The organism is Sedimenticola selenatireducens, assembly GCF_007625115.1.
Taxonomy (GTDB): domain Bacteria; phylum Pseudomonadota; class Gammaproteobacteria; order Chromatiales; family Chromatiaceae; genus Sedimenticola; species Sedimenticola selenatireducens_A.
Genome location: NZ_VMNH01000005.1, coordinates 230,299 through 287,969 on the forward strand (window position 1 = coordinate 230,299; position 57,671 = coordinate 287,969).

Here is a 57,671-nt window from a genome sequence, read left to right on the forward strand (position 1 = left end):
CGCCCCCGACACGTCCAGCAAGCCAGGCCGATACGCCTGTGGTAACAGTCAACAGCAGTGCCAGGATCAGCATCACCCCAAGCATAAAAGTGACTATCATGCCGAAATCAAGCCAGTTGAATACTTCACGCCGCTCAGGATGCACACTCATCAGCCACCAGGGTCCCGACTCGCCTATCCAATACCACTCCCGCTCTATAAACCAGCCCCCGACTGACTGCCTGAGCTGTTGGTACACCGGTAACACCAGCCAAAGAAACCCACCCAGCGCAATGCCTGTCCCGAGAAACAGAAAGACGACCTCGTAGGGGTTCGGGTGATGCTTACGTATCTGCTCAATCTCTTCACCGGCATGACGCAGGCGCAGGAAAAGCCCTCCCTTAGACTGCGGATTAACGCAACGAAAACACTCGATACAGTGCCGAGACTCCTCCTTTCGGGGGATATCAATCATGGTGGGGCAGACCCCCTTTTCAGTAAACCGGTCGCCACCGGGCTTCTTCCGTTTGGGGGCAAACTGCACCGCACCAATTCTCGAGAAAACACCCAGCAGCAGACCAATGGGGCACATATGACGACACCAGGCCCGTTTATTCCGTCCATAGAAAAAACCCAGTACGAAGGCCAGTAACAGTGTTCCGCCAAACACTTCGGCTACCGCTTCGGGATGATCCCGCACCCCAACGGTTTGCCCCAACACCGTTATCAATAAAAAACTGATAATCGGTGTACCTTCCCAACGCACCCAGGCCGGGATCGGTCGCTGAAGACCTTTTTTATTAGCCCACGCTGAGGCTGCCCCCATTGGGCATAGAATGCCGCACCAGCTACGCCCGGTCAGAATGACCGACAGAAACACCAACGGAAACCAGAGCCCCCACATGGCATAGTTGGCAAAGCGGGTAAAATCATTGAGTGGTGTAGAATTTTCGACCGCTTCCGGTAGAAACAGTGGCAGAAAGATAATGCCCAGAAAAAACAGGAACATCACCACATGCACCCAGACCAGGCGATCACGGTGGTGCACAAAGAACCCCTCGACCGGGCCTGCTATTCGTTCATTGATGCTGCCGTTGATACGAATAGGTATTGCGGCAATCGGGTCGACCGTTATCCCATCCCGTGCGGACCGTGAGAGTGGCACACTCACACCACAGCCCCAGATAGCTGTTGACGACGCTTGCTCCACCACCACAGCAGAGCAAAGGGAAGTGGAATGACCAGTAGCAGCTGAGCCGCCACACTCTCCATACTGGGATAAAGACCCAGCCAGGTAATTGTCAGGCCACCTTCGATGGGGGTTATACCAACCCAACCAGCCTCCTGGAGTTCCAGTACACCATTGCCTGCAAAGGAGACGGCGAGGTAGTAGAGCAGTGCCGCAGTAACCGAAAAGAACAAACCCAGGGGCAGTTTGAAAGAGGCCGCCTGCATGGCCTTGTAGAGTAACAACAGTGAAACAGTGGCTAAACCAAAACCGACTATCAGTGGCTGCCACTGACTATCGGCCTGGCCTGCCAATGCCTGGTAGAAGAGTACCGTTTCAGCCCCTTCGCGATACACCGCCAGAAATGCAGCTAACCCCAAGGCAAACGTACTACCACGGCTGAGCGCTTGATTAATCTGACTATTGATAAAGGCCTGCCAGCGCGCCGCTTCGCTTTTGGAAATCAGCCAGTAGCTGACGTAAAACAGTACAACTGCGGCAAACAACATGGTAAGGCCTTCCAAGGCCTCTTGACCCGCACCAGAGATTTGGAAAACCATGGTTATCAGCCACGCCGTTAACAGACTGGCCACCAGCGCCAACACGACACCTTGATAGATCACGCGGACTTTATCCGCGGCCGATTGACGTCTTAAGTAAGCCACAAGGGCGGTAATTACCAGGATGGCCTCAAAGCCTTCTCGTAGCAAAATCAAAAAGGCTTGCACAAACAGTCCCCAAAAGCCTGCATCCTTCGGCTTTTGAGCCTGGGCTACTCCTTCGAGTGCTTCCCTGAGTGTCAGCCAGGCAACGGCTATCTGATCTGTCGGACGCGACTGCGAGGCCAGTCCAATAATCCTGCTGAAGTAGGCCTCCAGCTCACTCTTCAGCGCGGGATCCCGCATACCAATGGCCAATTCCATGCCACTCCCTTCGAAGACATCAAAGTAGAGCGCGGAGAAGGCATCAGCCGTATCCTCCTCACGCTCAGGGGAGTAAGCCGCGAGGAGTCGATCACCCTCCTCTATCAGTTGACCGACCACGACCTTGAAATCGACCCTGGCGTCAGTGGCAGCAGTGACACTAAAACTCAGCCAGGTCAGAAGGATTATTCCAATAAGGCGCTGCATCACTGATTCACCTTAAAGACCTCCAAAGGAATCCCCGCCTGATCAAGCAACAATGCATCACGACGCATAGCAAGCCGTATCTCTTCGGCTATCAATGCAACCTGCTCAGCTCCTGCATTTTGTTGAATGGCTTTCCTGAATTTCCCGAAGTTTTTTTCAACCAGATAGGTGTGCTTAGCACCCAACTCCATGCGCATCGCGGCTTCCATTTTACGATCCTCAAACACCCCAAAGTAAGCACTCACTACAGCTCGCTTTGCCTCTGTGCTATCACCCTTTGCATAGGCCGCCTCAGCCTCATCGATATGCTTAACGACAGCTTCAGCAACGGTTAGCCAGCTAGACTCATTGGCAATAACGGTAGAAGTGATAACGACCAACAGAATCCACAAAACATGTTTTTTCATTCGATTAACCATCTGCGCTTACAAGGAAGTCGATCGGCCGGTACAATGGGCAGGCCGATATAGATATTAGTGCGAATGATAACGATTCTTATTTACTATGGCAACTCCATTTTGACCTGTTCTCAATCAATCTATGCTGCACGGAACAAAGGCTTTGCGAAAAAAATAAGGCATAAAAAAAGGATGGCCAACCCTGGCCATCCTTTTTTCACCAACCGCCTCCGGCGTTAAAACTTAGCGGGGCAACTCAGAGCTTCCCATGAGATACTCATCTACCGCTCGTGCACATTGGCGCCCCTCACGGATTGCCCAAACCACCAGTGACTGACCTCGCCGCATATCGCCTGCAGCAAATACGCCCCCGATAGAGGTGCGATAAGCATCAGTGCCTTCCGTATCACTCTGCACATTACCACGAGTATCCAGCGCAACATCCAACTCAGCCAACATGCCTTCATGCACGGGATGAACAAAGCCCATTGCCAGTGTGACCAGATCAGCCTTGAGTTCAAACTCAGAGCCCACAACCTCACTCATCTGCCAGGCACCGTTCTCATCTTGATGCCATTCTACCTTGATACACTGAACGGCTTTCACATTACCCTTTCCGTCATCAATGAATGCCTTGGTCGCGACACACCATTGGCGATCACAACCCTCTTCCTGAGAGGTGGAGGTACGCATCTTATTCGGCCAATAGGGCCAGACCGTCAGCTTGTCTTCTTGGGCAGGCGGCTGTGGCAGAATTTCGATCTGGGTAACAGACATTGCGCCATGACGATTAGAGGTTCCAATACAGTCAGAACCTGTGTCACCGCCACCAATGACAACGACATGCTTGCCTTCGGCCGAGATGAATCGATCGCCAACTTCGTCACCCTGCACTTTGTGGCTGTTCATGCGCAGAAAATCCATGGCAAAGTGAACGCCACTAAGCTCTCGCCCTGGAACAGGCAGGTCTCTCGGCTTTTCAGAACCGCCCGTCAATACCACTGCGTCGAACTTATCGACCAGGAGTTTAGCCGGAATATCCACACCAATATGGGTATTGCCGCGGAACTTTACGCCTTCAGCCTTCATCTGGCTCATCCGGCGATCAATCACTTTCTTATTCAGCTTAAAGTCAGGAATACCGTAGCGTAGCAACCCACCAATACGGTTCTCTTTTTCAAAAACCGTGACCGAATGACCCACTCGAGCCAACTGCTGGGCACAGGCCAATCCCGCAGGACCAGAACCGACAATAGCAACCTTCTTTCCGCTCTTGTGGCGAGGAAGCTGGGGTTGAATCCAACCCTCTTCCCAGGCCTTTTCAACGATGGAAAGCTCTATGTTTTTAATGGTGACCGGCTCATTGTTCAGATTTAGGGTACAGGCCTCCTGACAGGGAGCAGGGCAAATACGCCCCGTAAATTCGGGGAAGTTATTGGTTGAGTGCAACATATCGATCGCCGCCTTCCAATCCTGGTGGTACACCAGATCATTCCAGTCAGGAATGAGGTTATCAACCGGACAACCTTTATGACAGAAAGGGATACCGCAATCCATGCAGCGTGCACCCTGCAGGCCCATTTCCTCGCTGCTTAAACTGATGGAGAACTCACAAAAATGCGTCAGCCGATCAGCTATTGGCGCATAACTGCGATCCTTTCGTGGATACTCCATGAAACCTGTTGGCTTACCCATGATTAGCGCCCCCCCTTTGCAACGTTACTGCTTTTCGCTTGTTCAACCTGCATCTCAAGCAATGCCCTACGATAATCGACCGGCATAACCTTGACGAACTTAGGCAGATAGTCTGTCCAGTTATCGAGAATCTTCTGCGCCACACTGCTATTGGTGTAATGCAAGTGACTCTGAACCAACTGCTTGAGACGAATCGAATCAAAGCGCGTCATATCATGGCTTACATCAACACGTCCTTTGGTTTCAAGGTCGCCGCCTTGATGGTCGAGCGCTTCCAGTGCGTCATCTTCATCCTGGATGGGTTCCAGCTCTACCATGGAGAGATTGCAGCGCTGTTCAAACGAGCCCTCCTCATCGAGCACATAAGCGATACCACCTGACATACCCGCAGCAAAGTTTCTACCGGTCGAGCCAAGGCAGACCACGATTCCGCCAGTCATGTACTCACAACCGTGATCACCTACACCCTCAATGACAGCCGTGGCACCCGAGTTGCGAACAGCAAATCGCTCACCACCCACTCCACGGAAGTAACATTCGCCGGCAATTGCGCCATACAGCACGGTATTTCCGACAATAATGTTCTCTTCAGCCCTTCCAATGCCAGACTCTGCAGGCGGATAGACGATAATGCGTCCTCCAGACAGGCCCTTACCGACATAGTCATTCGCCTCGCCAGCAAGCTCAATGGTCACACCCTGGGTCAACCAGGCACCCATTGATTGACCTGCTGTCCCTTTAGCCTTGATATAGATCGTGTCCTCAGGCAATCCAGCGTGGCCGTATTTCTCTGCCACACGACCTGAAAGCATAGTGCCGAAGGTGCGGTTATAGTTATGAACGGGGACATCTATTTGAACCGCCTCACCCCGCTCCAGAGCGGGCTTGGCCATCTCGATCAACTGGTGATCTGCCGCCTTCTCCAATCCGTGATCCTGGCTTTCGGTGTTGAAAATCGCGACCCCTTCACCCGCCTTTGGCTTAGCCAGAATTCGAGAGAAATCGAGCCCTTTAGCCTTCCAGTGGGTTACCGCCTTACGGGTATCGAGGCGGTCAGTCTGACCGATCATCTCGTTAAAGCTGCGATAACCGAGCTTTGCCATCAACTGGCGAACCTCTTCAGCCACGAAGAAGAAATAATTGATCACATGCTCTGGTTTACCGGTGAAGCGCTTGCGCAGCTCTGGATCCTGCGTTGCCACACCGACAGGACAGGTATTCAGATGGCATTTGCGCATCATAATGCAGCCTTCAACAATCAAAGGCGCCGTTGCGAAACCAAATTCGTCTGCACCCAGCAAGGCACCGACTACCACATCTCGACCGGTTCTCAATCCACCATCAACCTGAACGGCAATACGCCCACGCAGTTTATTCAACACCAGAGTTTGATGCGTCTCAGCAAGACCAATCTCCCACGAAGAACCTGCATGCTTGATTGAGGTCAGTGGTGAGGCGCCAGTTCCGCCGTCATATCCTGAAATAGTCACATGATCAGCATGTGCCTTGGAGACACCGGCCGCAACCGTTCCAACGCCCACTTCTGAAACCAGTTTTACCGAGATACGTGACTTCGGCTGAACATTCTTCAGATCATGAATCAGCTGAGCCAGATCCTCAATGGAATAGATATCGTGATGTGGCGGTGGGGAGATGAGTCCCACACCCGGAGTTGAGTGCCGCACACGAGCAATCTGTGCATTCACTTTATGCCCCGGTAACTGACCGCCCTCACCGGGCTTAGCACCCTGCGCCATCTTGATCTGGATATCGTCTGAATTGACCAGATATTCAGTAGTGACACCAAAACGACCAGAGGCCACCTGCTTGATGGCAGATCGCTGTGGATTAGGTGAACCATCAGCCAGCGGATTAAAGCGACCGGCCTCTTCACCACCTTCCCCGGTATTAGACTTACCGCCAATGGTATTCATGGCGATCGCAAGGGTCGAATGGGCCTCATGTGAAATCGAACCAAACGACATTGCGCCTGTGGCAAATCGTTTGACGATCTCTTTAGCAGGCTCAACCTCATCCAGCGGCACCGGCTCATCGGCCCAGTTGAAATCAAACAAGCCACGGAAAGCGAGAAGCCGCTCATCCTGCTCATTAATCAGTTGGGTGAATTCTGCGTAGCTCTTGGCATCATTAGCCCTTGAGGCATGCTGAATCTTGGCAATGCTATCGGGTGTCCAGGCATGTGCCTCACCACGCAAGCGATACGCATAATCACCACCGACATCCAGATGCTTGCTGTATATGGGACTGTTACCATAGGCATTGGCATGCAGACGCACCGCTTCCTGGGCAATCTCATCCAGCCCAGCACCCTCAATTCTGGTTGAGGTACCGGTAAAGTACTGGTCAACAAAGCTGCTCGAGAGACCCACGGCATCAAAGATCTGTGCACCACAATAAGATTGGTAGGTCGAGATACCCATCTTCGACATGACCTTTTTCAGGCCTTTTCCAATCGATTTGATATAACGTTTCTGGGCCTCTTTAAAACCGAGCGACTCAGGCAAAGAGGGCAGCATGCTCTGGATGGTATCAAAGGCCACATAGGGATTGATGGCTTCTGCACCATAACCCGCCAATGTAGCGAAGTGATGTACTTCCAGGGCCGCACCGGTCTCAACAACCAGTCCCGATTCAGTACGAAGTCCCTTGCGAATCAGATGGTGATGGACCGCCGAAACCGCCAACAGGGCAGGAATGGCAATATGATCAGCATCAGCACGGCGATCAGACAGAATCAGGATGTTGTACCCTTCCAGCACAGCCTTCTCAGCCGTATGCCCCAGTGCATCCAACGCCAGTTTGAGGCCTGTAACGCCCTGATCCGCACTGAAGCAGATACTCAGGGTGCGGGTGCGGAAGGCCCCACCGGTATTGTCTTCAATATCCCGGATGCGCTCCAGATCGGTATTGGTCAATATGGGCTGATTAACCTCAAGACGCATGTTCGGCTTGCTTTGGCCGATACCCAGCAGATTGGGTCTTGGGCCGATCAGCGAAACCAGCGACATGACGATCTCTTCCCTGATCGGATCTATCGGTGGATTGGTCACCTGAGCAAAATTTTGCTTGAAATAAGTCGACAAGTGCTTCGGCCAATTCGACAAGACCGAAGGCGGCGTATCTGCACCCATTGAGCCTGTCGCTTCCTGTCCCGTCAGAACCATCGGTGTCAACAGGAACTTGATGTCTTCCTGGGTATAACCAAAGGCCTGCTGACTATCCAGCAAGGTCATCGGATCGGGCGACATGGCGCCAACCACCTCTGGTAGTTGATCCAAATGAATCTGGGTCTGATCAAGCCATGCTTGATAGGGATGTTCTGAGGAAAGCTGTTGCTTTATTTCTGCGTCATCAATAATCCGACCCTGCTCCAGATCAATCAGGAACATCTTGCCGGGCTGTAAACGCCATTTCTTGATGATCCTCTCTTCCGGAATATCAAGCACGCCCATTTCCGATGCCATCATTACCATGTCATCATCGGTAATCAGATAACGCGCAGGACGTAAGCCATTGCGGTCAAGCGTCGCCCCAATCTGTCTTCCATCAGTAAAGGCCACGGCCGCAGGGCCATCCCAAGGCTCCATTAACGCCGCGTGGTACTCATAGAAAGCCCGACGCTTTTCATCCATTAATGGATTGCCCGACCAGGCTTCAGGAATCAGCATCATCATGGCGTGAGCCAGCGAGTAGCCGCCCTGCACCAACAGCTCCAATGCATTATCGAAGGACGCTGAATCAGACTGCCCTTCAGGAATTAACGGCCATACTTTAGAGAGGTCGTCCCCGAGGATTTCGGAAGCCATAGAGTGCTTACGCGCCGCCATCCAGTTGACGTTTCCGCGCAGTGTATTGATCTCACCATTATGCGCAATCATGCGGAATGGATGAGCCAGATCCCAGGTTGGGAAGGTATTCGTCGAGAAACGCTGGTGAACCAACGCAAGCGCGGAAACCATGCGCTCATCTTTGAGATCGGGGTAAAACTCACCCACCTGGTCGGACAACAGCATGCCCTTGTAGGTGACTGTCCGGGATGACAAGGAGGTAAAGTAGAAGGAATCTCCTCTCTCCAGGCCCGCTTCACGAATAACCTTCTCTATCTGTTTACGGATAACAAAAAGCTTGCGCTCAAAACCAGTCTGATCGGCACAGTTTTCACCACGGCCAATAAATATTTGCTTAATTTTAGGCTCTGTCGGCTTGACGCTGTAACCAAGTCCATCATTAATCGTGGGGACATTCCGCCAACCGAGGACGAGCTGCCCTTCGTCTTCGACAAAACGGTTAACCGTCGATTCTGCTCGAGCTCTAGAGGCCTCATCCCTGGGCAAGAAGATCATGCCGACCGCATACTCGCTCGACGCCGGAAGCTCAAAATCGACAACAGCGCGGAAAAAGTCATCCGGAATCTGAATAAGGATTCCCGCCCCGTCGCCTGCGCGCGGGTCTGCACCGACAGCACCGCGGTGAGTCAGTCGCTCCAGAATCTCTAATCCCTGCTCAACTATCTTTCGGCTCTTCCGGCCTTTGATATTAGCGACAAAACCGACGCCACAAGCATCATGTTCGTTACGGGGATCATACAGTCCCTGCTTCGTTGGCAAAGCGCCTTGGCCCATCGTAAACCTCATCTGATCGGGGCAGAAATTTGCAACAACTGCTCTCTACCCGTTGTAAACGTGGACGTAATGCCCGGAAAGCCGATCTCCGGGGGTCGTCCAAAATGGCTGGGGAAAAACCTCAATGAGGATTTCCGGCCGAACAGAACCCTGCAGGATAATGGAAAATGTCTCTGCAGGCTAGCAGTTTACATCTTTGGATAAATTTCGAAAGGGTAGCACTTGGTAATAGAAAATAAGTTACTACGGTGATTTAATCGCGGCCTGGACGGAAGCAAAGGTTCGCGGCCAAACATCGCTTTTGCGCAAGGGTACCGGAAGGTTACTGCGCGCCTTAACCGCCGCATCTCTAGTAGGATAAACTCCATACAGCACTGAGAACCAGGCGCCCCCAGAACGGGTCATCCTGAAATAGGCGACTTCACCGGTTAAGCGATACTGCTCAATGAAGCTTTTTACTGCACGCTCATCCCTTACACCGATCAGTTGCAACGTGAAACTCTTGGGTGCCTGCTCCAAAAGCCACTTTTCTCTTCGAATACCCACCACCGCCTGCGTGCTTGGAGCAACTTTAACCTCTTTCTGCCCTGACTCAGCCCCCTTCGCAGAGGTCGCGGGCAGCATAGGCTGTTCGACAGCTTTCAACACCTGCTGAACCGGCTGAGTCATCTCAGCAGGGATTTCTCTTTGAGCTAGAGGGTTTTCCGCTTGTGAAGAAACCGCATCGCTCATCGTTAGAAGCGGCGCAGGAATCGCCATCTGCTCAGAGTCTCCGCGCCCATCCACCTCCTGCACCTCAGTCATCAACTCGTTTTCCAACAAAGGAGCACTTGCCGAAACCGGAGATTCCTCAGCCTCAGCCTGTAGTAACTCTTGCCTATGTGCATTCGGTAATATCAGGTCCGCTTCTTTTGTTTCTATGACGCCATCCAACGCTATCTGGTTTTGCCTCATGACTCCTGGTGAAGGGGCACGCTGAATTTCAGCAGGCGCTTCTGGCAATTGGAGCGGCCTTGTCGTTTTATCCCCCGCTGGCCCTACTGAGGCAATGCGTTCTTCCTGCGATGACCCAAGAAAAAGCTCATTGATCTCATTCTGAAAAATGAGTGTGAGCATGAGTAGAATACCCAGCACTCCCGCCCCCAAGAGCACAGGTTTTGGCAAATCAGAAAGCAACCCCCTCTCGGGGCCCTTGTCCACAGGCTGAATAGCCGTAACAACTTTAGCCGGCTTGGGCGTGTCAGAAAAAAGGCGCTGAAGTTGTGCTTCAAGTAATCCAGGCAACCCGACAGCATCCCTGACCAATCGATTCAGTGCCCCAGACCCTAATTTCAAGTGTTTCGACTCACCCCCCAAATCAAGCAAAAACTGCACAAAAGAACGCGACTGATCACTGTCCAGCAGGGGCATCTCGAGAGACTGCACAGACTGTAAATTCATTGCCTGAAGTTGCGGTGTTTGAAATTGCCTGACAATGTCGGGGGTGGCAAAAAGCACGATCCTGATTAACGCCCGGTTACCCGGACGGCGCTCAAATAACCGAAATATTGCAATTATCGTGGCCACGGGTAATAAATGGGCATCATCGATCACAATAACAGGCAGGCGACCAGCGGCTGAAAGCAGCTCGAATCGCCGCAGCAGCTGCTCTATATTTAAGCTGGCTTCATCAGTAAGACCAAATCTTCGATAGAGGTGGGCAAAAAACTGATCCGGCTGAAAGGTATGGCTTGCATCCATACAACAGAGATCCCACTCATCACGAGCGAGCTTACGAAACTGCTGCACAAATGTTGATTTACCGGCCCCGTCTTCACCCTTTACAAGGAGAATCTTTTCACTGTTGTCGGTCAGGTGCCGCAGCAGATCGAGACGCTGTCTTAGCTCGGGGGTTGAAAAATAGGGCTCGCTCACACCCCGCCCATTCTTCACAAACGGCTGAAGAGGGGGCGCTGCATGCGCTTTAGCTGGCCGCTCTTCCATACTCACGCAAGGTTCCCTCTAGCATTGTCGATTCAAACTCATCTGTAACAACCGAATAACCGAGTTGGCGCATCAAGACCAGTCTAACCCTGTTGTTCAATACCTTTTTATCCACCGACATCAACTCCATAAAGCGATCAGCATCCAATCCAGATGGAGGAGCCGTAGGTAAACCTGCACGTTCGATAAGCGCCTCAATCCTCTTCTGGGCACCCAAGTCTAGCCAGCCAAGTCTGCGCGAGAGATCCGCTGCCATGCAGATCCCTGTACCTACCGCCTCACCGTGCAACCACTCACCATAGCCCACGCCTGTCTCGATAGCATGTCCAAACGTATGTCCAAGATTCAAAAGAGCCCGGTTTCCGGCTTCACGCTCATCGGCCGCCACAACAGCAGCCTTGTCGCTACATGACCGCTCAATAGCATAAGCAAGCAACCCTTGTTCTCTCGCCATCAGGCCATCCACATGCCGTTCAAGCCAATCAAAAAACTCCGGATCGCCAATCAGACCGTATTTGATCACCTCCGCAAGACCTGCTGATAGCTGTCGATTATCCAATGTTTGGAGCGTATCAATATCGGCAATCACACACTGCGGCTGGTAGAAGGCGCCAATCATATTTTTCCCAAGGGGATGGTTAACACCGGTCTTTCCGCCAACAGATGAATCTACCTGGGCCAAGAGGGTCGTCGGCACTTGAATAAAATAAACCCCTCTCTGGTAACACGCGGCCGCAAATCCAGCCATGTCACCCACTACACCGCCACCTAATCCGATAACCGTACAACGCCGATCAAATCGATATTCCAATAGGCTATCTATAATTTGCTGCCAGACAGATAAGGTTTTGAATTGCTCACCATCAGGCAATATAACCGTTTCAACTTGATAAGCGCTAAGCGCCGACATGACCGACTCCAGGTACAACGGAGCCACGGTTGTATTGGTCACAATGAGCACCTGTTGCCCATGTATGTGGGGACGATACAACTCACTGTTTGTGATCAGATTTGCTCCGATATAGATCGGATAAGAGCGCTCAGCTAGATTGACATTTAATGTGCAGATTTCGTTTTTCATTTGCTGGTATACGTGAATGAAGTTTTACAGACTAAGGTAAGGAATGAACCCTTGCGCTCAGCACTCAACCAATATCAGAACGGAGCTTTCTGACAATCTCATTGGCTACCGCGGTGGCACTGCGCTTTTCTGAGGTAATCACAATATCCGCTGTCTCCCGATAGAGAGGGTCCCGATCGCTCATAAGGGCCTGCAACGTACCCAGGGGGTCCTCGGTTTGCAAAAGCGGGCGACTCCGATCCCGGAGAGTCCTTTCATACTGCTGTTCTGGACTGCAATAGAGGTAGACCACAAAGCCGCGGCTACTTAAATTTCTACGATTTTCCGGATTGAGAATTGATCCGCCTCCCGTCGCGAGCACCAGTCCACCGCGCTGAGTCAGGTCATCAATGACAGCACTCTCCCTTTTCCTAAAACCCTCTTCACCCTCAAAATCAAAGATCGTCGGTATATCCACGCCGGTGCGTCGCTGAATCTCATGGTCTGTATCATCAAAATCCAGCCCAAGAAGAGTGGCCACTTGACGGCCAATAGTGCTCTTACCGGCACCCATTGGCCCTACCAGAAATATGTTATTCGGATGATTCATATCGTACTACAAACACCGTGCCGTTGATTCACTAATGAGTTTACGTCAAGTAACCGTGAATACTAAGCGCCAAAGAATAATAGAGCAAACTTCCAGAGGGCAGATTCCCTAATTGAATCGTCAAAAAAAGAGGGGCCTACCTTTGGATAGACCCCTCTTTATGCATTATCACTCAGTCGCTCAGCGAACGGAGAGCGTATCCTTGAGGATCTTTGGCGTAACAAAAATCAACAACTCCTTGTTCTCATCCTTCCGCAGCTCTTGCTTGAACATAAACCCAACATAAGGCAGATCACCAAAGAAGGGGACACGCTCTTTACTACGGGTCTCAGTCCGCTCAAAGACACCACCCAGGACTACGGTCTCGCCATTCTCAACAATCACCGAGGTCTCAATCTCACGGGTATCGACAGGCGGCACACCCAAAACAGAGCGCGAGAAATCAGGATTATCTTTGGTGATATTGAGGTCCATGATAATCCGGTCATCCGGTGTAATATGAGGAGTCACTTCCAATTTTAGGACGGCTTCTTTAAATGATACTGTTGTCGATCCACTAGAGCTGGCTTCCTGATAGGGCACTTCAACACCCTGCTTGATGACCGCCGTCTTCTGGTCTGAGGTTACCACTCTAGGACTTGATACGATCTCACCTTTGCCTTCCTGCTGCATGGCTGAAAGCTCGAGTTGAAGGAGGTAAGAACCAATCTTGCCCGCGACGAAGTTTAAAGCACCCCCGCGTGTTGCACTAAGCGTTTGTGGCAGATTCACTAAAAGTCCATCTTGTGTAGACCCTCCCGGAGTCTCTACTGTTCCCTCATGCAAACCAGCCGTATTACCAAGATACCCATCTTGCGTACCACCAATATTTAAAAAGTTCCCATCATTTGCCAGCCTTGTACTCAAACCAAAGCGCACCCCAACGTCTTTAGCAAAATCATCGTTTGCAATGACGACCCGTGACTCAATGAGCACCTGCCTTACCGGTATATCCAATCGACCGATAAGACGGCGAATATCTTCCAGTTTGGCGGCGGTATCTCTCACCAAGAGAGTATTGGTTCTTTCATCAAAGCTGACATTCCCTCGCTCAGGTGTCAGCAGTTGATTTCCTTCGCTCTTCAGAAGCTTCTGGATATCCGTTGCCTTGGCGTAATTAAGCTGAATATATTCCGAGAACAGTGGAGCCAGCTCTTCAATCTGTCGCTGTGATTCCAACTCCAATTTCTCACGGGCAGCAATCTCTTCAGTAGGGGCAATCAACATCACATTGCCATTTTGCCGCATGGAGAGACCACGGGTCTTGAGGATAATGCTAAGCGCCTGATCCCAAGGCACATTCTTCAAACGCAGGGTGATATTTCCGCTCACGGTGTCGGAGGTTACCAGATTCAATCCCGTGAAATCTGCCAGTAACTGTAAGACGGCACGTACTTCGATGTCCTGGAAGTTGAGTGACAACCGCTCTCCCGTAAAGGTCTCTTTGCGGCGTTGTATCTCCTCTTTTTCCTCTTTGGTCAGCGCCCTGAATTCGATTGTAAACAGATCATTGGCTTGATAGGCGAGATGCTCATATTCACCTGCTGCTGTAATTTCAATGTGAACATTATTGCCTTGACTGGTCACCTCAAACTGCTTGACCGGGGTCGCGAAGTCACCTACGTCAAATTTGCGCATGAGACGATCAGGAAGCGTGGTATTCAAGATATCCAGCACAACACGGCCGGCCTCTTCGCGCATATCCACAGAAACGGCAGGATTACCCAACTCCAGTATGACCTGCCCCTCTCCGGAATCACCACGTCGAAAATCTACATTACGCAAACCCTCATCCGAGGATGACATTGGCTTTGACATACTCTTGGCTACAGGTGCAGTAGCCATTGATGCACTACTATCATTTGCCGCGATATTTGCCCCACCTTTGATGGTAATGTTCAGCTCATTACCGTCTATTTTAACGCTATGGGCACTGGCCTCTATCAGATTGATCACCACACGGGTACGATCTCCCGCCTCTATCGCCGTGACACTGCGCGCCATACCAATCCCAATACTCTGGGTTTTACTGGCCAAACCATTGCTCAGACCATAAAAATCAAGCGCAATCCGGGCAGGATTGTCGGTGGTAAAGATTTTAGGTTCAGCAAATGCCCCCTCTGCGCGAAGCGTAATCACGACATCATCACCAGGCAATGCTGCAAAGCTAAGTTCTTTAAGAACATTATCTGCAGCAAAGGCAGGAATAAGTATTGACACTAAAGAAAGTGTCATCACTAACAATAGCCGGCGCGCATTAATAGTCATCCTAGCCCCATTCCACTGTATCGCATCAAGTGGTTTATTTTTCATTAACATAGCCCTGTTACTCTCCTGCCAAAGCCAAGGAAGCCTGCCGTTCACGGTAGCCGCCCTGGCCGTCTGGAATAATCTCCGTCAGCTCAATCTGAGTTTCACTCACCTGGGTTATCTGCCCATGGTTTGTTCCGAGGAAGTTCCCGATTTTAACCCTGTGAATCGTGCGCTCCTGAGTTTGCACCAACGCCCATGTGATGCCCAACTGCTCAAGTAACCCGACCATCCGAAGCGAATCAAGGGGATAACTTTCAAGCTCTTCCTTGCGCCGATTAAAATCTGGGCTCAAGCCAACGCCTTCAGCCTGACTACTGGTCTCTTCGGTTTGCGCCTGAGAAATAAAGGGGCTCCGACGACCATCGCTGATATATGCAAATGTCTCAATCGGCTTAATCTCAGGAAGCGGCTCAATATGCCCTGCCTTCCTGGACTTCACCTCTTCGACATAGCCCTTGAGATCATGCATGCCCCTATCCGCACACCCTGTTAACAGGTAGAGGACCATGAGAAATACGGCGAAAAGCCTTACACGCTGAAACAACCGCATCAATTCGCCCCCTCTTCTTCCAAGTAGCGATAAGTCTTAGCTGTCGCTGACATGACTAATTCGCCATCCTTTCTAGGCTCCATCGTAACATCATGGATTGTTACAATGCGTGGCAACGCCGCCAATCCACTGATAAATTCACCTAATTCGTGATAATTACCAAATACTCGTATCTGAATCGGCAACTCCGCATAGAATTCACGGGGCACCTCTTCCTGGGGATCAAATAACTCAAACTCCAAACCCGAAGCTAGTCCGGTCTGTGATACATCCACCAACAAATCGGCAACTTCTGTTTTGTTCGGAAGCTGACGGAGCATTGCACCAAAGGACTGCTTCATCTCCTCCAGCTGTTTCTTGTACTTTTCCAAATTAACCGCTTTGGCCTGCTTACTTTCGAACTCCGTTTTCAGCGCCAACTCTTTTTTCTCAACTGTCTCGAGATTTAGGAGTTGTTCTTCAGTATTCATGTAGTACCAACCGACACCCAAGCCGATGCACAGTAGAATGATAATGAAGCCCTTTATCGGAGCAGGCCAACTACCAATATTGTTAAAATCAAGTTCGTTCAGGTCCTGAAGGTTCACTGCTGACCTCCTTCACTGCTGTTCCGATTGATCTGCTTAGAGATCAAAGTGAACGTTCCTTTTGCTTTATCTGTACTGGTAATAACCTGTAACGACGGATTACCCAGCCATTCGGAAAGATCAATATTACGCATATAAGAGGAGACGCGTGCGTTAGACTCCGCCACGCCATCCATCGTAACCTGGTCACTCACCTGTTTAACCTTTGTCAGATACGTACCATCCGGAATAGTGGAAACCAGTTCATCGAACAAATGAACAATCTGTGGACGACTCCCCTGTAACGATTGAATAACATTCATGCGGGCAATGAGTTGTGCCTTCTGCTTTTCAAGGTCCTTAATCTCTTTGATCTTTTTATCGACTATTGCGATCTCCCCACCGAGATAACTGTTGCGCTCTTCCTGGTAGCTGATCATATCCTCAACGAAGAAATGAACCCCGCCACAAGCCGCGCCAGTCAGGATAAGTGCAAGCAATACCGACATGCCAAAATCTTTTTGGCGTTTCTTTCGGAGATTTTCCCGCCAGGGAAGTAGGTTTATATGGGCCATGTTAGTCGAAACTCCTTAAGGCGAGTCCGCAGGCTATCATTAGCGAAGGGGCATCATTGCTCAATCCCTGTGGCTTGACACTTGAAGCAACCGACATATTTGCAAACGGATTGGCCACAATCGTCGGGGTGCCAATCTTCTCCTCAATCAACTCATCCACTCCTGGAATAGATGAACTGCCACCCGCCAGGATGATCTGATCGACACTGTTATAGGCACTGGAGGAGAAAAAGAACTGGAGGGAACGACTCACTTGCTGCGCCATAGCCTCTTTGAAAGGCTCTAGTACTTCCGGCACATAGTTATCCGGGAGCCCCCCCTGCCGCTTAGCCATACCCGCCTCTTCATGCGAGAGACCGTATCGACGCTGTATCTCTTCGGTCAGTTGACGGCCACCAAAGTTCTGCTCCCGGGTGTAGATAATCTTTCCATTGCGCAGCACATTGAGCGTCGTCGTCGTTGCTCCAATATCCGCAATTGCCACCGTCTGATCATCCCCTCCATCTGCAAGCTGATCTGCAATCTGGCTGAATGCATTCTCCATTGCGTAGGCTTCTACATCCACCACACTGGCTGTAAGCCCTGCAATCTCAAGCGCAGCAACGCGATCGTCAACATTCTCACTTCGCGAGGCCGCCAGAAGGACATCCATCATTTCCGGATTCTTCTCGGACGACCCGAGAATTTCGAAGTCCAGATTCACCTCTTCTAAAGGGTAGGGGATATATTGATCCGCTTCCAACTGAATCTGACTCTCCATCTCCTGATCTGACAGAGAGGCTGGCATCGTGATGATTTTAGTGATGACCGCTGAACCAGACACCGCCACCGCAGCTTGACGCGCCCTGGTACCAGAGCGCCTCACGACATTCTGTATGGCTTGTCCGACCGCATCGACATCAGCAATATTTTTCTCAACCACTGCATTCGCCGGCAACGGCTCCACAGCATAGGCTTCTACTCTATACTGCGCACCAGATCTGCCAGATGATTTGCTTAATTCCAGCAACTTTACAGCCGTTGAACTGATATCAAGTCCAAGCATTGCCTGCTTCTTGGATCCGAAAAAAGGGGCCATCGCGTTTCCTTTCTCGCAATTATATTTAGGCTTTACGGAGAACTTTTAGGTTTTCCTTTAATTACACTAGTTAACTATATAGCAGTAAATGATTTTCTTGTGAAGTCTTTTTTGCCCAAGACTGTCACAGTTGCTCATATTTGGTAGTATAACGGCATATATCTGATATTCTGGATTCCTAAATTACTCAATCCGTGAACTGGCTCATGAAGTGGTTAAAGAAACTAACAAAGCTTTTTCTCTGGCTTACCCTCGTCGGTAGCGCCGCTGCTGCAATCAGTATAGCCGCTCTCTATTACCATCTTGAACCCACTCTACCCTCCACGGAGAGCCTTAAGAGTGTCAAATTCCAGGTTCCCCTGCGCGTCTTCTCCAACGACAACAAGCTAATTGCCGAATTTGGTGAGATGCGCCGTATACCCTTGTCCTACCAAGAGATTCCTGAACAGATGGTTCAAGCCTTCCTTGCGGCAGAGGACGACCGTTTTTTTGAGCACCCCGGAGTTGATTACAAGGGCCTCCTTCGTGCAGCCTATCAACTGCTGCTAACCGGCGAGCGCCGCCAGGGAGGCAGTACCATCACCATGCAGGTGGCGCGTAATTTCTTCCTTTCCAGCGAAAAGACTTTTACCCGTAAGTTTAGTGAAATTTTTCTTTCTCTGCGTATTGAACACGACCTGACCAAACAAGAGATTCTGGAGCTATACCTTAATAAGATATACATGGGCAACCGCGCCTACGGGGTGGGCGCTGCCGCCATGGTCTATTATGGAAAGTCCGTCGATCAACTGACACTGCCACAAATTGCGATGATTGCCGGGCTTCCAAAGGCACCTTCCCGCTACAATCCCCTCGCCGATCCAGAGCGATCACTCCAACGACGCGACTATGTGCTTGGGCGAATGACCAAGCTCGGCTTTATCACTGAATCGGACGAGCAAAATGCTCGCTCAACCCCTATCACCGCCTCACTGCATATCGCTAAAACAGAGGCCGACGCGCCCTATATCGCCGAAATGGTGCGCGCAGAAATGTTCGCCCGCTATGGGAACGACGCCTATACAACAGGCTTTAACGTATACACCACCATCGACAGTGCGCTTCAGACTGTGGCCAACAGATCTCTAAGGAATAACTTACAGGCCTATGATCAACGGCATGGCTATCGGGGCGCTGAGCAGCACCTAAACATTACCGGCACTGAAGATGACATTACCCTCGACGCCTTACTTAAAGACCATAGAACTGTTGGCGACTTACCGCCAGCAATCGTCACTGAGATCGGTGAGAAGAGCGCAGCAGTTTATCTTGGCGAGGGAAGGCGACTCACCATTCCCTGGGAAGGGCTTGAATGGGCACGGCCTTACAAAAGTGACAATCACGTCGGCGCCGCACCAAAGAAAACCGAGGAAATCATCAAGCCCGGCGATCTCATCCGCATTCTAGAGCGCCAGGATGAAGAAGGTCCTCAGATCCGGTTAGCGCAGATACCGGCGGCCGAAAGTGCACTGGTGGCCCTCCATCCTGACAATGGCGCAATCAAGGTTCTTGCCGGAGGCTATGACTTCTATCACAGCAAGTTTAACCGGGTGACCCAGGCACTGCGGCAGCCCGGCTCGGGATTTAAGGCCATTATATATTCTGCAGCACTGGAGTCAGGATTCACCCCAGCAAGCCTCATCAATGATGCGCCTGTTGTTTTTGATGATCCGAGTCTCGAAGGTGCCTGGCGACCTGAAAATTACAGCGGTAAATTTTTTGGCCCCACCAGACTTCGCTATGCACTAACCAAATCGCGTAACTTAGTCTCTATACGACTCCTTAGATCAATCGGCATACAAAAGGCGCTGGAGCATGCGCAGAGATTCGGCTTCAATCCGGACGAACTGCCTCACAACCTCTCACTGGCATTGGGAAGCGGATCCGTCACTCCCTTACAGATGGCGTCAGCCTATGCAGTTTTGGCCAATGGCGGCTTTAAGGTTGAGCCCTTTTTCATCGACCGGATCGAGAGGGATACCGGTGAGTTGGTCGAGAAAAGTAACCCTGTCACGGTCTGCGAAGAGTGTACGCAAGAAGCCTCCGGGGATCTGCTGATCGCCCCCCGGGTTATTTCGCCACAAAACCATTACTTAATGAATTCCATGATGCGGGACGTCATTACCCGGGGTACTGCGATAAAGGCACGTAGCCTAGGCCGCGGGGATCTTGCGGGTAAAACCGGCACCACTAACGATCAACGCGATGCCTGGTTCAATGGCTTCAACCGTTCACTGGTGGCAATTGCCTGGGTAGGGTTTGACACATCAAAGCCCCTGGGAAGAGGAGAGGTCGGTGGGCGCGCCGCATTACCCGCCTGGATTGACTTCATGAAAGTGGCCCTGAAAGATGTACCGGAGCTTCCCTTAAAGCTACCGAGCGGCATGGTCACAGTAAGAATCGACCCAAAAACCGGAAAACGGGCAAGTGTCGATCAAGCCGATGCCATTTTTGAGGTTTTCAGGAGTGAAAATGCACCGGAGGAGCCCGCAAACAATGCCACCACCAGCCAGCAGCAGGGGAAATCGACAAAGGAAGGGGCAGGCGAACAACAAATTTTCTAGCCCACAGCCATGCCGAAACAGCCAACACACCTTAATATAAGACAGCGCATTGCTATACAGGCCGCACAACTGATCGCTCGGCACCACATCTCCTTTGCCCGAGCACGGGATAAAGCGGCCAAGCGTCTAAACTGTACCGACCCACACCAACTCCCTGAAAATCGAGAAATCGAAGCGGCACTCCGTGATCATCAGCAGTTATTTCAAGCTACCAGACAGCCAGAACAACTCAAGTCACTCCGAAAAGCGGCACTCAATGCGATGCGCTCACTCAAATCATTCAATCCGCTATTGATTGGCCAGGTATTGTCAGGAACTGCATTTCAACACACCCCCATTGAAATCATTCTCTTTGCTGACACCAATGAAGAAGTGATTCTTGAGCTAATGGCGCAAAGAATACCCTGGAGACAGAGGGAGATACGCGCCGACTATACACAGAAGAAACATGTAAAAAGATCTATCCTGAGCTTTATTGCCGGGGAGGATGAAATTCATCTGCTTATCCTACCCATAGCGGACCGCCACAACCTTCCCTTAGACCCCATAGAACGACGCCCCCATAAGGGGGCGTCGATCAACAAGGTACTGAAAATGCTCGATCCTGATTAGCGCTTGTCCACAGGAACATAATCACGCATCGGTGCACCGGTATAAAGCTGGCGCGGACGGCCGATTCGGAACTCGGGGTCATCCATCATCTCCATCCAATGCGCAACCCAGCCAACTGTTCTGGCAACTGCAAACATCACAGTAAACATGCTGGTTGGAATTCCCAGGGCCTGGTAAATAATGCCGGAGTAAAAATCAACATTGGGGTAGAGTTTGCGTTCAACAAAGTACTCATCTTCAAGCGCAACCTGCTCAAGACGCAATGCCAATTCAAATAGCGGATTGTCATCATTACCCTTCATATTGGCCAGCACTTCATGACACACTTCACGTATTAGCGTGGCACGTGGGTCGAAGTTCTTGTAGACACGATGTCCGAAGCCCATCAAGCGGAATGGATCATCCTTATCCTTCGCCTTGGCAATGTACTTATCGATCTGTGAGACATCACCGATCTCATTCAACATATCAAGGACCGCTTCGTTGGCACCGCCATGTGACGGCCCCCACAAAGAAGCAATACCGGCCGCGATACAGGCAAACGGATTGGCCTGTGAACTACCTGAGAGACGAACGGTAGAGGTACTTGCGTTTTGCTCATGATCGGCATGCAGGATGAACAGCGTATTAATCGCCTTCACAGCTACCGGATCAGGCGTGTACTCCTCACAAGGATTACTGAACATCATATGCAGGAAGTTTTCACAGTAATCCAGATCATTCTGGGGATAGATGAACGCCTCACCCACATTGTGCTTATAGCTGGCAGCCGCGATGGTTGGCATCTTGGCTATCAGACGATGCGCAGAAATTTCACGATGGCGAGGATTGTTGATATCCAAAGAGTCATGATAGAAGGCGGAGAGCGATCCAACCACACCCACCATAATACCCATCGGATGTGCATCATACTGGAAACCATCAAAGAAACTTTTCAGAGTCTCCTTAATCATGGTGTGATGACGAATGGTATTATCAAATTTCGTCATCTCTTCAGCAGAAGGCAAGTCACCGTACATCAGTAGGTAGGCCACCTCGAGAAAGCTTGCTTCCTTGGCCAACTGCTCGATAGGGTAGCCGCGGTAACGCAAGATGCCCTTATCACCGTCAATATAAGTAATGGCGCTACGACAACTCGCCGTGGCTACAAAACCTGGGTCATAGGTAAACATCCCGGTATGCTTGTAAAGGGTCGAAATATCCGCAACATCCGGCCCTTCAGTGCCCGAATAAACAGGCAGATCTACAGAGGTTCCATCCGCTTCATTGGTTAAGGTTACTTTTTTATCTGACATAAGCTCACTTTCTCCTGCCATAAACTGGCTAACTGGCCTTTTATATAACAGTCGGCCGATCAGAACAACCCCTTAGGCATTTAATAGGACGATCATCCAAGTGATGAGCGTGTTGTTTTTTACTCTATTTACCTAAATGCCTACCCATAAATTGGCAATAATGGTCGTACTACGTGAATTTTACGGGATAAATACCTACAGCACTCCGTCATGAAGGAAATATTTGGACGCAATGACTGCAATATTTAATACTACGTATTGAAATAATGCATAGTACAAAAGGGCGAGACTGGAACAATATTACCCGCCTCGCTGACGCCTCTAAGCATAGACCATTAGACAGTCGTACGGACTAATGCCTGATTCGTCGCATAGACAAAATAAAAGGCACCGAAGTGCCCTTTATTTTCTCAGCATTTCGCTGGCGTTAACCGCGTGAATAGCGCTTGCGGAATTTATCTACACGGCCAGCGGTATCCATAATCTTCTGCTTACCGGTGAAGAAAGGATGACAGGCAGAGCAGACTTCCACGTGCAGATCCTCACACAGTGCTGAACGGGTGGTAAACTCGTTCCCGCAGCTGCAAGCCACTTTGATCTCTTCATAATTTGGGTGGATATCTGCTTTCATGACAGCCTCTGAATTAACTCAAACTACCCGCAAATAGGGGCGGGGTGAACGCACCATTATAGTAGAGCCAAGAACGCTTGGCAATATCAAGAAATAAGAAAACCTAATCAAATACACCGCGAGTCAAGGGTATGACATCAGCTCCCTTCATTTTTTTCGCCTGACTCCCCAAACCACGCCTATGAAGCCCACTCAGATGTTCAACGAGCCCCCCTTGCCCAACCATCTGCTCCCACATCATGCGTGATATGCGAATACAGGCGCCCATTGGACTGGCAGATAGCCTGCGCTCCTGATCAATGCGCCACTGAAGCCGCCTGAGACGGTCCCGCTGTGACTCCGGCGCCTGCTCGATCACCTGATCAATCATACTGCGACGCAATGCTTCAAACGCTTGTCGGTCTTTGGCCAGTTCAAGCCAATGATCAAAATCAAGTTTTTTTCTTGACCGCTCCATTGATCACCTCACAATCTTGGCTGGACGAAATGAAATATCCACAATCCGCCCGCATAGCTGTAGCACCAGACTAGCACAACCCTCGCTCGAATGTCTCCCTAAACAGAGACCCAATAAAAATCATAACGGACTGTTTTTTAAGGGTATATTTAGATAGTTGCGCTAAACAGCCGCCATTACATGGCTTTTCACTCCAGAAAAAGCGAGACGCAATCATCCAGGAACTGCCACCCCAGCTCCGATGCACAAATTCTGTCGCCCCCTACCAAAAGCAATCCCTTATTTACCCCCACATCTAACCGCCGCCTATAGTGCGCTTCACCCAATCCCGTCCGTTCGGTAAAGAGCCCTGTCCTGAATCCCTTCTTCAATCGGAGCGCATTCAACATAAACTCCATAACCAAATCATCTTCTTCCAGATGGCTGAAGCCAGACACCGCCAGCTCGGTTCCTGCTGATTGCAGGTACACCTCAGGCCTGCGCACTCGCCAACGCCGTGATACAGACCAGGGATCAGCATACGTAATCTTAGAGTGAGCCCCCGCACCAATGCCTAAATAGTCGCCAAACTGCCAATAGTTCATATTGTGCCTGCACACGCGCCCATCCCTGGCAAACGCTGATACCTCATACTGCGCAAAACCAGCAGCAGCAAGTAACGCCTGCCCGTGCCTTTGAATTTCAAAGGCGTCATCCTCATCGGGCAAGCGGCTGGGCGGCTGCCGATAAAAAGGCGTGTTTGGCTCAAGGGTCAACTGATAATAGGATATGTGATCAGGGGATAATTCAATGGCCATTCTTATATCGGCCAGGGCCATCTCCAGAGTTTGCCCCGGCAGGCCACACATCAAGTCAATATTCACTCTGTCAAAACCAGCGGACTTTGCAGCAGCAACAGCTGCTTGCGCTTCTTCCGCCCCATGGATCCTGCCAATCTGCTGCAACGACGACGCATTAAAACTTTGCACCCCAATGGAGAGCCGATTGACACCCGCCGCCGCGTAAGCCTCAAAGCGCCCCCATTCAAGCGTGCCAGGATTGGCCTCAAGGGTAACCTCCAAATCATCCCGGCAGTTGATTTGATCACGCACGCCACTGAGCAAGGTTTCGATCGCGTTGGCCGAAAACAGGCTTGGTGTTCCGCCCCCGATGAACAGGGTATCCACACAACGCCCCTCCATACCGGGATGGATTGATAACTCAAAACGCAAATCGGCTAACAGCGCCTCTATGTAGGTAGCCTCATTGGTATCACTCATCGCTTGATGTGAATTGAAGTCACAGTAGGGGCACTTCCGCACACACCAAGGTATGTGCACATAGAGACCTAACGGCGGCAACGGTGAAACATGGTTCATTCTCAAGCTCCTAATCAACCGTCAGCAACAGCGATTATTATCAATTCTGGTTTTCAGCCTATCAGCATTAACTACTTTGCAACACCACCCACAGGGAGTAGCATATTGGCCGATTTGTCAATTAATAACTCGCATGAGGGTAAAAATGTTCGAACAGCTTAGCGCCGCACCAGCCGACCCGATCCTTGGTTTAACTGAGGCCTTTAAGGCGGATTCTCGCACCGGCAAAATTAACCTTGGTGTCGGCATCTATAAAGATGAGGCAGGGACTACCCCCATTCTCTCATGCGTTAAAAAAGCTGAAGAGGCCCTGCTATCGCAGGAGACGAGCAAAAGCTATCTCAGCATAGAGGGCACAGCAGAATACGGCCAAGGCGTGCAACGCCTGCTGTTTGGAAAAGAGAGCGAAATCATCAACACCGGACGCGCACGCTCAGCACACGCGCCAGGCGGAACCGGTGCATTGCGCATTTGCGCGGAGTTTATTGCTCAGCATATGCCAAGCAAAAGGATCTGGGTAAGCAATCCAACCTGGGCCAATCACGGCAATATCTTTAAGGCAGCAGGTCTTGAAGTGGTCAACTATGACTACTATGACGCCGAGGCTAAAGATAAAGATTTCAATGCCATGAAAAAGTCTCTGCACCAAGCCGCTGCAGGTGACACCATCCTGTTTCATGGTTGTTGCCATAACCCAACCGGCATCGATCCTACGGCAGAAGAGTGGGAAGAGTTGGCAAAGCTTTCCGCAGAACGTGGCTGGCTCCCCCTATTTGATTTCGCCTATCAGGGATTTGGCAGTGGCATTGAAGAGGACGCGGCCGGCCTGCGTGTCTTCACCCAGCACAATCCAGAACTCCTGGTGGCAAGCTCATTCTCCAAAAACTTCGGCCTCTATAACGAGCGGGTCGGGGGTATAACGCTTGTGGCAAACGATGCGACCCAGGCCGAGACCGCTTTCAGTCAGGTTAAGTCGATTATTCGCGCCAACTACTCCAATCCTCCCTTTCATGGTAGCGGCATCGTGACCACCATCCTCAACAACGCATCACTGTATGTCGAATGGGAGAAAGAAGTGGCAGAGATGCGAGATCGTATCCAGGCCATGCGGGATCTGTTTGTGCAGACGCTGAAAGAGAAAGGTGTGGCGCAGGACTTCAGTTTCATTAGCCGTCAGTGCGGCATGTTCTCATTCTCTGGCCTGAATCCCGATCAGGTCAAAAGACTAAAGGATGAGTTCGCGATCTATATCGTTGGTTCTGGAAGAATCAGCGTGGCAGGCATGACCCGCAATAATATGGATGCCCTGTGTAACGGTATAGCCCAAGTACTGTAACGTCGTACTTCACCATATATTACGCCAAAAAACAGAACGCCCGACAAAATGCCGGGCGTTCTGTTTACATCGACAACCTTGTAAGCGTTAGCTGTTCGCGAACTCAACACCCTTCGCAATATTGCTTTCTAGGGTAGGCAGCATCTCGTCAAACAATTTCTGCTCATAGGCACTCAAAGTACCTGCAGGCAAAATCTCCTCAACACCATTCTTACCCAGACGAACAGGCAGAGAGAGGAAACGGGTTGGCTGGTCTTCCACTTCAACATAAGTACAGGCGACAGACTCTTCACCGCCCAAAGCCTTCAGCAGGGTCAGTGCAAAGCGTGCACCAGCATCAGCCATAGAAAGTGTAGCGGATCCGCCACCTGCTTTCGCCTCAACCACCTCGGTACCCGCATTCTGGATGCGTGGTGTCAGTGCTTCAACCTCTTCTTGGGTAAACTCAATACCAATCTGTGAAAGCAATGGCAGGATGGTGTTACCACTGTGGCCACCGATAACGGGGATATTCAATTCCGTTGGATCAAGACCTTTCAACTCTGCAACGAAGGTGTTGGAGCGGATGATGTCGAGGGTGGTGATTCCAAAAAGCTTGCGCTTGTCATAAACACCGGCGTTTTTCAGCACTTCAGCAGCAATAGCCACAGTAGAGTTAACTGGATTGGTGATAATACCGTAGCAGGCATTCGGGCAAACTTTTGCACCGGTTTCGACCAGGGTCTTAACGATTCCAGCATTTACGTTAAACAGATCATCACGAGACATACCGGGCTTACGAGGAACGCCTGCAGGAATGATCACGATATCGCAATCCTTCATGGCCGCTTCCAGTTGATCTGCACCATGACCCGTTACTTTGACCGGGGTAGGGATGTGGCTAAGATCGGCAGCAACACCTGGAACCATAGGATTAACGTCGTATAGCGCCAACTCAGAACCGGCGGGCATAGCGTTTTTGAGTAAGAGGGCCAGTGGTTGACCAATGCCGCCTGCGGCGCCAAGAACGGATACCTTCATGAGATTAATCCTCTGCAGTAATGTTAGGTAATAACTTAGAATAGCTCAAAATCGGACGAAATCTTACGGCATTTCTAAGAAAGAATCCATTCTGCCCTGAAAAAACCAGCCAATTAATAGGACAATTGTACTAAAATACACAAAAAACACTGTGAATTCATAAATTTTGGTTGCAAACAGACAAAAATAGCGTTACTGACGCTTGGAATTGGTATAATCTATTCGATAAATCTATAGTCATTATTTATTTTTTAAATCCATCTTTTGCAAAACCCTATAATTAAAGGAATAGAACATGTCAGACGAGTTTCGTGAGGCGTCACTTGATTACCATCGTTTTCCGAAACCCGGAAAGATGGAGATTGTTGCCACAAAAAAGATGGTCAACCAGCGTGACCTGGCACTTGCCTACTCACCAGGAGTGGCGGCCGCCTGTGAAGAGATTGTGCGCGACCCAAATGAAGCCGCCAATCTAACCTCCAGGGGTAATCTGGTTGCCGTCATCACCAACGGTACCGCCGTGCTCGGATTAGGTGCCATTGGCCCACTCGCCGCCAAACCTGTCATGGAAGGAAAAGCGGTGCTGTTCAAAAAGTTTGCCGGCGTGGACGTCTTCGATCTTGAACTGGATCTAAAAGATCCGGAAAAAATTATTGAGACCGTGGCCGCCCTTGAGCCCACCTTCGGTGGAATCAATCTTGAAGACATCAAGTCGCCCGAATGTTTCGAGATTGAGAGACGCCTGCGTGAACGGATGAAAATCCCTGTGTTCCATGACGATCAGCATGGCACAGCGATTGTTGTGGCCGCTGCAATCAGAAACGGTTTGCGGGTGGCAGGAAAAAACATTGAAGATGTCAAACTGGTCTGCACCGGCGCAGGCGCCGCGGCCCTTGCCTGCCTTAATCTACTGGTCAGCATGGGCCTTAAGAAAGAGAATATTCGCGTCGTAGATCGGGACGGCGTCGTCCACAAAGGCCGTAAAGCCGACATGGACCCCTACAAAGAAGTTTACGCGGTAGAGACAGATCAACGCACACTGGATGATGTGATTGAGGGCGCGGATATCTTCATGGGACTTTCCGGACCTGGCGTGATCAAGAAGCATCAGATCGCCAAGATGGCCAAACCACCCTTTGTGCTGGCTCTCGCCAACCCGACTCCGGAAATCACACCCGAAGAGGTACTCGAAGTCGCACCCGACGCCATCATCGCAACTGGTCGCTCTGACTATCCCAACCAAGTCAACAACGTCCTCTGTTTCCCGTTCCTATTCAGGGGCGCACTTGATGTGGGCGCGACCACCATCAATGAGCAAATGAAAATTGCCTGCGTTGAGGCACTTTCCGATCTGGCAAAGAAAGAGGCCTCGGACCAGGTGCAAGCCGCCTATGGTGGCCAAGCACTTCAATTTGGACGAGAGTACCTGATCCCCAAACCATTCGACCCAAGGCTGATGACCGACCTGCCGCCAAAAATTGCCCAGGCGGCGATGGACTCCGGCGTCGCCACTCGACCCATAAAAGACTTTCACGAATATCGTCGTACATTACGTGAGTTTGTATTCCGTTCCGGTCTGGTAATGAAGCCTGTGTTCGAACGCGCCATCGCGAATCCACAACGCGTGGTTTTTGCAGAAGGCGAGTCGAACCGCGTACTACAGGCTGTGCAAGTGCTTGTCGATGACGGCATCTGTAAACCTATTCTCATCGGTCATCCTGATGTCATCCAGGAAAAAGCAAAGGACCTGGGATTGCGTTTCAAACTTGGCACAGATGTAGAGGTTGTCAACATGAATGACAACCCGAACTATGAAAGGGACTGGCAATATTATCATGAAATAGAGGGGCGCAACGGTGTTTCACCTGCCTTTGCACGAAGGGTTGTAAGGACACGCTCAACGGTGCTGGCCTCACTGCTGACCATTCAGGGTGATGCAGATGCCATGATCTGTGGTGTAGAAGGGGCCTATATTCAACACCTCAAATATATCCGCAATGTCATTGGTGTACGACCCGATACAACGGATTGTTCAGCAGTCACTATGCTGATTCTGTCCAAGGGTACATTTTTCCTGACGGATACTCATGTAACCACAGACCCAACAGCTCAGCAGATTGCTAAAAAGACGGCTATGGCATCCGATATTGTCAGGCGCTTCGGCATGTCGCCCAAAGCGGCGTTGCTTTCTAACTCTAATTTCGGCAGTCGGAATAATGAGTTCTCACGTAAAATGAAAGAGGCACGTCAAATCTTACATGAGCAGTATCCCGGTGTAGTGGTAGAAGGAGAGATGCACGCAGACTCCGCACTTTCTGATGAAGTCAGGGACAAGATTTTTCCCCATTCCCGCTTTAAAGGTGCCGCCAATCTCTTGGTTATGCCTAATCTGGACTCAGCCAACATCGCCTACAATATGGTCAAGGTACTGGCAGATGCTGTACCTGTTGGACCGATGTTAACTGGATTAAAATTTCCCGCTCACGTGGTTTCCGATTCAATCACGGTTCGAGGTATCGTCAACATGAGCGCCGTTGCGGTAGTTGATGCCATCGACTGGAAAACCAATCAATCTTCCGGCTAACCGTTAAGAGTTGGCTGGCTTAGACATCCAGGCGCGATCGTCGCACTTACCGATCGCGCCTTTTTATATTCCCAAGCGTTTCAAACAAGGACTAAGTGGCGAGTCAATCGCTACCAAACAAGTATCTCCTTAGGTTTTCTAAAGTTATTAATATACGATTCCATTTGCACTCCCTTGGTCGATCGCATATATATAGGTTTCTGAGCTGTTCAGAACAAACCGATAATAACTCTACAAAACTAGAGGAGATCCAGATGAAGCGTCGCGACTTTCTAAAAAAGGCGGCAGTTGGTGCTGCGGTAGCCGGGGCCTCAGCCACCCTAATTTCTTGCAGTCAAAAGCAAGAAGCACAAACCACTACAACGGCACAAAAGAAAATTAAATGGCGTATGGCCACTAGCTGGCCGAAAGCATTTGACACCATCTATGGTGGTGCTGAAACGGTTGCTGCACGAGTAAAGGCCATGACCAATGGTCAGTTTGAAATCATCCCTTATGCCGGTGGTGAGATCGTTGGTGGCCTTGAAGTATTTGATGCCGTATCACAAGGAACAGTAGAGATGGGGCACACGGCCTCTTACTACTACATCGGCAAGAATCCCGCATTAGCATTCGATACCGCCGTTCCATTCGGACTCAACTATCGTCAACAGAATGCGTGGCTTTATAACGGTGGTGGACTGGAGCAGTTACGTAAGGTCTTTGCAGAACACAATATCGTCAACTTCCCTGCGGGTAATACCGGCGTTCAGATGGGTGGCTGGTTCCGTGAAGAGGTTAATACCGTAGCCGACCTGCAGGGCCTGAAGATGCGTATCCCCGGACTGGGCGGTAAGGTGATGAGTCGTCTGGGTGTCACCGTACAGGTACTCCCCGGCGCTGAAATCTACCCCGCTCTTGAGCGTGGCGTGATTGATGCCACAGAATGGGTTGGCCCCTATGATGATGAGAAGGCCGGCTTCTACAAAGTAGCCAAGTACTTCTATCACCCAGGATGGTGGGAGCCCGCTCCAACCCTCAGTCTCTATGTCAACCAGAAGGCATGGGATAGCCTGCCAAAAGATTTCCAGGAGATCGTCAGTTCAGCCGCCGCAGAGGCCAATCTGAACATGATGGTTGACTATGACTCTAAAAACCCCAAAGCGCTTAGGAGCCTTCTGGACAAAGGTGTTCAGATGCGTGAATTCTCCCAGGAAATCCTGGAAGCAACTCGTAAAGAAGCCTATGCGCTCTATGATGAACTGTCCGCAGACAATCCTCAATTTAAAGAAATCTATGACGGATGGAAGGCGTTCAAAGCAGGTTCCGATACTTGGTTCAGTACCGCCGAGACATCCTACGCCCGCTTTAACTTCAAGTAATTGCACTTGGTGTGAAGCCTAAAAAAAGCCCCATCTCTTTTTTGAGATGGGGCTTTTTCATTCCACATAACTAAGCACTGCAACTAATAAGATTGACCCACACCCGCACTGAGTAGTCCCGTCACCAGTTGTGGGAAATAGAACAGTGATATCAATCCGATCAACTGAATGATAATAAAGGGGACCGCTCCCCGATAAATATCGCCCGTCGTTACCGACTTGGGTGCCACGCCCCGCAGATAGAAAAGTGAGAAGCCAAATGGCGGGGTCAAAAAGGATGTTTGCAAGTTCATTCCGATCATCACACCAAACCAGACAAGGGCCATTCGAGCAGGTTCGTCAAACTCGGCAAACATTGGCGACAGAATCCTGACCACCACGGGTGCTAACAAGGGCACGATGATAAAGGCGATCTCGAAGAAATCAATAAAGAAGCCGAGAACAAACACCACCAGGTTAACCAGTATCAGAAAACCAATTGCACCGCCCGGCAGCGACGTCAACAGATCCTCAACCCAAAGATCCCCATAAAGGCCGCGGAATACCAGAGAAAATGCCTGTGAGCCCACCAGGATAAACATCACCATACTGGTCAGCTTGGCAGTCTCGGTCATGCTGTCGAGTACAGAAGCCAAGGTCAGGCGCCGCTTGGCTACCGCTAATACCATCGCACCAACCGCACCAAAGGCCCCTGCTTCTGTGGGGGTTGCCCAACCCGCAAAGATACTCCCCAGTACAACCACAATCAGCGCCAAAGGCGGAATCATTACCACCAATATTTCACGGCTCAGTTTTTTGCCACCTAAATCGCGAGCCTCTTTCGGCATCGCCGGCGCCTTCTTTGGCTGGAGCAGAGCGATGATGCCGATATACACCATATAGAGTCCTGACAGCATCAGGCCAGGGATCAGCGAACCCACAAACAGATCGCCCACCGGCGCACCTAGCTGATCCGCCAATACAATCAGAACTATACTCGGCGGAATCACCTGGCCCAAGGTACCCGATGCCGAAATGATGCCGCAGGCAAGTGACTTCGAATATCTGTTCTCAAGCATAATCGGCAGGGCAATCAGCCCCATCGCGACTACCGTAGCACCCACCACACCAGTTGCTGCGGCCAACAGGGTACCCACAATCACAACGGAGAAACCGAGCCCACCGCGCACCCGACCGAAGGCAATACCCATGGTCTTCAACAGGTCTTCTGCCAATCCCGTTCGCTCCAGCAACATACCCATCAGAATAAAGAAGGGTACTGCGAGCAGGGTGTAGTTTTGCATCACGCCAAAAATACGCTGCGACATGGCCTGCAGCAGGGCAAAATCAAGCAACCCCATATTGATGCCAATCGCAGCAAAACCTAATGCGGTCCCACCCAAAGCAAAGGCAACAGGGTATCCCATAAAGATCAGCAACAATGCACCCCCAAACATGATGGGGCCTAATAGATCCGGGTTCATATTCCCTCCTCCGCGTGATCAGGTCGAGGGAAGGGGATGAGCCCCCTGAGAAAGGCAATATGCTTAATCAATTCGCTGAAACCCTGCATAATCAGAAGCAAAAAGGCGATAGGTATCGCCGACTTAATAAGGTACCGCGGCAATCCGCCTGGATCAGGGGACCCTTCCATGACACCCCAGGAATCGGCCGCATAGGTGTAACTGACCCAGATGATCAGTACCGACAGCGGAATAAGAAAGAAACAGGTCCCAAAGATTTCAATCCAAGCCTTGGCTCGCTCTGATACCCGGGAATAGAGAATGTCCACGCGCACATGGGCCTGATGTTTCAGCGCATAACCCGCCCCCCACAAAAACACCAGGCTGAACATAAACCATTGGCCTTCGATGTAGGCATTGGAACTCAGATCAACCCCAATCGTCTGGCTTAATTTGCGCGTGACGGCGTTGTAAACACCCAACAACACCATAATCAGAACCAACCAGGAGATCAGCCGGCCAATCCGTTCATTCACGGTATCAATCAGTCCGGAAAAACGTAAAAGCTTCTGCATAGATTAAAACCCCTCAAGGGTAATTATTATGGGGTACAACCGTTAAACCCCTGAACAATACAAGATTCAACCAAGAGAAACCACCTCCATCAGTAAAACGGAACGCTATGAAATACCCCTACAAACATGGGCTATAACCAAACAGCCTCCCATGGTTGCATATGATACTTTTTAATGGCTGGATATAATGCATGCCAACATCTTATTCTACGGCTATATTATGTCTGCATACTGAGTAATGTGTAGATTAAATAGCCACCAAAAAACTCTCAAACAGTCAGGTATACATCATCATGCGCGCTCATTACGGCCCTGTAGAAAACGCAATCTCACAGCTGACCGGGCTGCTGGGTGACCGACTAGCAACCACAGCCGCAGTACGGGAGCATCATGGACATGATGAGTCCGGCTTTAAGCCATTACCACCTGATGCTGTAGCATTTGCACAAAGCACCGAAGAGGTCAGCGAAATTATTAAGATCTGCGCACAGCACAGCGTGCCCATCATTGCCTACGGCACCGGAACAGCAATTGAGGGCCATGTACAGGCGATCCATGGTGGCATCTGTATCGACATGGGACAGATGGATCAGATCCTGCGAGTCAACCAAGAAGATCTAGATTGCACCGTGCAAGCCGGCGTTACCCGCCTGCAGCTGGAGAGCCATCTACGCGATACGGGCCTCTTCTTTCCAGTTGATCCTGGCGCTGATGCATCACTCGGCGGCATGGCCGCCACCAGTGCATCAGGCACCAATGCCGTACGCTACGGCACCATGAAAGAGAACGTCCTGTCACTCACAGTCGTGCTAGCAGACGGCCGCATTATCAAAACCGGCACGCGCGCGAAAAAATCTTCGGCCGGTTATGACCTGACCCACCTGTTTATCGGTTCTGAGGGTACACTTGGCATTATTACCGAGATAACTCTGAGGCTGCATGGTTTGCAGGAGGCGATCTCTTCAGCCGTATGCAGCTTCCCCACAGTGGATGACGCCATCAATATGGTAATCCTGACCATTCAATCCGGCATCCCCATAGCCCGGATTGAGTTGCTTGATGCGTTGATGATGCATGCCATCAACCGCTATTCAAAAACAGATTATCCAGAGCAGCCCCATCTGTTCCTCGAGTTTCACGGTAGTGAAGCGGGGGTAATAGAGCAGGCTGAAGCGGTTCAGCAGATCGCCAGTGATTTCAATGGCAGTGATTTTACCTGGGCGACGCTCAGTGAGGATCGCAACCGCCTCTGGAAGGCGCGTCACGATGCTTACCCCTCGGCACTGCAACTTCAGCCAGGGACTCAGGCGATCACTACCGATGTCTGCGTACCCATCTCCCGTCTGGCAGAATGTATCCGCGAAACCCGCAAAGATATCGATGCCGCCAGCATGCCGATTGTGATGTTGGGACACGTCGGCGACGGCAATTTCCACTTGGCCATTCTTCCGCATCCAGACCACCCAGAGGAAATCGAAGAGGCCGAAGCACTTAATCACCGACTGGTACGCCGCGCCTTGGCAATGGATGGTACTTGCAGTGGAGAGCACGGCATTGGTCAAGGAAAGATAAGATTTCTCGAAGAGCAAAACCCCGAAGGCGTGGTACTGATGCGGCAGATCAAGCAGGCGATGGACCCCCACAACCTGCTCAATCCTGGCAAAGTACTTCGTATGGACTGAAGGCAAAACTAACGTGGTTGAAAAACTCTTTTGGAGCGATCCTTACCAAACCCGTGCTGAAGCTCGGATCACCAGTGTCCAGGATAATTGTATAACCCTGGACAGAACCATCTTCTTTGCATTCTCTGGCGGGCAGGAGAGCGACCAGGGTACGATCAATCAAATACCGGTTCTCGCCGCAAACTGGCATCAACAAGAGATCATCTACACCCTGGTAGCGGATCACGGACTCATACCGGGGCAAGTGGTCTCCGTTGAGATCAACTGGCCACGTCGCTATCGCCTGATGCGGCTGCACTTCGCCTGCGAAATCACCCTTGAGTTGATCTACAAGGCGAGACCCGGCATTGAGAAGATAGGGGCCCATATCGCAGAGGATAAAGCACGCATTGATTTTCTTTCACAGGACAATCTCAGTGCGCTATTGCCCGATCTCAAACAGCGTATTGATGCACTCGTTCAGCAGAATCTTCCCATACACAGTGACTACAGCGATCAGTCAAAGGGACGGCGCTATTGGCGCATTGATGGATTTGCCCAGGTTCCCTGTGGGGGCACGCATCTGCGCCACACCCAGGAGATCGGCACCGTCACATTAAAGCGCAAGAACCCGGGCAAAGGTAAGGAACGCATCGAAATCTATGTCGACGAATAGTTCATGCAAATTGCGACTGGGGGATTACACACCTCCCGTCGATTCGGGTCTGGATATCATCTACCAGGATGACGCCATTCTGATTGTAAACAAACCCAGTGGTCTTTTGTCGGTACCGGGCAGAGGGGAAGAGAAACGGGACTCGTTGGCCACCCGTGTTCAATCCCGAATAGCGGATGCGATGATCGTACATCGCCTGGACATGTGCACTTCCGGGATTATGGTGATGGCACGGGGTAGGGAGATGCATCGAGTTCTGAATCGAATGTTCCAGGAACGGCGGATTGATAAACGCTACCGAGCCCTTGTAGACGGCAAGATCGACCCTCCAGAAGGGACGATAAATTTGCCCCTGATTACCGATTGGCCCAACCGTCCCTTACAGAAAGTGGACCATGAAATGGGCAAGCCCTCCATCACTCACTTTCGGTTGCTTTCTTACACCACTGAGAATAACAGCAGTTTGGTTGAGCTGATCCCTGAGACAGGTCGCTCCCACCAACTTCGGGTTCATATGCTCGCTATCGGGCATGCCATACTGGGTGATAACCTGTATGGCGATGCGACCAGCCAAAATAAGGCCGATCGGTTACAGTTACATGCCACTGAGCTGGCCTTTGAGCATCCCATGACACATGCGCGTATGACCTTTCGATCTACGCCACCCTTTGGGTAAGGCATGCAGACAAAAAAACACGGGTTAAAATAATTCTGCCATACTATGAACGTGGTTATACGTTATTTGTGCCATCCTGGCGCCAGTTGAAAAAGGGATAGATCAATGGCTTCGAACACCATCCTACTGCTTGAAGATGACCAGCCCCTGAGGGAGTACTACAGTCTAAGCCTGGAGGCACATGACTATGAGGTCGTACAGGCTGAGAACAGTGAGCGCATCGTAGAATTGATCGAGAAATATCAGCCCGCTCTGGTTGTGACGGACCTAGTCATGCCTGATCACGACGGCCTGGAGGGGATCTTTAAACTGATCGGCAAGTATTCAATACCTGTCATGGTGCTGTCCGCTTATCCGGAATTTATCCAGTTATCCAGGCCAGTGGTGACCGCCACCTATCTTAAACCCCTGTCAGCAGAAGATTTCGTTAACGCCATTAGGAAAATTCTGGCCCGACCTATACATCCCTGAGAGTGATGCTGATCAGATCGGCTGTAGATTGGCATAGGCGGCCACCAGCCACTTCGCCCCCACCTGCTCGAAGTTGACATGTACCCGCGCACTCCCGCCCTGACCTTCGGCATTGAGTACCACACCTTCACCAAATTTTGGGTGTAGTACACGCTGTCCCAGCTGGTATCCGCTTTCATGCAGGGTATAGCCGGTTGAGGCCGCCGCGTAAACCGGCCGACTTATTTGTGGCCTGGATCGCACCTCACGAATCAGGTCAACGGGAATCTCTCGCAGAAACCGGGAGGGCAGGGGATAGGACTCACTGCCATGCAGGCGGCGGCTTTCCGCATAGGTGAGATAGAGTTGCTCCATCGCACGGGTCATACCTACATAACAGAGCCTCCGCTCCTCTTCGAGCCTTTCCGGATCTTCCGCCGACATGCTGTGGGGAAAAAGTTTCTCCTCAACGCCGGCAATAAACACCAGCGGAAACTCCAGCCCCTTGGCCGAATGCAAAGTCATCAGCTGCACGCAATCCTCAAACTGGTCACCCTGATTCTCACCGGCCTCCAGCGCCGCATGAGCCAGAAAGGCCGACAGTGGGTCCATCTCCTCCTCTTCAGCTGACAATTCGTAGCTGAACTCACGTGTAGCATTGACCAGTTCCTCCAGATTTTCCACCCGGTCTTGTCCTTTGCCATCTCGGCTTTTACGAAAATGATCCGCCAAGCCGGACGCAGAGACGACCTGGTCCGTCATCTCGTGCAGGGAAAGCCCCTGAACACTGGCCTGCTGCTCGGCAATCAGTTCCAGAAAGGCATTTAAGGCCGTAGCGGCCCGCTTGGTCATCGCACCACCCTTAATCAACTCATGGGCTGCCTGCCAGAGCGAACAGCCAAAATCACGGGCATGGGCACGTACTGCATCCAAGGTGCGAGGGCCTATCCCACGAGGCGGCTGATTGACTGCCCGCTCAAAAGAGGGATCTTCCTGGGGATTGGCCATCAAGCGAAGATAGGCCAGCGCATCCTTGATCTCAGCGCGTTCAAAAAATCGCAACCCACCATACACCCGGTAGGGCAGTTGAGCCTGGATGAGCGCCTCTTCAAACTGTCGTGACTGGGCATTGGAACGATACAGAATCGCGCACTCATCCCGACGATGTCCCTCTGTAGCAAAGTGCCTGATCCGTTCGACTACAAAGCGCGCCTCATCCACCTCATTGAAGGCGTTATAGAGATTGATCGGTTCGCCCTCGCTACCGTCCGTCCAGAGCTCCTTGCCCAGACGAGAGGGATTATTGGCAATCACCGCATTGGCTGCCTTAAGGATGGTAGCCGTGGAACGGTAATTTTGCTCCAGTCGCAGCAGTGGTGCATCAGTGAAATGTTTTCTGAAATCCCGAATGTGTTCCACCCGGGCGCCGCGCCAACCGTAGATTGATTGGTCATCATCGCCTACGGCAAAGAGACTGTTCTGCTCACCTGCCAACAGTCTCAGCCAGGCATACTGAATGGTATTGGTATCCTGAAACTCATCCACCAGAATATGCTGAAAGCGCTCTCTGTAGTGGTGCAGAATATCCGGTCGATCCCGTAGCAGCTCATGGGCACGCAGCAGCAACTCCGCAAAATCCACCACGCCACCCCGGTCACAGGCAGACTGGTACTCGCTATAGATACGAATCATGGTGCGCTGATAGGGATCACCCCCGTCATCCATGTGCTGTGGTCTCACCCCCTCATCCTTGCGACCGTTGATAAACCACTGTGCCTGGCGGGGTGGCCAGCGCGCTTCGTCCAGATCCATCGCCTTCAGCAGGCGTTTTATCATGCGAAACTGGTCATCTGAATCGAGGATTTGAAAATTCTGAGGGAGATTGGCATCTTTCCAGTGGGCGCGTAGCAACCTATGAGCCAATCCATGAAAAGTCCCCACCCACATACCACCCACCGGATGCCCCAGCAGGACCTCGATCCGCCCCTTCATCTCCTTGGCCGCCTTATTGGTGAATGTGACGGCCAAAATATTCCAGGGCGAAGCCCCGATAACCTGCAGCAACCAAGCGATGCGATGCACCAGCACTCGCGTCTTGCCACTTCCGGCACCCGCTAAAACCAGCATCCCACCCGGCGGGGCAGTGACTGCCTCGCGCTGGGCATCGTTTAAACCTTCAAGAATATGTGATACGTCCATGGGATTATCTTAACAGTGGTTGCGCAGGATCACGACCGCCAACAAAAAGTAAACTCCGACAACCAGCGAGAACCGTTTATTGATCGGCATCATTTCCCTACGCTTCATGGCGTTTTATAAGAGAGACGTAGAGTTTGAACAGGGCAAGGGAAGGAATAACGATATCAGACTAACAATAAACCCCGCGTCAGGATTGCACGCATTAAGGGGTTCCAGGAGGGAGTCTCACGGGTATTGATCGCGTCATGCCCGTTTTTTTTGCCATTAAATTAGGCTGGCAGCAGCACACCATAGCGTTCGCGTAATTTAGGCTTCTCAATCTTTCCCGTTGCATTGCGCGGTATCAGATCAAAGTGGATGCACCGAGGACGTTTATATTTGGGTAGGCGCTGAGCAAAAACAGTAGCCTCCTCGTCGGTCATATCACAACCCGGCTTGAGTTGAATAATCGCCGTTACTATTTCCCCGAGGCGCTGATCCGGCGTCCCAATGACCGCAACATCCTGAATATGGGGATGCTCCATAAAAAAGTGCTCGACCTCCACGGGGGAGACATTTTCACCCCCGGTAATAATCAGGTCTTTTTTACGATCGACCAGCCAGATAAAACCCTCTGTATCTGTCATGGCGATATCCCCGGTATGCAACCACCCGTCACGAAGCGCCTCCCGCGTCGCCTCCGGATTGCGATAGTAACCGCGCATGACACCAGGGCCCTTCACAATCAACTCACCCGGTTCACCCGGTGGTAACTGACAGTTACTGTCGTCAACAATACAGGCCTCCCAATCAAACCCAGGCTTTCCTATTGACCCGATTTTATGGGTATTACCCAGACCCAGATGGAGACAGCCGGGCCCGGTACTTTCAGTCAGGCCATAGTTGGTATCATACTCATGATGTGGAAACAGCTTGCGCCACGCCTTGATCAGATTGGGTGGTACTGGCTGGGCGCCAATATGCATCAAACGCCACTGGTCCAGTTTGTAACGGCCAAAATCGATATCGCCATTCTCCCAGGCAATCAGGATATCGTGCGCCCAAGGCACTAACAGCCAGACAATGGTCGCTTGCTCTTCTGATACCGCTTTAAGTACCCAATCGGGCCTTGCTCCCTTCAACAGTACCGCTTTTGCTCCCACCAAAAAATTTCCAAACCAGTGCATCTTGGCACCAGTATGATACAGCGGCGGAATACAGAGGAAGTTGTCTTCATGGGTCTGCCGGTGGTGCTGATTTTCCACATAGCAGGCGTGCTCAAGATTTCTGTGGGTCAGACTCACGGCCTTCGGCAGCCCGGTTGTCCCCGATGTGAAATAGAGCGCTGCGTCATCCATCAGATCAATCGCTAATTGGGGAGACCCTGAATCTTCACCATCAACAAAACAAGCATAATCAACCGCAAAGTCAGGGCACAGACGCTCTGGTCCGATATAAATATAGTGCTCAATGGTACGATCGAGCGCGGCTTTTACTTCACAGATTCGCTCAATAAACTCCGGTCCAAATAACAGAACTCTGGCCTCCACAATATCGTTGCTGGCCTGGATAATCTCGGACTCAAAACGGAAGTTAAGCGGTGCAACAATGGCCCCTGATCGAAGGACACCAAAATAGCAGGGCAGCCACTCAAGGGAATTCATCATCAGATGAAGTACTCGATCACCCTTGCGAACACCACAGGCGATCAAGGCATTGGCAAAGCGGTTTGCCTCCTGATCAAATACGCGCCAACTGATCTCTCGCCGACTGTTGATTTCAGGATCACGTTCAATCAACGCGATCTCATCGGCATACATACGCCCATTGCGGGACAATATTTCGGTAATTAACATCTTTAGAATTAGCCTGACATTCTATTGGCGATACCCCCTGGAAACTCAACAATGCCCCAATATCAATTGAGAGTATGAATTGTTGAGAGACAGCACAGGACTTGTGGGGTTAATCTACCACATAAGATAAGGCTAATGCTTCCCCATCAAGGCAGTGACTAGAGCTTGATGGTCGCGATAGGGCCGAGAGCCGCCTCAATCTCCATAAACAGGGGCAAATCCGCCTCTGGAAGACCGGCCATTGCGCCATAGCAGGTGACCCGCATAACATTAGGCTGCTGATCAGACGTTAGCCAAAGATGGTACAAACGGGACACCAGTGGATTTCCACCATCCCATACGGCTAGCCGGCTCAGGTTAAGCGCCGCCACCTGGACAGGCGCAAGGCCAACGATCTCTGTCTCACCTTGTTGTACCCTGACAACTGAAAAACTATCGGGCTGAATCTGCTGAGGCGTCTCCTTAAGATCCCGCACCTCGAAACTGCAACTGGGCCAATACTGGTCCAGATCAGAATGCTTTGTCACAACCCCACGCTGTACAAACAGTCGCGTGTGTCCGGGTTTGATCTCCAGCGTATCATGGAGCACCAAGATGCTCCCTACGGGCACTTGGAAAAAAGCCGAATTACGATCTCTAATCGACTGCTGAACACAGCCCGTAACAAGCATCAGCGTGACGATAGCTATAATCGATTTTAATAAGGAACTCATCCTGCACCTCCGCAGTCCAATCTACCCAATAGACAAATCAAATCCCATACGGTTTCACTAGCCTATCGAAAGCGGGTTAAATCTTCACGGTATTTGCAATAGTTAGCAATCCTATATCAATTCTCTGGTCTATACTGGGGTTTATTGATTCGTTCTGTCGTAGAGGAAATACCAATGAAGTCCCTGTTAGCAGTTGTTCTTAGCACCTTACTTATGATCACCGCCAGCAACGCATTAGCCGCCAAGAAAGAGGGTAAAGCCTATGGGGCCGGTGGCGTTTCCGAAGAAAAAATGAGTGACACCGCTGCCGAACATCGCAAGGCCTATGCGGGTGAGAAAGAGAAGAAAGTGAAAGAAGAAAAGGAGATGAAGGAAGAGAAAGAAGTGAAGGAGAAAAAAGCGAAGAAAGAAAAGAAGGTAAAGAAAGAGAAATAGCCCTTTCCCTTGCCAGTAAGCCACCTTATTAAGGTGGCTTACTGGCCTGTCAAAACGCCTGCCGTCATCTATGCTAACGTATAAATTAATCTAAATTGCCCGCTACCGTTTTAATGGGGGATTGATGTTTGTAGCAATGAGCAAGTTTGTCGTCGCCAATAATATGAGTGACCAGGTTCGGGAGGCATTTCGAAATCGGCCAGGGCTTGTCGATAGTGCAGAAGGCTTTATCCGTATGGAGGTACTTAATCCTGACGATAACCCAGACGAATTCTGGCTCGTCACATACTGGCAGAAAAGTGAAGATTGGCATGAATGGTATCACGGCCATCAGTACAAAGCCTCGCACAGCAACATACCCAAAGGATTGAAGCTCGATCCCGAAGCAACCATGATTCGGACTTTTAACTGTATCGCAAGTTAAGCGTAGGAGTCTTCCAGCATGTCCGCTGAACAATCGAATCACTTCCCTGCTATTAACAAGGCCCATGTAGTCGACGCTATCATTAACGCCTATCGCCTGCAGCAGCCAGAACCGTTCCAGCGTGGAGGTACTGCATTTGAACAGAAATGCCGGGAAGACATTGCCTATCATCTGGATTATCTCAACATGGCGGCTGATGCCGATGCACCCGAGATATTTGCCGAGTACTCACGCTGGCTGCGAGATGTTCTGAACAGCAGAAATGTTCCGGCACGTTGTGTTGCTTTCTCTTACGAACTGCTGATAACCCATTTTGCTAACCACCACCCAGAAGAAAGCGTATTGCTCGGTAATATTCTGGAAGCCGGGATTCAAGCCATAGATGATGACAAGCTACCTCAGGTAGCGCAAACATTACCTGCCAACGCCCTGGAAGCAGAAAAGTTTAGTCTCCTGATCAGTCAGGGTGCCCGGGAGCAGAGTCGCAATCTCTATTTCGACAAACTGAAACAGAGCTCTTCTCTTGCACAAACTAATCTGGATCTGTTGCAACCTTCACTCTATGAAGTGGGTAGACGTTGGCAGATCAATCAACTCAGCGTCGCCCAGGAACATATGGCTACCGCAATCTGTCAAAACTTAATGGCACAAGGATTTGGCAAAGTCCCTTTTGCGGCGAACAATGGCAAACGCGCAGTCTTTGCAGCAGTCGAAGGCGCACAACATGCCCTGGGTATCCAGATGGTTGCAGACGGTTTTGAAGAGGCCGGCTGGGCGTGTGACTTCATTGGTGCAAATACGCCTTTGGCAGATCTTCTTGTCTATCTGGATCGTGAGAAGCCCGATTTGTTGGGACTCTCCGCCACCTTACCGGTAGACATCGCCCAGGCAAAGCGGATGACCGCCCAGATACGCGCCGAGCTGGGAAATAGCTGCCCGGTCATTATGGTGGGTGGCCTGACTACCAATTACCTACCGCGCAGTTGGGAGCTAACCGGTGCAGACATCTGGGCAGTAAATGCCGTTGAAGCGATCAAAGAGAGCAAATGAACCCACTGACTGACGCACCCGAAAAACGTTATATACCGCTATCACTTCTACGGTTCAGAACACTGCTTGTGGGTGTGTTTGATCAGGGTGGACAGGTACTCGAATCCAACGCCGGATTTCAGATGCTCTGCACAGAGGAAGAGAGCGCCAACGATTGGAACTGCAGTGAATACTTAATTAATCCCTCATGGGATCAATTGCATCTTTCTACCTCATCCGATGATACTGATGCACCAATTTATCAAGGTATTCTCACACTACGATTTCCAGAAGAGAACTACCAATCAGTAACGGCGATGATCTTCCGGCAAGAGGGACTCTATTATCTGGTCGCCGAATATAATGTGGAAGAGTTGGGATTGCTGAACACCAGTGTCACCGCGCTGAATGACGAACTGATGCGAATGCAACGGGAACTGGTACGCACCAATCATAAATTGGAAGAACAGCGCGAACTCTTTCGTATGGCCAGTATCACGGATGTATTAACCGGCCTGTACAATCGTCGCTTCTTCATTGAATCACTCACTGAAGAGATGGAAAGAAGTGATCGCTATGGAAAAAGCCTCTCATTGATATTGTGCGATGTTGATCACTTCAAACAAGTCAATGACACCTATGGTCACGACCAGGGTGATCAGGTCTTACGCGCCTTTTCCCAATTAATAAATGAGTCCTTGCGTAGTTTCGATATTGCCGCCCGCTTTGGCGGTGAAGAGTTCATCCTGCTGCTTCCGGAAACAACCATCGAACAAGCAGTAATGACGGCAGAGCGCTTGCGAAAGCAGTTTAAGCAACAGAACATGACAACGCCACCCACAACAATAACCGCCAGCTTTGGGGTGGCAGAATACACCAAAGGCGAAACAGAGGACGAAATAATTAAGCGTGCAGACCTGGCTCTCTACCAAGCGAAAAAAACTGGCCGAAATCGCGTTGAAAAAGCGACTGATTAAACGCTGGAAATAGCGCCCTGTTTTATTCTGATGATTTTCACAACTGGTAGATACGATCGCCTGGCTCGTTAATTCAATCAGGTTAAACTCCGCATTTGCATGGTGGAGATGACTCGTTATCCCTTAGTGCTTACACTGAAAAAAAACAAACACACTGCCCCTTATTATCTGTTTTCATTTGCTGCCGCAAATATCCAACAATGGACCCCTGACTTTAACTCAGCTTAGTAGGCCGGATTATATTTCGATAAGAAATAATAGAAATCACAGTCCATACCGCTGTTCGTAAAGTCATGGCACCAACGGTGCGGAACTCAAATAAACCATCGTTCAGTATATGTAACCCCAGCAGGCCAAATACAACAAGCGTGGCAAGTGCGATAACGATCGACAGCCATACGCTCCAACGTTGCACCATGAACAGGCCTGCCCCTGCGATCAGATAGACAAATCCAATGACAAAATTAAACCAGAGTACAAAAGGCACATAGTGGCCAGCATTTTCGCGTGCGGCCCCTTCAAAAAATAGAACCGACCCACCTGATTTGATAGTCAGTAAACCAAATACAATGGCAATGATGCTGACAATCCAGATACTCATCGGCTTAGATCCAATCTTTGATTGCATGATGGTTTCCTTTAATGAGATGTTGCAAATGTACCTTTACGTTTCTGCTCTTTTACCTATCTTCTTTGTCAGTGGGTCATCGCTTACCTATCTACTCAGGCAGACTGATTGATAGAAAATTATTGTTTGAAACTGACGCTCAGTCTCAGTGGCATACGATTTCGACGCGTCGATTCAGTGAACGGCCTGATCCAGTCGAGTTGTCTGCAATGGGTTGCGTCTCACCGCGGCCAACTGCTGAGATGCGCATTGCATCAACACCCCGTCCAACAACTGCGGCAACGACGGCTTCTGCACGGCGCTGCGATAGCTTGTCGTTATATGCATCAGAACCTTCGCTTGACGTATGACCTGTCACGGTAATTTTTGATGCGGCTGAAGCCTTGAGTCCGGTGGACAACGTATCCAAAAGCGGGGCAGACTCTGCTTTGATGGTCGCCGAATCAAAGTCAAAATTGATGCCATGAATGATCGAACCACATCCGAGAGCCGGTACACGCTGCTCGGAACACTCTGTTTTCAGATTTGGTGAAGCATCCCCCGAGTAAAACCGAAATGGCGCACCGTTGGTTGATCGAACACCGGTGATCTTACCTTGGTCGTCAACGGCCAACATGAACGTGCTTGAGATCGCTCCCTTACGCGTTTTGCCGGTTGCGCGTAAAAGGTTGCCACTGACTGTGCCCTTGAGATCACCCACCCGGTCATAACAACCAGAGACGCTTGCCCCCTCCTGCTTGAGTTCCAATAAAGCACCCCGGCCTTTCCACTTACCCTGAAAATCTTGCGACAGTGGTACTGATTCCTGACTTCCGTACCCAATGATTTCACTGAATTCAAAAAAGGTCTTGTCGCGTTGGATATCAATCCCGCCCTCCAGGGTAACTCGAACCCAACGGACTGGCGTTTCGAGTGTTGCTGGAATTGTGGTCGTTTGCCCCTTGGCAGAATGGGTTACAAGCGTCGCAGTGGCGAGTACACGAAACTGCTTGGGATCGCTGTCAGAGCCAGCGATCTCTACTTTTCTAACAAATGTTTGCGATGGGCTGGGGGTTTCGAGCACGCTAGGAATGGCAAATTCTTTAAAGAGTGTTAACGCAGGCAATTTGTAAACAAAGACCACGCTGGTTTGCGCTGCACCCGGCTTAGGTGTTAAAACGAAACTACCATCATTGCCATCAATTGCCAGAAGCGCCTGCTCCATTCCAACTTTCAGACCATTTGCGTCACCCTCGATTACAACCGGAATAGCACCTTGCGCAAAGCTGATATAGTCGACACCCTGCTGATGCTCTTTAGCTGTAATTGGTGCCACATGCGTCACAATCGCAGCAAGCAACAGTGACTTGATGTAATTGGAATAGGTGCCTAAGTGCATCATTCTATTCACCCCAGTTTAGTAACCCGGGCATGCTCTAAATACCCATGCTTTCGTTTGCCAAACATCTTGATCGAAAAAAATAATGGCTAACGTCGAATATAACAGCGTAATTCTGATCGTAGTAGAGAGATAACTATCGCTGCATTACTCAAGCCCAGAAAAAATACTCGCGACTACCGAATCGTTTATCGGCATCGGATATTTTCGTATATGAATTATTGGGTTGACCCGCGTTGGCACATAAAACCTGCCCACCCTACCTGGCTTATAAAGTGTGTCTGATTATTTCGGTTCATACATTACTTTCCCATTACAGACCGCTTTCAGTACATAATCTGGTATTGATCCAGGTTTCGAATATTGACGTTGAATATCGTCTACATTTATTGCGCGTGAAGAATTTAACTTCACCCCGCCTATAGGGCGAGAATAGTAATCAATATTGCCTATGCCAATCTCATTATGCGCGCAATCGATGGTATAAGTTACTTTTTGACTACGGTATTTCTTGCCAGCCTCGAGTGATTGATCTCGGAAATAAACACGATAAGCATCAACAATGATCACTTCAACCTCGACAGGTGCCAGCAGAGCTACGTACATTCCCTTTCTCACATACTTAGATGAGGTATCTAGGAACAAAGTACTCGCGATTCCTATGTCTTCATTAAAATGATCTGGTCGCAGAAAAAGCGCGATGATCGGGTCGTGGCTGTCATTCGCATGGATTACTATTGTACGTTTGAGATCACTTAGAGATTTCGGTGTCCATGGATCTGTTGTGTTTGTTTGCTCAGCCGCTGCTGCACTGAAACTCGCCATACTCATTGATATTAATATTGATGCCGCAAACAATGGGAACTTATATGTCATATATTTACTCCTCTCTGAAGCTATAGAACCTGAATTTACTGTTAACGTTTGAATTAAACGGCCTGCGCGGCTTTTCGTGCAGGTCCGCTCGAATGGTGGATTAGCCAGCCGATTGGTGGGACTACGACCATTTAACAAGCCCCTTCTGAATACGCGAGCAGAACACATCGACCTCTTTGGCAGAAAGGCACTCTGCCTTGTAGATCGACAACATCTCGAACCGGCATGCGGGCGCACAGGTGCCAAGGAGTGCCGTTTTCAACACCCGTTTCACGGGCTGCCACAACAGCAGGCGGTCAACCCACCACGGCGAGCCAAGCGACGTAACAACTAGCGCTCGCCGCAAGCTGTGAAGTCTTGGCTTGATTGGGCCAAGGTCGGTAGCGTGGTCGTAGGCAATGCCGGGAGCCCAGACTCGGTCGAACCACCCCTTCAGGATGGCGGGAAAGCCAAACCACCAAGTAGGGAACACCAGAACGAGGGCTTCAGCCGAAAGCAGCCGCTCTATCTGTGCTTGAGTGGCAGAGGAATCAAATGGAGGATCGTAATAGCTTTGGCGTTCGCTGACAGTAAGCGAGGGCGAGAATTCGGTTTCGTAGAGATTTTCCACTTGTACTTCGTGTCCAGCTTCAGTCAACACTTGGATAGTGAATCGAGCCAAGGAATGGCACAGGCTGTCGGCAATTGGATGGGCGACTACGACAAGACACTTCATGTTAAAAATGGCCTACGCGATACGGTGCTCATGCTGGCTAACGCCGTGCTTTGTGGCTGGTTTGTAGCGAAAAAACGGTCCATTAACAGCACCTTGTTAGGGCCTATACGGTATAGTTGAAGCGAAAACTTTATTCGACAGCTCCAATTTTCCCTTTATTTGTAGCATTCTCCTGACAGATCTCATTGATAATTCAGAGGACACAGTGGGTCCTAGAATAATCCTATCTATTAACCCATCTACGGTAAGTGGTGCATTCATGCCAGGAATCTGACTGAGTTTTAATTTCAATTTCGGCTCTACACCTTTTTCAGTAATATTGTATCCAAACATTGATGCAAAATGACCCTCAGGGTCTTTATCATTGAGATACACAAACCGCCATTCTTTCTCTTCCTTGAATCCTATGTGCTTAGTAAAGAGTGAGAATACTTTGAGCCTTTCAATCCAATACCAAGCTATGGCATTTAGGACCTCATCTGACTTCTCTTGTTCTTTGAGTAGCTCGGCCAAACTATGAATTTTATGCTTTATCCATTCAAGCCTAGATTCTTTAGTAACATACTTAACCGAACTAAGTATTAGAGGTGATTTTTCGTTTGGCTCTATTTGCTTTGTATCAATTACAAAAGCTACGCCATCTCCATTTGCCCCATAACCACGCCACATCGAAAGAACACCGTCAAAGTCATCTTTATCATGCAAAGAGAAACACGAAATATACGTGTCTAACACATGGTTCTCATCAAACTGATTAAAGTAGTGATCAAAATAGTGTAGCAGTTGACCAAATACCTTCTCACTTCCACAAGCTTCAATTAGAGCTTCATTTCCTCTAAATTCTGCCGCCCCCTGATTCATACCAAAAACCAGCTCATCTAAGTCATTCATATTCAGAGGGTTAGAAAACCAGATTTCTTCACCTTCAACTATATAATCAAAGTTTTGGATTGACGTGTAATGAGCCAGCAACGGAGTTTTGCTCGGAAACTCTGATACATCGTCATAATCTTCCCACAAGGACCTATGAATTAAGTCGTTAATTGTATCCATATACCTTCTCAGCCCTAACGTTTCGCACAGCCGAAAGGAGCCGCGTAGCGGCAACGCATCGGCTGGTGCGACTGGTTAAATGACACGATTTCAACAAAGTGATTAACTGTGTGACCCAATGCTATTGCCATTACCTGGTTTCCTTTCTTTGGCCAACATCCATTGCTCGATTAATGGCCCTGATTACGACTATTGACGCCTACCACTGCGCTTACCATTTTGGGCTATGCATTGTTCCCGCACGGCCAAATGCTCTTATGCATTTTCTTGGTTGATAAAAGCCTTTCTTTTCCTTTCGTCCTCTTGCCCTTCTCTTACCATTCGTACCAATTGCTTTGCTTGCTTTTCATTTAACCTCTGATTATGCGGCTTCTTCGCTGCCTTGAGTGATAAATGCAGCGAGCTCACTCGGTTAATTATATTAAGCGACTTATTGTTCTATGCCTGATTTGGCAGACATGGGGAGCGTGATTGTTCAGCTTCGTGCCCCAGATATGACTTTAACCGCAGCAGGCTATCAAAGAATAGAATTAGGGGAAATAATACATGAGCATGTCTGGTCACGATAAATTTATTGGTACAAGAAGAGATGCCTGATTTGGTAGAACGCCTGGTAATGAATTGAGTGCAGGAGTAGGCACTGATCTACCCCTGCACTTAAACAGATGAACGACTCTGGACGATTATTCAACTGTAACCGATTTGGCTAGGTTTCTCGGCTGATCCACATCGGTGCCTTTGAGTAGGGCGACATAATAGGAGAGCAGTTGCAGGGGTACGGTGTAGACAATCGGTGCCGTGGTGGGGCAGATATCATCCAGGGTCAAGCTCTGGTAGTTATCCAGTTCGATTTTTACGCGCTTGTCACTGAACAGGAACAGTTCACCGCCGCGGGCTCTAACCTCTTGCAGATTCGATAACACTTTTTCCAAGAGTGGATCATCGGGTAGGGCGCAGACCACTGGCATCTCAGCGTCAACTAAAGCAAGTGGTCCGTGTTTCAGTTCACCGGCGGGGTAGGCCTCGGCATGGATGTAAGAGATCTCTTTGAGTTTCAGGGCGCCTTCCATTGCGATGGGATAGAAGGGGCCGCGACCGAGAAAGAGGGCGTTGCTGCGGTCGGCAAATCCTTCAGCCATTTTTTCGATGGCATCATTCAATTGCAATACCACTTCCATCTGGCGGGGCAGGGCGTGCAGCTCTTCAACCCACTCTTTGAGTTGGGCTTCATCAATGCCTTGGCGACGTGCCATCGCCAACACCAGCAGTCGCAGGGCAACCAACTGGGTCGTGAAGGCCTTGGTGGAGGCCACGCCAATCTCGGGGCCGGCACGGGTCATCAACGCCACATCGGATTCCCGTACCAGGGAACTCTCGGGTACGTTGCAGATGACAAGGCTCCCCAGGAAACCCTGCGAACGACTGCTGCGCAAGGCCGCCAGGGTATCGGCGGTTTCACCGGACTGGGAGATGGTGACGAACAGGGTATCTGGTGCAACGACCGTTTTGCGATAACGGTATTCACTGGCGACTTCCACATTACAGGGGATGCCAACCTCTTCAAACCAATAACGGGCGACCATACCGGCGTGGTACGAAGTACCACAGGCGATGATCTGTACTTGTTTGGTCTTATCCAACAGCGCCTTGGTTTCGTATCCAAAGCTCTCTTCCAACAATCGTCCATTATGGATGCGGCCTTCGAGTGTCTCCGCAACCACGGCCGGCTGCTCAAAAATCTCTTTCAGCATGTAGTGTCGATAAGGGCCCTTATCGGTTGCGGAGGCATTCAGCTTGGAAGAGACGACAGGACGTTCAACCGGTGCGCCTGTGCAGTCAAATATCTGTACCCCTTCACGTCGAACATCGGCCAGATCCCCCTCTTCAAGGAAGATGAAGTTCTGGGTCTCGGTGAGTAGGGCAAAGACATCCGAGGCAACGAAGTTTTCACCATCACCCAGACCGATGACCAGCGGTGATCCGGCACGGGCGACTACAATCCGATCAGCATCATCGGGGCTGGCCACCGCCAGAGAGTAAGCGCCGACTAACCTTGAGACAATTGATTTAAACGCCTCGCAGAGATCACTGTTTTGCTTAAGCGCTTCTGCCATCAGATGGGCGATTACTTCGGTGTCGGTCTCGGAGGAGAAGTGGTAACCCTTGGCCTTCAGCTCTTCCCGAAGCTCGGCATGATTTTCGATAATGCCGTTATGCACCACGGCGATCTGCTCGCCACTCATGTGAGGATGGGCATTGCGCTCGGCCGGCATGCCGTGGGTTGCCCAGCGGGTATGCGCAATACCTAACTCGCCTTCTATCGGACTCTCTTTCATTCGCTCCTGCAGGGAAGCCACTTTACCCACAGAACGGATGCGCTGGATATGCCCCGCCGCATCCCTGATGGCGATACCCGCAGAATCATAGCCGCGATACTCCAGGCGACGCAGTCCCTCTATCAGAATTGGGGTGATATTCCGTCTTGCTACTGCGCCTACGATGCCACACATATTCCGTTATCCTTTATTTTGTCGCTTTCGCGGTACCTATACGCACAGGGTCGGAGTCAAATTTTTAATTTGACTCCGACCCTTGGTAAGTTAGTTACTCTTTTTTTCCGGCCGTTTCCAACCCTTAAGGCTGAGCTGTTTGGAGCGACTGAGCGTCAGGGTTTCTTCAGGCGTATCGCGGGTGATCGTGGACCCGGCACCGATAGTTGCACCCGCACCCACCGTAACCGGAGCGACCAGTTGTGTGTCCGAACCAATAAAGGCGTTATCACCAATAACCGTACGGAACTTGTTTACGCCATCATAATTACAGGTGATGGTTCCCGCACCGACATTAACTGTACGGCCGATGGTGGCATCACCAATGTAGCTGAGATGATTGATCTTGCTGCCCTCCGCAACATCACTCTTTTTGATCTCGACAAAATTACCGACATGCACCCGTTCGGCCAATACGGTTGCCGGACGTAATCGGGCAAAAGGGCCAATGATGGAGTCGCGACCAATCACGGCATCTTCAATGACACAGTTCTCTTTGATCCAAACACCGTCGGCAATCTTGCTGTTGCGGATCACGGTATTGGCACCGACCCGTACCCGATCACCCATTGTTACTTCACCCTCAATCAGCACATTGATGTCCAGTTCAATATCCTGTCCGGCCTGCAAACGGCCACGCAAATCAAACCGTGCGGGATCGCGTAAGGTAACGCCCTGACGCATGAGTTGTGCGGCCTGATTCTGTTGATGCTGGCGTTCAAGTGCCGCGAGTTGCAGCCGGTCATTCACACCTTCTACCTCGTATGGGGCAGACGGATGCGCTGTCGTTACCTGAATACCTTCGGCAACCGCCATGGCAACAATGTCAGTAAGATAGTATTCACCCTGAGCGTTATTGCTCTCCAAGCGGGTCAGCCATCCGGCAAGCTTTCCCCGATTGGCGATCAAAATTCCGGTATTGATCTCACAGATAGCCAGTTCGGCCGGTGAGGCATCTTTTTGTTCTACGATGCGCGTTACTTGGCCCCTTTCACGTACGATGCGGCCATAACCCTGTGGGTTATCCAGGGTGACCGTCAGTAACGCCAGGTCTGTAGCAGCCGATTGTTGAATGAGCGCATTCAGGGTCTCTGTACTGGTAAGTGGGACATCGCCATACAGCACCAGCACACGGTCCATATCGGCCATGGCGAACATCGCCTGTTCAACCGCATGGCCGGTGCCCAATTGCTCAGCTTGCTCAGCCCAGATCAGGGTTGCATCCGTTATCGCTTGCTGTACCTGTTCGCCACCGTGACCATAGACCACGGCCACTTTTTCTGCACCCAGACCCTGGGCTGTCTGAATGACATGCGCTACCAGTGGACGGCCAGCAATGCTGTGTAACACCTTGGGGAGTGACGATCGCATCCTTGTTCCTTGCCCAGCAGCAAGTATCACAACACCCAACTTCATAGCTTTCCCTCTTCCTGTGACCTTAATTCAGATTAATTGATCGAACAGCTGCCACTGGCAGGTGCCATATCTTCCACTGTAGCGTCACGCACCTCAACAATCTTTATCATCACCTTGAGGGTTTTTCCAGCGAGGGGGTGGTTGCCATCCACGGTCAGCTTGTCGCCCTCTATTTTACTCACATAGAAGGTCTTGGTCTCACCCTCCTGATTCTGCATCTGCACCTCGGCACCCAACTGTCGAAACTGGGGAGGCACATTCTCAATATCATCGGTAAAGGTCAGCTCTGGATCGTGCTCACCAAAGCCATCCTCCGGCTGTACTTCCATCTCAACCTCATCCCCCACGCCCTTGCCTGCAATGACTTTATCCATACTGCCAATGAGTTCAGTTTCGCCGCCGTGAACATAGCTGACAGGGATATCATTCTGTTCTAAGACATTGCCTTCCAAATCGGTGATATGGTAGGTGAGTGAGACAAATTTTCCGGGTTTTATGACTTCGCTGGACATAGCTTACTGCTCCGCTTGATTAAAAGACCTCCCAGTGGAAGGCTCGTGATTATACCATCCACATCCGTCTGCTGCGCCTAAACTCGCCCCTACACCTTCATAGGTAATTATTTCCAACCAGCGGAACTGTCACGCCCGATTACTGCTATTGTTTAAAGAGTGGCGGAATACCCTCTCTCGAAACTACCAATATGGGTGGAAATCCGCCAATTTTCAATTATTGACGGACTTCAAAAAAACGATCTAAGTTATTTATAATCAATAAGATAGCCTATTTTTAGTGGCAAGTTTTCTTATTGGCACCGCCTTTGCAGCATAGAGTGAACCAGATTGGCATACCCCACTAGGAAAGCATGCCAAGCATGGAACACCAAAGACAACGCAACAGGAGGAATCCAATGCACAAAACTCTGATCGGTCTCGCCGTAACCGCAGCAATCACCCTTTCATCCACCGCTGCCATCGCGAACTGCGACCCCGGTGAAATGGTGATCAAATTCAGTCATGTAACCAATACCGACAAACATCCCAAGGGTATTGCCGCCTCTCTGCTTGAGAGCCGTGTCAACTCCGAGATGAATGGCAAGGCCTGTATGCAGGTCTATCCAAACTCTACCCTGTACGATGACAACAAGGTCTTGGAAGCCATGTTGAATGGTGATGTGCAGTTGGCCGCACCTTCACTCTCAAAGTTCGAAAAATTCACCAAGAAATTCCGCATCTTCGACCTGCCTTTCCTGTTCGAAGATGTCGAAGCGGTGGATCGTTTCCAGAACTCTGCCTCTGGCGAGAAGCTGAAAAACTCCATGAAGAAGCGCGGCCTGCTGGGACTCTCATACTGGCATAACGGTATGAAACAGCTTTCCGCTAACAAGCCACTGATCAAACCTGAAGATGCACAAGGCCTTAAATTCCGTGTGCAGGCCTCTGATGTATTGGTCGCTCAATTTGAGCAACTCGGCGCCAACCCTCAGAAGATGTCTTTCAAAGAGGTTTATGGTGGACTTCAGACCAAGGTTATCGATGGCCAGGAGAACAGCTGGTCCAACATCTACGGCAAGAAATTCTTTGAAGTACAAGACGGCGTAACTGCCAGTAACCACGGTATCCTCGATTACCTGGTTGTGACCTCCGACGAGTGGTGGAATGGCCTGCCAGCAGACATTCGTGGACAGCTTGCACAGATTCTGCAGGAAGTCACTGAGACCCGTAACTCTGAGTCTGCCAAGGTGAACCAGCAGAGCATGCAGCGTGTTATTGAAGCAGGCGGTGTGGTCCGCACACTGACTCCAGAACAGCGTCAGGCATGGGTTGTTGCCATGAAACCTGTCTGGAAAAAGTTTGAGGATGATATCGGTGCAGACCTGCTGGAGGCCGCCGAGGCTTCCAACAAAAAATAAGTTGTAGCAATACCAGGCGACCGCCCATGCGGTCGCCTGTCCTATAAATCAAACCTGTTTTTATGCCTTCGAGGAGGCTTTGATGGATTCCGCACCCACGTCCCGGCTCGGCAGAGTGATGGATCAGATCGAGGAGACTTCAATCGCAGTCTGCCTTGGTCTTATGACCCTGATCACCTTTGCCAATGTGATTGCCCGTTATGTTTTCAACAACAATATCCTCTGGGCCCTGGAGACCACCGTTTTTCTGTTTGCCTGGCTTGTGCTGATGGGCTGTTCCTATGGGGTAAAAAAACAGTTCCATATTGGCGTTGATGTGGTGATCAATATGGTTTCACCCAAGACACGCAAAATCATGGCACTGTTATCCATAACAGCGTGCTTGGCCTTTGCCATATTGCTACTGATCGGATCCTGGGATTACTGGTATGCGTTTGCAACCAAACGCGCCTTCCTCGAAACCAATGATGTACCGATGCCAGATTTCCTGCAGTTCTTTGCGGTCTGGCTAAACGATGGCGAACTTTACGAAAAGATGCCGCGATTTATACCTTATCTTGCACTGCCCCTGGGCATGGCATTGTTAACCCTACGCTTCCTTGAGATCGCCTGGAAAGTAATCAAAGGCGAGCAAGACTCGATCATCGCCAGTCACGAAGCTGAAGCCAGCATGAGCGAAGATCCACACCATCCTGCAGGAGAGAAATAATAATGGATATCTTATTCCTCTTCTCGATGGTTATTGGCTTGATGCTGATCGGCGTACCGATCGCCATTGCCCTGGGTCTCTCCAGTATCATTTTCCTGTTTATCCATTCAGATGCTTCTTTGGCATCTGTGGCACAAACGCTATTCTCCGCCTTTGAAGGGCACTACACCCTGTTGGCCATTCCGTTCTTCATTCTGGCTTCCAGTTTTATGTCGACCGGTGGTGTGGCGCGGCGAATCATTCGTTTTGCTATTGCTGTAGTGGGCTGGTTCCCCGGTGGCTTGGCCATGGCCTCTGTATTTGCCTGTATGATGTTCGCCGCATTGTCCGGTTCCTCTCCGGCCACCGTGGTCGCAATTGGTAGTATCGTCATTGCCGGTATGGTCAAGGCTGGCTATACGAAAGAGTTCGCTGCCGGAGTTATCTGTAACGCCGGTACACTGGGCATTCTGATTCCACCCTCTATCGTGATGGTGGTATACGCAGCCGCCACGGATGTATCAGTCGGCCGCATGTTCCTGGCCGGTGTCATACCTGGCACCCTGGCCGGTGTGATGCTGATGATCGGTATTTATATTGCTGCCCGGGTAAAGGGTCTCCCCGCTCAACCCTTTGCCGGTTGGGGTGAAGTATTTGATTCTGCCAAGGATGCCGGCTGGGGTCTGATGCTGATCGTCATTATCCTGGGGGGTATCTATGGCGGTATCTTTACACCGACCGAGGCTGCAGCAGTAGCCGCTGTTTACGCCTTTTTCATTGCCAATTTCATTTATAAGGACATGGGGCCGCTGGCAGACAAAACTAAAGGCAACTTCTTTACTGCATTGATCTCTGTCTTCTGGCACAAAGATACCAAGCACACCCTTTATGATGCGGGCAAGCTCACCATCATGCTGCTGTTTATCATTGCCAATGCGTTGATCCTCAAGCATGTACTGACGGAAGAACGTATTCCACAGATGATTACCGAAGCCATGTTATCTGCCGGTTTCGGTCCTATTATGTTCCTGATTGTGGTAAACGTGCTACTGCTTATCGGCGGTCAGTTCATGGAGCCTTCAGGTCTATTAATCATTGTGGCGCCTTTGGTATTCCCGATTGCAATGACACTGGGTATTGATCCGATTCATCTGGGTATCATCATGGTCGTGAACATGGAGATCGGCATGATTACGCCGCCCGTTGGCCTCAATCTGTTCGTGACGGCCGGTGTTGCCCACATGTCGATGATGCGCATTGTCAAAGCAGCCGCTCCTTGGCTTGGTATCATGTTCCTGTTCTTGATCATCGTCACTTATGTACCCGCAATCTCCACCTGGTTACCCACGCTAATGATGGGGCCAGAGATCATTACTAAGTAGCATGGGAAGATTGGCGCAGCGTGCTTCGGCACCTGCGCCGTCCATAACCACATTTGAGATAGACACCATGAGCATTCCAACACTGAAGACAATCCTCTATGCCACGGACCTGGGAAAAAACATGCGGCCGGCATTTCGTCATGCAATCGGTCTTGCCCAGCAGTATCAGGCCAAGATCATCATGCTGCATGTCGCTGAACCGATCGGTAATACCGGTATGGCCGTGCTTGAACTCTATGTGCCCGACATGAGTGACGATTTTGAGCATGAGGAGTTAAGAGGGATTCTGACTAAGATGGAGCAGCGCCTAGAGGATTTTTATATCGAGGAGCTTGGTGAGGATTCAGACTTGGTCTCTAATGTAGCCGTAGTTACCGGGCGACCAGCGGAAGAAATTAAAAAATATGCAGACGCCAATGACGTAGACTTGATTGTCATGGGAACTCACACCAGTCCAAGCTTAGGGGCAGTGCTGTTGGGTTCGACCGCACGTAAGTTGATCAATATTAGTCAATGTCCTGTAATGGTTGTACCCGTAAAAAAATAACCCTTGGCATGGAGGCAATAATAACGCGGTGATCCAGGAAGGGTCATCGCGTTTTTCTTTTTTGGCTCTTTTGCTGGATGAGTTACTCTTTGAAGTGACTCTTATCCAATCCGTATTTTTTCATTTTATCGTAGAGCGTTTTTCTCGGAACACCCAGTGCCGACATCGTCTCTTTTATATTGCCTTTATGACTCTGTAGTACTTGCTCAATAATGCTCTTCTCGAAACAGTCTACTTGTTCAGGCAATGATACCGGATGTTCAGATTGATCATCATCTGTTCCATGTAACAGATGTTCCAAATCATAACCACAACTCTCACCCAGCAAAGC

General features: G+C 50.3%; 49 protein-coding genes (2 of these 49 only partly in view). 17 read left to right on the plus strand and 32 right to left on the minus strand.

Going from position 1 to position 57,671, the window contains the following annotated elements; translation table 11 throughout:
• The 13 genes from FHP88_RS04880 to FHP88_RS04940 form a co-directional block, all read right to left on the minus strand.
• A protein-coding gene (locus FHP88_RS04880; RefSeq protein WP_260843162.1) for a 4Fe-4S binding protein crosses the window boundary here: on the minus strand, nt 1–1,144 show its 5' portion. It extends 311 nt beyond the left edge of the window; 1,144 of the gene's 1,455 nt are visible here — the first part of the coding sequence; it begins with the start codon at nt 1,142–1,144; its stop codon lies off the left edge, out of view.
• Between the two features lie 2 nt (nt 1,145–1,146).
• Complete coding sequence (locus tag FHP88_RS04885) at nt 1,147–2,337, minus strand: FTR1 family iron permease (protein WP_144357891.1); 1,191 nt, start codon at nt 2,335–2,337, stop codon at nt 1,147–1,149.
• Nucleotides 2,337–2,744 carry a hypothetical protein gene (locus tag FHP88_RS04890; RefSeq protein ID WP_144357892.1) on the minus strand — a complete coding sequence of 136 codons (408 nt, stop codon included), beginning with the start codon at nt 2,742–2,744 and terminating at the stop codon, nt 2,337–2,339. Before FHP88_RS04890 ends, FHP88_RS04885 begins: the two co-directional genes overlap by 1 nt.
• Before the next feature lie 234 nt (nt 2,745–2,978).
• On the minus strand, nt 2,979–4,430 hold the full coding sequence (locus FHP88_RS04895; RefSeq protein WP_144357893.1) for a glutamate synthase subunit beta: 1,452 nt from the start codon (nt 4,428–4,430) through the stop codon (nt 2,979–2,981).
• Between the two features lie 2 nt (nt 4,431–4,432).
• Entirely contained in the window at nt 4,433–9,073 is a 4,641-nt protein-coding gene (gene gltB / locus FHP88_RS04900; protein WP_144357894.1) for a glutamate synthase large subunit, read from the minus strand.
• A 243-nt stretch (nt 9,074–9,316) separates the two neighbouring features.
• On the minus strand, nt 9,317–11,056 hold the full coding sequence (locus FHP88_RS04905) for an AAA family ATPase (protein ID WP_260843185.1): 1,740 nt from the start codon (nt 11,054–11,056) through the stop codon (nt 9,317–9,319).
• Complete coding sequence (gene aroB / locus FHP88_RS04910) at nt 11,037–12,137, minus strand: 3-dehydroquinate synthase (RefSeq protein ID WP_144357896.1); 1,101 nt, start codon at nt 12,135–12,137, stop codon at nt 11,037–11,039. Before aroB ends, FHP88_RS04905 begins: the two co-directional genes overlap by 20 nt.
• A gap of 64 nt (nt 12,138–12,201) precedes the next feature.
• Nucleotides 12,202–12,726, minus strand: coding sequence for a shikimate kinase AroK (gene aroK, locus FHP88_RS04915; protein ID WP_144357897.1), 525 nt, complete (start codon nt 12,724–12,726; stop codon nt 12,202–12,204).
• 180 nt (nt 12,727–12,906) lie between these two features.
• Nucleotides 12,907–15,084: a type IV pilus secretin PilQ gene (pilQ, locus tag FHP88_RS04920; RefSeq protein WP_260843163.1), complete on the minus strand. Its 2,178-nt coding sequence runs from the start codon at nt 15,082–15,084 to the stop codon at nt 12,907–12,909.
• Between the two features lie 7 nt (nt 15,085–15,091).
• Nucleotides 15,092–15,547: a pilus assembly protein PilP gene (locus FHP88_RS04925; protein WP_260843164.1), complete on the minus strand. Its 456-nt coding sequence runs from the start codon at nt 15,545–15,547 to the stop codon at nt 15,092–15,094.
• An 80-nt stretch (nt 15,548–15,627) separates the two neighbouring features.
• On the minus strand, nt 15,628–16,215 hold the full coding sequence (locus FHP88_RS04930) for a type 4a pilus biogenesis protein PilO (protein ID WP_144357900.1): 588 nt from the start codon (nt 16,213–16,215) through the stop codon (nt 15,628–15,630).
• Nucleotides 16,212–16,769, minus strand: a complete 558-nt coding sequence (locus FHP88_RS04935; protein WP_144357901.1) for a PilN domain-containing protein — start codon at nt 16,767–16,769, stop codon at nt 16,212–16,214. Before FHP88_RS04935 ends, FHP88_RS04930 begins: the two co-directional genes overlap by 4 nt.
• A gap of 1 nt (nt 16,770) precedes the next feature.
• Nucleotides 16,771–17,847, minus strand: a complete 1,077-nt coding sequence (locus tag FHP88_RS04940) for a pilus assembly protein PilM (protein ID WP_186297613.1) — start codon at nt 17,845–17,847, stop codon at nt 16,771–16,773.
• 206 nt (nt 17,848–18,053) lie between these two features.
• Between FHP88_RS04940 and FHP88_RS04945 the strand changes: the two genes are divergently transcribed.
• Entirely contained in the window at nt 18,054–20,450 is a 2,397-nt protein-coding gene (locus FHP88_RS04945) for a penicillin-binding protein 1A (RefSeq protein WP_144357902.1), read from the plus strand.
• Nucleotides 20,451–20,459: 9 nt separating this feature from the next.
• Entirely contained in the window at nt 20,460–21,062 is a 603-nt protein-coding gene (locus FHP88_RS04950; RefSeq protein WP_144357903.1) for a hypothetical protein, read from the plus strand.
• Here the strand turns inward: FHP88_RS04950 and FHP88_RS04955 are convergent.
• The 4 genes from FHP88_RS04955 to hemW all read right to left on the minus strand — a co-directional run bounded on the left by FHP88_RS04955 (nt 21,059) and on the right by hemW (nt 24,803).
• Nucleotides 21,059–22,357 carry a citrate synthase gene (locus FHP88_RS04955; protein ID WP_144357904.1) on the minus strand — a complete coding sequence of 433 codons (1,299 nt, stop codon included), beginning with the start codon at nt 22,355–22,357 and terminating at the stop codon, nt 21,059–21,061. The two genes, FHP88_RS04950 and FHP88_RS04955, sit on opposite strands and share 4 nt — an antisense overlap.
• A 427-nt stretch (nt 22,358–22,784) precedes the next feature.
• The gene (rpmE, locus tag FHP88_RS04960) at nt 22,785–22,988 is read right to left on the minus strand and encodes a 50S ribosomal protein L31 (protein WP_144357905.1); all 204 of its coding nucleotides are present in this window, start codon (nt 22,986–22,988) and stop codon (nt 22,785–22,787) included.
• Nucleotides 22,989–23,091: 103 nt separating this feature from the next.
• On the minus strand, nt 23,092–23,445 hold the full coding sequence (locus FHP88_RS04965) for a DUF3135 domain-containing protein (RefSeq protein ID WP_144357906.1): 354 nt from the start codon (nt 23,443–23,445) through the stop codon (nt 23,092–23,094).
• A 188-nt stretch (nt 23,446–23,633) separates the two neighbouring features.
• Nucleotides 23,634–24,803, minus strand: a complete 1,170-nt coding sequence (gene hemW / locus FHP88_RS04970) for a radical SAM family heme chaperone HemW (protein WP_144357907.1) — start codon at nt 24,801–24,803, stop codon at nt 23,634–23,636.
• A gap of 145 nt (nt 24,804–24,948) precedes the next feature.
• Between hemW and FHP88_RS04975 the strand changes: the two genes are divergently transcribed.
• On the plus strand, nt 24,949–26,139 hold the full coding sequence (locus FHP88_RS04975; RefSeq protein ID WP_144357908.1) for an amino acid aminotransferase: 1,191 nt from the start codon (nt 24,949–24,951) through the stop codon (nt 26,137–26,139).
• Between the two features lie 87 nt (nt 26,140–26,226).
• Here the strand turns inward: FHP88_RS04975 and mdh are convergent, their stop codons facing one another.
• On the minus strand, nt 26,227–27,159 hold the full coding sequence (gene mdh / locus FHP88_RS04980; protein ID WP_144357909.1) for a malate dehydrogenase: 933 nt from the start codon (nt 27,157–27,159) through the stop codon (nt 26,227–26,229).
• Between the two features lie 295 nt (nt 27,160–27,454).
• Between mdh and FHP88_RS04985 the strand changes: the two genes are divergently transcribed.
• The gene (locus tag FHP88_RS04985) at nt 27,455–29,743 is read left to right on the plus strand and encodes an NADP-dependent malic enzyme (protein WP_144357910.1); all 2,289 of its coding nucleotides are present in this window, start codon (nt 27,455–27,457) and stop codon (nt 29,741–29,743) included.
• A 254-nt stretch (nt 29,744–29,997) separates the two neighbouring features.
• A complete protein-coding gene (locus FHP88_RS04990) occupies nt 29,998–31,104 on the plus strand; it encodes a TRAP transporter substrate-binding protein (protein ID WP_144357911.1) in 1,107 nt (368 codons plus the stop codon).
• Between the two features lie 83 nt (nt 31,105–31,187).
• Here FHP88_RS04990 and FHP88_RS04995 read toward each other — a convergent pair whose 3' ends face one another.
• Together FHP88_RS04995 and FHP88_RS05000 are read right to left on the minus strand one after the other, a co-directional pair.
• A complete protein-coding gene (locus FHP88_RS04995; protein ID WP_144357912.1) occupies nt 31,188–32,567 on the minus strand; it encodes a TRAP transporter large permease in 1,380 nt (459 codons plus the stop codon).
• A complete protein-coding gene (locus FHP88_RS05000) occupies nt 32,564–33,121 on the minus strand; it encodes a TRAP transporter small permease subunit (RefSeq protein WP_144357913.1) in 558 nt (185 codons plus the stop codon). The genes FHP88_RS04995 and FHP88_RS05000 overlap by 4 nt, the downstream gene beginning before the upstream one ends.
• 293 nt (nt 33,122–33,414) lie before the next feature.
• Between FHP88_RS05000 and FHP88_RS05005 the strand changes: the two genes are divergently transcribed.
• From FHP88_RS05005 to FHP88_RS05020, 4 genes are all read left to right on the plus strand, one after another.
• Complete coding sequence (locus FHP88_RS05005) at nt 33,415–34,803, plus strand: FAD-binding oxidoreductase (protein ID WP_144357914.1); 1,389 nt, start codon at nt 33,415–33,417, stop codon at nt 34,801–34,803.
• A 13-nt stretch (nt 34,804–34,816) separates the two neighbouring features.
• The gene (locus tag FHP88_RS05010; protein ID WP_144357915.1) at nt 34,817–35,458 is read left to right on the plus strand and encodes an alanyl-tRNA editing protein; all 642 of its coding nucleotides are present in this window, start codon (nt 34,817–34,819) and stop codon (nt 35,456–35,458) included.
• Nucleotides 35,445–36,134: an RluA family pseudouridine synthase gene (locus FHP88_RS05015; protein WP_144357916.1), complete on the plus strand. Its 690-nt coding sequence runs from the start codon at nt 35,445–35,447 to the stop codon at nt 36,132–36,134. Before FHP88_RS05010 ends, FHP88_RS05015 begins: the two co-directional genes overlap by 14 nt.
• Before the next feature lie 105 nt (nt 36,135–36,239).
• Entirely contained in the window at nt 36,240–36,605 is a 366-nt protein-coding gene (locus tag FHP88_RS05020; protein ID WP_144357917.1) for a response regulator, read from the plus strand.
• A gap of 12 nt (nt 36,606–36,617) precedes the next feature.
• Here FHP88_RS05020 and uvrD read toward each other — a convergent pair whose 3' ends face one another.
• The 3 genes from uvrD to FHP88_RS05035 all read right to left on the minus strand — a co-directional run bounded on the left by uvrD (nt 36,618) and on the right by FHP88_RS05035 (nt 41,331).
• Nucleotides 36,618–38,783, minus strand: a complete 2,166-nt coding sequence (uvrD, locus tag FHP88_RS05025; RefSeq protein ID WP_144357918.1) for a DNA helicase II — start codon at nt 38,781–38,783, stop codon at nt 36,618–36,620.
• A 269-nt stretch (nt 38,784–39,052) separates the two neighbouring features.
• Complete coding sequence (locus FHP88_RS05030) at nt 39,053–40,618, minus strand: class I adenylate-forming enzyme family protein (RefSeq protein ID WP_144357919.1); 1,566 nt, start codon at nt 40,616–40,618, stop codon at nt 39,053–39,055.
• A 158-nt stretch (nt 40,619–40,776) separates the two neighbouring features.
• Entirely contained in the window at nt 40,777–41,331 is a 555-nt protein-coding gene (locus tag FHP88_RS05035; protein ID WP_144357920.1) for a hypothetical protein, read from the minus strand.
• 174 nt (nt 41,332–41,505) lie between these two features.
• Between FHP88_RS05035 and FHP88_RS19110 the strand changes: the two genes are divergently transcribed.
• The 4 genes from FHP88_RS19110 to FHP88_RS05055 all read left to right on the plus strand — a co-directional run bounded on the left by FHP88_RS19110 (nt 41,506) and on the right by FHP88_RS05055 (nt 44,196).
• Nucleotides 41,506–41,766 carry a hypothetical protein gene (locus FHP88_RS19110; RefSeq protein WP_186297614.1) on the plus strand — a complete coding sequence of 87 codons (261 nt, stop codon included), beginning with the start codon at nt 41,506–41,508 and terminating at the stop codon, nt 41,764–41,766.
• Between the two features lie 136 nt (nt 41,767–41,902).
• Nucleotides 41,903–42,190 (plus strand): antibiotic biosynthesis monooxygenase family protein, encoded by a 288-nt coding sequence (locus FHP88_RS05045; RefSeq protein WP_186297615.1) that lies wholly within the window; start codon nt 41,903–41,905, stop codon nt 42,188–42,190.
• 18 nt (nt 42,191–42,208) lie between these two features.
• Nucleotides 42,209–43,240 carry a cobalamin B12-binding domain-containing protein gene (locus FHP88_RS05050; RefSeq protein ID WP_144357923.1) on the plus strand — a complete coding sequence of 344 codons (1,032 nt, stop codon included), beginning with the start codon at nt 42,209–42,211 and terminating at the stop codon, nt 43,238–43,240.
• Nucleotides 43,237–44,196 carry a GGDEF domain-containing protein gene (locus FHP88_RS05055; protein ID WP_144357924.1) on the plus strand — a complete coding sequence of 320 codons (960 nt, stop codon included), beginning with the start codon at nt 43,237–43,239 and terminating at the stop codon, nt 44,194–44,196. Before FHP88_RS05050 ends, FHP88_RS05055 begins: the two co-directional genes overlap by 4 nt.
• A gap of 214 nt (nt 44,197–44,410) precedes the next feature.
• On the opposite strand, the gene FHP88_RS05060 is transcribed toward FHP88_RS05055, so the two are convergent.
• From FHP88_RS05060 to FHP88_RS05095, 8 genes are all read right to left on the minus strand, one after another.
• Complete coding sequence (locus tag FHP88_RS05060; RefSeq protein ID WP_144357925.1) at nt 44,411–44,824, minus strand: hypothetical protein; 414 nt, start codon at nt 44,822–44,824, stop codon at nt 44,411–44,413.
• Between the two features lie 145 nt (nt 44,825–44,969).
• Nucleotides 44,970–46,205 carry an OmpA family protein gene (locus tag FHP88_RS05065; RefSeq protein WP_144357926.1) on the minus strand — a complete coding sequence of 412 codons (1,236 nt, stop codon included), beginning with the start codon at nt 46,203–46,205 and terminating at the stop codon, nt 44,970–44,972.
• Between the two features lie 282 nt (nt 46,206–46,487).
• Nucleotides 46,488–47,078 (minus strand): surface-adhesin E family protein, encoded by a 591-nt coding sequence (locus tag FHP88_RS05070; protein WP_144357927.1) that lies wholly within the window; start codon nt 47,076–47,078, stop codon nt 46,488–46,490.
• A gap of 121 nt (nt 47,079–47,199) precedes the next feature.
• A complete protein-coding gene (locus tag FHP88_RS05075; RefSeq protein ID WP_144357928.1) occupies nt 47,200–47,793 on the minus strand; it encodes an NAD(P)H-dependent oxidoreductase in 594 nt (197 codons plus the stop codon).
• Between the two features lie 96 nt (nt 47,794–47,889).
• Nucleotides 47,890–48,846: a DUF2971 domain-containing protein gene (locus FHP88_RS05080; protein ID WP_144357929.1), complete on the minus strand. Its 957-nt coding sequence runs from the start codon at nt 48,844–48,846 to the stop codon at nt 47,890–47,892.
• Between the two features lie 683 nt (nt 48,847–49,529).
• Nucleotides 49,530–51,356: a glutamine--fructose-6-phosphate transaminase (isomerizing) gene (gene glmS, locus FHP88_RS05085; protein ID WP_144357930.1), complete on the minus strand. Its 1,827-nt coding sequence runs from the start codon at nt 51,354–51,356 to the stop codon at nt 49,530–49,532.
• Nucleotides 51,357–51,446: 90 nt separating this feature from the next.
• A complete protein-coding gene (glmU, locus tag FHP88_RS05090; protein WP_144357931.1) occupies nt 51,447–52,811 on the minus strand; it encodes a bifunctional UDP-N-acetylglucosamine diphosphorylase/glucosamine-1-phosphate N-acetyltransferase GlmU in 1,365 nt (454 codons plus the stop codon).
• A 32-nt stretch (nt 52,812–52,843) separates the two neighbouring features.
• Nucleotides 52,844–53,323 (minus strand): FKBP-type peptidyl-prolyl cis-trans isomerase, encoded by a 480-nt coding sequence (locus FHP88_RS05095; protein ID WP_144357932.1) that lies wholly within the window; start codon nt 53,321–53,323, stop codon nt 52,844–52,846.
• Between the two features lie 398 nt (nt 53,324–53,721).
• On the opposite strand from FHP88_RS05095, the gene FHP88_RS05100 reads away from it, so the two are divergent.
• The 4 genes from FHP88_RS05100 (at nt 53,722) to FHP88_RS05115 (ending at nt 57,340) form a co-directional block, all read left to right on the plus strand.
• Nucleotides 53,722–54,723 carry a TRAP transporter substrate-binding protein gene (locus tag FHP88_RS05100; RefSeq protein WP_144357933.1) on the plus strand — a complete coding sequence of 334 codons (1,002 nt, stop codon included), beginning with the start codon at nt 53,722–53,724 and terminating at the stop codon, nt 54,721–54,723.
• Nucleotides 54,724–54,805: 82 nt separating this feature from the next.
• Nucleotides 54,806–55,432 (plus strand): TRAP transporter small permease, encoded by a 627-nt coding sequence (locus FHP88_RS05105; protein ID WP_144357934.1) that lies wholly within the window; start codon nt 54,806–54,808, stop codon nt 55,430–55,432.
• A 2-nt stretch (nt 55,433–55,434) separates the two neighbouring features.
• Nucleotides 55,435–56,793 carry a TRAP transporter large permease gene (locus FHP88_RS05110; RefSeq protein ID WP_144357935.1) on the plus strand — a complete coding sequence of 453 codons (1,359 nt, stop codon included), beginning with the start codon at nt 55,435–55,437 and terminating at the stop codon, nt 56,791–56,793.
• Between the two features lie 67 nt (nt 56,794–56,860).
• A complete protein-coding gene (locus FHP88_RS05115; protein ID WP_144357936.1) occupies nt 56,861–57,340 on the plus strand; it encodes a universal stress protein in 480 nt (159 codons plus the stop codon).
• A gap of 82 nt (nt 57,341–57,422) precedes the next feature.
• Here the strand turns inward: FHP88_RS05115 and FHP88_RS05120 are convergent, their stop codons facing one another.
• Nucleotides 57,423–57,671: the final stretch of a sigma-54-dependent transcriptional regulator gene (locus FHP88_RS05120; protein WP_144357937.1), read on the minus strand. 1,122 nt of this gene lie beyond the right edge of the window; 249 of the gene's 1,371 nt are visible here — the last part of the coding sequence; its start codon lies beyond the right edge, outside the window — the gene reads right to left on this strand; the stop codon is at nt 57,423–57,425.

What these genes read in the sequence shown, in the direction of transcription:
- FHP88_RS05070 (WP_144357927.1), bottom strand. Translation starts at nt 47,078, where the DNA reads ATGACATATAAGTTCCCATTGTTTGCGGCATCAATATTAATATCAATG.
- FHP88_RS04975 (WP_144357908.1), top strand. Translation starts at nt 24,949, where the DNA reads ATGTTCGAACAGCTTAGCGCCGCACCAGCCGACCCGATCCTTGGTTTA.
- FHP88_RS04885 (WP_144357891.1), bottom strand. Translation starts at nt 2,337, where the DNA reads ATGCAGCGCCTTATTGGAATAATCCTTCTGACCTGGCTGAGTTTTAGT.
- FHP88_RS05055 (WP_144357924.1), top strand. Translation starts at nt 43,237, where the DNA reads ATGAACCCACTGACTGACGCACCCGAAAAACGTTATATACCGCTATCA.
- FHP88_RS19110 (WP_186297614.1), top strand. Translation starts at nt 41,506, where the DNA reads ATGAAGTCCCTGTTAGCAGTTGTTCTTAGCACCTTACTTATGATCACC.
- FHP88_RS05015 (WP_144357916.1), top strand. Translation starts at nt 35,445, where the DNA reads ATGTCGACGAATAGTTCATGCAAATTGCGACTGGGGGATTACACACCT.
- FHP88_RS05110 (WP_144357935.1), top strand. Translation starts at nt 55,435, where the DNA reads ATGGATATCTTATTCCTCTTCTCGATGGTTATTGGCTTGATGCTGATC.
- FHP88_RS05075 (WP_144357928.1), bottom strand. Translation starts at nt 47,793, where the DNA reads ATGAAGTGTCTTGTCGTAGTCGCCCATCCAATTGCCGACAGCCTGTGC.
- FHP88_RS05050 (WP_144357923.1), top strand. Translation starts at nt 42,209, where the DNA reads ATGTCCGCTGAACAATCGAATCACTTCCCTGCTATTAACAAGGCCCAT.
- FHP88_RS04985 (WP_144357910.1), top strand. Translation starts at nt 27,455, where the DNA reads ATGTCAGACGAGTTTCGTGAGGCGTCACTTGATTACCATCGTTTTCCG.
- FHP88_RS05030 (WP_144357919.1), bottom strand. Translation starts at nt 40,618, where the DNA reads ATGTTAATTACCGAAATATTGTCCCGCAATGGGCGTATGTATGCCGAT.
- FHP88_RS05020 (WP_144357917.1), top strand. Translation starts at nt 36,240, where the DNA reads ATGGCTTCGAACACCATCCTACTGCTTGAAGATGACCAGCCCCTGAGG.
- FHP88_RS05045 (WP_186297615.1), top strand. Translation starts at nt 41,903, where the DNA reads ATGAGCAAGTTTGTCGTCGCCAATAATATGAGTGACCAGGTTCGGGAG.
- mdh (WP_144357909.1), bottom strand. Translation starts at nt 27,159, where the DNA reads ATGAAGGTATCCGTTCTTGGCGCCGCAGGCGGCATTGGTCAACCACTG.
- pilQ (WP_260843163.1), bottom strand. Translation starts at nt 15,084, where the DNA reads ATGTTAATGAAAAATAAACCACTTGATGCGATACAGTGGAATGGGGCT.
- FHP88_RS05080 (WP_144357929.1), bottom strand. Translation starts at nt 48,846, where the DNA reads ATGGATACAATTAACGACTTAATTCATAGGTCCTTGTGGGAAGATTAT.
- FHP88_RS04895 (WP_144357893.1), bottom strand. Translation starts at nt 4,430, where the DNA reads ATGGGTAAGCCAACAGGTTTCATGGAGTATCCACGAAAGGATCGCAGT.
- FHP88_RS05100 (WP_144357933.1), top strand. Translation starts at nt 53,722, where the DNA reads ATGCACAAAACTCTGATCGGTCTCGCCGTAACCGCAGCAATCACCCTT.
- hemW (WP_144357907.1), bottom strand. Translation starts at nt 24,803, where the DNA reads ATGAACCATGTTTCACCGTTGCCGCCGTTAGGTCTCTATGTGCACATA.
- FHP88_RS04995 (WP_144357912.1), bottom strand. Translation starts at nt 32,567, where the DNA reads ATGAACCCGGATCTATTAGGCCCCATCATGTTTGGGGGTGCATTGTTG.
- FHP88_RS05000 (WP_144357913.1), bottom strand. Translation starts at nt 33,121, where the DNA reads ATGCAGAAGCTTTTACGTTTTTCCGGACTGATTGATACCGTGAATGAA.
- FHP88_RS04935 (WP_144357901.1), bottom strand. Translation starts at nt 16,769, where the DNA reads ATGGCCCATATAAACCTACTTCCCTGGCGGGAAAATCTCCGAAAGAAA.
- FHP88_RS04945 (WP_144357902.1), top strand. Translation starts at nt 18,054, where the DNA reads ATGAAGTGGTTAAAGAAACTAACAAAGCTTTTTCTCTGGCTTACCCTC.
- glmU (WP_144357931.1), bottom strand. Translation starts at nt 52,811, where the DNA reads ATGAAGTTGGGTGTTGTGATACTTGCTGCTGGGCAAGGAACAAGGATG.
- FHP88_RS04950 (WP_144357903.1), top strand. Translation starts at nt 20,460, where the DNA reads ATGCCGAAACAGCCAACACACCTTAATATAAGACAGCGCATTGCTATA.
- FHP88_RS05095 (WP_144357932.1), bottom strand. Translation starts at nt 53,323, where the DNA reads ATGTCCAGCGAAGTCATAAAACCCGGAAAATTTGTCTCACTCACCTAC.
- uvrD (WP_144357918.1), bottom strand. Translation starts at nt 38,783, where the DNA reads ATGGACGTATCACATATTCTTGAAGGTTTAAACGATGCCCAGCGCGAG.
- FHP88_RS04890 (WP_144357892.1), bottom strand. Translation starts at nt 2,744, where the DNA reads ATGAAAAAACATGTTTTGTGGATTCTGTTGGTCGTTATCACTTCTACC.
- FHP88_RS04965 (WP_144357906.1), bottom strand. Translation starts at nt 23,445, where the DNA reads ATGGAGCGGTCAAGAAAAAAACTTGATTTTGATCATTGGCTTGAACTG.
- FHP88_RS05105 (WP_144357934.1), top strand. Translation starts at nt 54,806, where the DNA reads ATGGATTCCGCACCCACGTCCCGGCTCGGCAGAGTGATGGATCAGATC.
- gltB (WP_144357894.1), bottom strand. Translation starts at nt 9,073, where the DNA reads ATGGGCCAAGGCGCTTTGCCAACGAAGCAGGGACTGTATGATCCCCGT.
- glmS (WP_144357930.1), bottom strand. Translation starts at nt 51,356, where the DNA reads ATGTGTGGCATCGTAGGCGCAGTAGCAAGACGGAATATCACCCCAATT.
- FHP88_RS05035 (WP_144357920.1), bottom strand. Translation starts at nt 41,331, where the DNA reads ATGAGTTCCTTATTAAAATCGATTATAGCTATCGTCACGCTGATGCTT.
- FHP88_RS04925 (WP_260843164.1), bottom strand. Translation starts at nt 15,547, where the DNA reads ATGCATGATCTCAAGGGCTATGTCGAAGAGGTGAAGTCCAGGAAGGCA.
- FHP88_RS05005 (WP_144357914.1), top strand. Translation starts at nt 33,415, where the DNA reads ATGCGCGCTCATTACGGCCCTGTAGAAAACGCAATCTCACAGCTGACC.
- FHP88_RS04990 (WP_144357911.1), top strand. Translation starts at nt 29,998, where the DNA reads ATGAAGCGTCGCGACTTTCTAAAAAAGGCGGCAGTTGGTGCTGCGGTA.
- rpmE (WP_144357905.1), bottom strand. Translation starts at nt 22,988, where the DNA reads ATGAAAGCAGATATCCACCCAAATTATGAAGAGATCAAAGTGGCTTGC.
- aroB (WP_144357896.1), bottom strand. Translation starts at nt 12,137, where the DNA reads ATGAAAAACGAAATCTGCACATTAAATGTCAATCTAGCTGAGCGCTCT.
- FHP88_RS05060 (WP_144357925.1), bottom strand. Translation starts at nt 44,824, where the DNA reads ATGCAATCAAAGATTGGATCTAAGCCGATGAGTATCTGGATTGTCAGC.
- FHP88_RS04940 (WP_186297613.1), bottom strand. Translation starts at nt 17,847, where the DNA reads ATGGCCCCTTTTTTCGGATCCAAGAAGCAGGCAATGCTTGGACTTGAT.
- aroK (WP_144357897.1), bottom strand. Translation starts at nt 12,726, where the DNA reads ATGAATCATCCGAATAACATATTTCTGGTAGGGCCAATGGGTGCCGGT.
- FHP88_RS05065 (WP_144357926.1), bottom strand. Translation starts at nt 46,205, where the DNA reads ATGATGCACTTAGGCACCTATTCCAATTACATCAAGTCACTGTTGCTT.
- FHP88_RS05115 (WP_144357936.1), top strand. Translation starts at nt 56,861, where the DNA reads ATGAGCATTCCAACACTGAAGACAATCCTCTATGCCACGGACCTGGGA.
- FHP88_RS04905 (WP_260843185.1), bottom strand. Translation starts at nt 11,056, where the DNA reads ATGGAAGAGCGGCCAGCTAAAGCGCATGCAGCGCCCCCTCTTCAGCCG.
- FHP88_RS04955 (WP_144357904.1), bottom strand. Translation starts at nt 22,357, where the DNA reads ATGTCAGATAAAAAAGTAACCTTAACCAATGAAGCGGATGGAACCTCT.